General features: G+C 71.8%; 52 protein-coding genes (1 of these 52 only partly in view). 28 read left to right on the forward strand and 24 right to left on the reverse strand.

Going from position 1 to position 56898, the window contains the following annotated elements:
• Positions 1 to 88 precede the first annotated feature (88 nt).
• The 7 genes from FB157_RS34560 to FB157_RS34590 all read right to left on the reverse strand — a co-directional run bounded on the left by FB157_RS34560 (position 89) and on the right by FB157_RS34590 (position 9240).
• Positions 89 to 583 (reverse strand): NUDIX hydrolase, encoded by a 495-nt coding sequence (locus FB157_RS34560; protein WP_145884632.1) that lies wholly within the window; start codon positions 581 to 583, stop codon positions 89 to 91.
• A 9-nt stretch (positions 584 to 592) separates the two neighbouring features.
• A complete protein-coding gene (locus FB157_RS34565; RefSeq protein WP_186581827.1) occupies positions 593 to 4318 on the reverse strand; it encodes a tetratricopeptide repeat-containing protein kinase family protein in 3726 nt (1241 codons plus the stop codon).
• 80 nt (positions 4319 to 4398) lie between these two features.
• Positions 4399 to 5397 (reverse strand): MoxR family ATPase, encoded by a 999-nt coding sequence (locus FB157_RS34570; protein ID WP_145884634.1) that lies wholly within the window; start codon positions 5395 to 5397, stop codon positions 4399 to 4401.
• Positions 5394 to 7571 (reverse strand): trypsin-like peptidase domain-containing protein, encoded by a 2178-nt coding sequence (locus tag FB157_RS34575; RefSeq protein WP_145884635.1) that lies wholly within the window; start codon positions 7569 to 7571, stop codon positions 5394 to 5396. The genes FB157_RS34570 and FB157_RS34575 overlap by 4 nt, the downstream gene beginning before the upstream one ends.
• Positions 7572 to 7937 (reverse strand): CU044_2847 family protein, encoded by a 366-nt coding sequence (locus FB157_RS34580; protein WP_145884636.1) that lies wholly within the window; start codon positions 7935 to 7937, stop codon positions 7572 to 7574.
• Positions 7938 to 7976: 39 nt separating this feature from the next.
• A complete protein-coding gene (locus FB157_RS34585; RefSeq protein WP_145884637.1) occupies positions 7977 to 8174 on the reverse strand; it encodes a hypothetical protein in 198 nt (65 codons plus the stop codon).
• Entirely contained in the window at positions 8152 to 9240 is a 1089-nt protein-coding gene (locus tag FB157_RS34590) for an ADP-ribosylglycohydrolase family protein (protein ID WP_145884638.1), read from the reverse strand. Before FB157_RS34590 ends, FB157_RS34585 begins: the two co-directional genes overlap by 23 nt.
• A gap of 164 nt (positions 9241 to 9404) precedes the next feature.
• Here FB157_RS34590 and FB157_RS34595 point away from each other — a divergent pair, with 164 nt between their 5' ends.
• Positions 9405 to 10541, forward strand: a complete 1137-nt coding sequence (locus FB157_RS34595) for a glycerate kinase (RefSeq protein WP_145884794.1) — start codon at positions 9405 to 9407, stop codon at positions 10539 to 10541.
• 21 nt (positions 10542 to 10562) lie between these two features.
• Here FB157_RS34595 and FB157_RS34600 read toward each other — a convergent pair whose 3' ends face one another.
• The 10 genes from FB157_RS34600 to FB157_RS34645 form a co-directional block, all read right to left on the reverse strand.
• Positions 10563 to 11780 (reverse strand): alpha/beta fold hydrolase, encoded by a 1218-nt coding sequence (locus FB157_RS34600; protein ID WP_145884639.1) that lies wholly within the window; start codon positions 11778 to 11780, stop codon positions 10563 to 10565.
• A gap of 205 nt (positions 11781 to 11985) precedes the next feature.
• The gene (gene pssA, locus FB157_RS34605; RefSeq protein ID WP_145884796.1) at positions 11986 to 12804 is read right to left on the reverse strand and encodes a CDP-diacylglycerol--serine O-phosphatidyltransferase; all 819 of its coding nucleotides are present in this window, start codon (positions 12802 to 12804) and stop codon (positions 11986 to 11988) included.
• Positions 12805 to 12826: 22 nt separating this feature from the next.
• Positions 12827 to 13483: a phosphatidylserine decarboxylase gene (locus FB157_RS34610; protein WP_145884640.1), complete on the reverse strand. Its 657-nt coding sequence runs from the start codon at positions 13481 to 13483 to the stop codon at positions 12827 to 12829.
• 170 nt (positions 13484 to 13653) lie between these two features.
• Positions 13654 to 14859, reverse strand: coding sequence for an acyl-CoA dehydrogenase family protein (locus FB157_RS34615; RefSeq protein ID WP_145884641.1), 1206 nt, complete (start codon positions 14857 to 14859; stop codon positions 13654 to 13656).
• Complete coding sequence (locus tag FB157_RS34620; RefSeq protein WP_145884642.1) at positions 14859 to 15371, reverse strand: MaoC family dehydratase; 513 nt, start codon at positions 15369 to 15371, stop codon at positions 14859 to 14861. Before FB157_RS34620 ends, FB157_RS34615 begins: the two co-directional genes overlap by 1 nt.
• A gap of 5 nt (positions 15372 to 15376) precedes the next feature.
• Positions 15377 to 16336, reverse strand: a complete 960-nt coding sequence (locus FB157_RS34625) for a CoA ester lyase (protein WP_145884643.1) — start codon at positions 16334 to 16336, stop codon at positions 15377 to 15379.
• Positions 16333 to 18360: a protein meaA gene (locus FB157_RS34630; protein ID WP_145884644.1), complete on the reverse strand. Its 2028-nt coding sequence runs from the start codon at positions 18358 to 18360 to the stop codon at positions 16333 to 16335. Before FB157_RS34630 ends, FB157_RS34625 begins: the two co-directional genes overlap by 4 nt.
• Positions 18361 to 18369: 9 nt before the next feature.
• A complete protein-coding gene (gene ccrA / locus FB157_RS34635) occupies positions 18370 to 19713 on the reverse strand; it encodes a crotonyl-CoA carboxylase/reductase (RefSeq protein WP_145884645.1) in 1344 nt (447 codons plus the stop codon).
• A 441-nt stretch (positions 19714 to 20154) separates the two neighbouring features.
• Positions 20155 to 20976 (reverse strand): TetR family transcriptional regulator, encoded by an 822-nt coding sequence (locus tag FB157_RS34640; RefSeq protein ID WP_261386723.1) that lies wholly within the window; start codon positions 20974 to 20976, stop codon positions 20155 to 20157.
• Between the two features lie 169 nt (positions 20977 to 21145).
• Positions 21146 to 22951 carry a 3-hydroxyacyl-CoA dehydrogenase family protein gene (locus tag FB157_RS34645; protein WP_145884647.1) on the reverse strand — a complete coding sequence of 602 codons (1806 nt, stop codon included), beginning with the start codon at positions 22949 to 22951 and terminating at the stop codon, positions 21146 to 21148.
• Positions 22952 to 23335: 384 nt separating this feature from the next.
• On the opposite strand from FB157_RS34645, the gene FB157_RS34650 reads away from it, so the two are divergent.
• Positions 23336 to 23917: an adenylosuccinate lyase gene (locus tag FB157_RS34650; RefSeq protein WP_145884648.1), complete on the forward strand. Its 582-nt coding sequence runs from the start codon at positions 23336 to 23338 to the stop codon at positions 23915 to 23917.
• 7 nt (positions 23918 to 23924) lie between these two features.
• On the opposite strand, the gene FB157_RS34655 is transcribed toward FB157_RS34650, so the two are convergent.
• The 4 genes from FB157_RS34655 to FB157_RS34670 form a co-directional block, all read right to left on the reverse strand.
• Complete coding sequence (locus FB157_RS34655) at positions 23925 to 24443, reverse strand: GNAT family N-acetyltransferase (protein ID WP_145884649.1); 519 nt, start codon at positions 24441 to 24443, stop codon at positions 23925 to 23927.
• Between the two features lie 39 nt (positions 24444 to 24482).
• Positions 24483 to 24773: a RidA family protein gene (locus FB157_RS34660; protein WP_145884650.1), complete on the reverse strand. Its 291-nt coding sequence runs from the start codon at positions 24771 to 24773 to the stop codon at positions 24483 to 24485.
• A gap of 68 nt (positions 24774 to 24841) precedes the next feature.
• A complete protein-coding gene (locus tag FB157_RS34665; RefSeq protein ID WP_145884651.1) occupies positions 24842 to 26404 on the reverse strand; it encodes an alpha/beta hydrolase in 1563 nt (520 codons plus the stop codon).
• A gap of 136 nt (positions 26405 to 26540) precedes the next feature.
• Positions 26541 to 27605, reverse strand: a complete 1065-nt coding sequence (locus FB157_RS34670) for an Rv2578c family radical SAM protein (RefSeq protein ID WP_145884652.1) — start codon at positions 27603 to 27605, stop codon at positions 26541 to 26543.
• Between the two features lie 134 nt (positions 27606 to 27739).
• On the opposite strand from FB157_RS34670, the gene FB157_RS34675 reads away from it, so the two are divergent.
• The 10 genes from FB157_RS34675 to FB157_RS34720 all read left to right on the forward strand — a co-directional run bounded on the left by FB157_RS34675 (position 27740) and on the right by FB157_RS34720 (position 42009).
• A complete protein-coding gene (locus FB157_RS34675) occupies positions 27740 to 28183 on the forward strand; it encodes an SRPBCC family protein (RefSeq protein ID WP_145884653.1) in 444 nt (147 codons plus the stop codon).
• Positions 28184 to 28347: 164 nt separating this feature from the next.
• The gene (locus FB157_RS34680) at positions 28348 to 30744 is read left to right on the forward strand and encodes an MFS transporter (RefSeq protein ID WP_145884654.1); all 2397 of its coding nucleotides are present in this window, start codon (positions 28348 to 28350) and stop codon (positions 30742 to 30744) included.
• Positions 30745 to 30908: 164 nt separating this feature from the next.
• Complete coding sequence (locus tag FB157_RS34685) at positions 30909 to 33365, forward strand: SpoIIE family protein phosphatase (protein ID WP_145884655.1); 2457 nt, start codon at positions 30909 to 30911, stop codon at positions 33363 to 33365.
• Between the two features lie 130 nt (positions 33366 to 33495).
• On the forward strand, positions 33496 to 34215 hold the full coding sequence (locus tag FB157_RS34690) for a class I SAM-dependent methyltransferase (protein WP_145884656.1): 720 nt from the start codon (positions 33496 to 33498) through the stop codon (positions 34213 to 34215).
• A gap of 114 nt (positions 34216 to 34329) precedes the next feature.
• Positions 34330 to 35163 (forward strand): M55 family metallopeptidase, encoded by an 834-nt coding sequence (locus FB157_RS34695; RefSeq protein ID WP_145884657.1) that lies wholly within the window; start codon positions 34330 to 34332, stop codon positions 35161 to 35163.
• Positions 35156 to 36463, forward strand: a complete 1308-nt coding sequence (locus FB157_RS34700) for a M20/M25/M40 family metallo-hydrolase (protein ID WP_145884658.1) — start codon at positions 35156 to 35158, stop codon at positions 36461 to 36463. The genes FB157_RS34695 and FB157_RS34700 overlap by 8 nt, the downstream gene beginning before the upstream one ends.
• A gap of 3 nt (positions 36464 to 36466) precedes the next feature.
• Positions 36467 to 38431: an LpqB family beta-propeller domain-containing protein gene (locus FB157_RS34705; protein ID WP_145884659.1), complete on the forward strand. Its 1965-nt coding sequence runs from the start codon at positions 36467 to 36469 to the stop codon at positions 38429 to 38431.
• Complete coding sequence (locus FB157_RS34710) at positions 38428 to 39351, forward strand: LD-carboxypeptidase (protein WP_145884660.1); 924 nt, start codon at positions 38428 to 38430, stop codon at positions 39349 to 39351. The genes FB157_RS34705 and FB157_RS34710 overlap by 4 nt, the downstream gene beginning before the upstream one ends.
• Before the next feature lie 50 nt (positions 39352 to 39401).
• Positions 39402 to 39974 carry a GNAT family N-acetyltransferase gene (locus tag FB157_RS34715; protein WP_145884661.1) on the forward strand — a complete coding sequence of 191 codons (573 nt, stop codon included), beginning with the start codon at positions 39402 to 39404 and terminating at the stop codon, positions 39972 to 39974.
• Positions 39975 to 40014: 40 nt separating this feature from the next.
• Complete coding sequence (locus FB157_RS34720) at positions 40015 to 42009, forward strand: DUF5107 domain-containing protein (protein WP_145884662.1); 1995 nt, start codon at positions 40015 to 40017, stop codon at positions 42007 to 42009.
• Positions 42010 to 42022: 13 nt separating this feature from the next.
• Here FB157_RS34720 and FB157_RS34725 read toward each other — a convergent pair whose 3' ends face one another.
• On the reverse strand, positions 42023 to 42370 hold the full coding sequence (locus FB157_RS34725) for a VOC family protein (protein WP_145884663.1): 348 nt from the start codon (positions 42368 to 42370) through the stop codon (positions 42023 to 42025).
• 92 nt (positions 42371 to 42462) lie between these two features.
• On the opposite strand from FB157_RS34725, the gene FB157_RS34730 reads away from it, so the two are divergent.
• The 13 genes from FB157_RS34730 to FB157_RS34790 all read left to right on the forward strand — a co-directional run bounded on the left by FB157_RS34730 (position 42463) and on the right by FB157_RS34790 (position 51606).
• Positions 42463 to 42876: a phage holin family protein gene (locus tag FB157_RS34730; RefSeq protein ID WP_145884664.1), complete on the forward strand. Its 414-nt coding sequence runs from the start codon at positions 42463 to 42465 to the stop codon at positions 42874 to 42876.
• A 115-nt stretch (positions 42877 to 42991) separates the two neighbouring features.
• Entirely contained in the window at positions 42992 to 44314 is a 1323-nt protein-coding gene (locus FB157_RS34735) for an NAD(P)/FAD-dependent oxidoreductase (protein WP_186581829.1), read from the forward strand.
• The gene (locus FB157_RS34740) at positions 44311 to 46158 is read left to right on the forward strand and encodes a transketolase (protein ID WP_145884665.1); all 1848 of its coding nucleotides are present in this window, start codon (positions 44311 to 44313) and stop codon (positions 46156 to 46158) included. Before FB157_RS34735 ends, FB157_RS34740 begins: the two co-directional genes overlap by 4 nt.
• A gap of 195 nt (positions 46159 to 46353) precedes the next feature.
• Positions 46354 to 46722 carry a gas vesicle protein gene (locus FB157_RS34745; protein ID WP_145884666.1) on the forward strand — a complete coding sequence of 123 codons (369 nt, stop codon included), beginning with the start codon at positions 46354 to 46356 and terminating at the stop codon, positions 46720 to 46722.
• Positions 46723 to 46790: 68 nt separating this feature from the next.
• Positions 46791 to 47234 (forward strand): gas vesicle structural protein GvpA, encoded by a 444-nt coding sequence (locus tag FB157_RS34750; RefSeq protein ID WP_145884667.1) that lies wholly within the window; start codon positions 46791 to 46793, stop codon positions 47232 to 47234.
• The gene (locus FB157_RS34755; RefSeq protein ID WP_145884668.1) at positions 47231 to 48001 is read left to right on the forward strand and encodes a GvpL/GvpF family gas vesicle protein; all 771 of its coding nucleotides are present in this window, start codon (positions 47231 to 47233) and stop codon (positions 47999 to 48001) included. The genes FB157_RS34750 and FB157_RS34755 overlap by 4 nt, the downstream gene beginning before the upstream one ends.
• A gap of 29 nt (positions 48002 to 48030) precedes the next feature.
• Positions 48031 to 48294, forward strand: coding sequence for a gas vesicle protein GvpG (locus tag FB157_RS34760; RefSeq protein WP_145884669.1), 264 nt, complete (start codon positions 48031 to 48033; stop codon positions 48292 to 48294).
• Positions 48291 to 48878 carry a DNA primase gene (locus tag FB157_RS34765; RefSeq protein WP_145884670.1) on the forward strand — a complete coding sequence of 196 codons (588 nt, stop codon included), beginning with the start codon at positions 48291 to 48293 and terminating at the stop codon, positions 48876 to 48878. The genes FB157_RS34760 and FB157_RS34765 overlap by 4 nt, the downstream gene beginning before the upstream one ends.
• Complete coding sequence (locus FB157_RS34770) at positions 48875 to 50020, forward strand: SRPBCC family protein (protein WP_145884671.1); 1146 nt, start codon at positions 48875 to 48877, stop codon at positions 50018 to 50020. Before FB157_RS34765 ends, FB157_RS34770 begins: the two co-directional genes overlap by 4 nt.
• A complete protein-coding gene (locus FB157_RS34775) occupies positions 50017 to 50355 on the forward strand; it encodes a gas vesicle protein (protein WP_145884672.1) in 339 nt (112 codons plus the stop codon). Before FB157_RS34770 ends, FB157_RS34775 begins: the two co-directional genes overlap by 4 nt.
• Entirely contained in the window at positions 50352 to 51131 is a 780-nt protein-coding gene (locus FB157_RS34780) for a GvpL/GvpF family gas vesicle protein (RefSeq protein ID WP_145884673.1), read from the forward strand. The genes FB157_RS34775 and FB157_RS34780 overlap by 4 nt, the downstream gene beginning before the upstream one ends.
• Positions 51128 to 51316, forward strand: coding sequence for a gas vesicle protein (locus FB157_RS34785; RefSeq protein WP_145884674.1), 189 nt, complete (start codon positions 51128 to 51130; stop codon positions 51314 to 51316). Before FB157_RS34780 ends, FB157_RS34785 begins: the two co-directional genes overlap by 4 nt.
• A complete protein-coding gene (locus tag FB157_RS34790; protein WP_145884675.1) occupies positions 51313 to 51606 on the forward strand; it encodes a gas vesicle protein K in 294 nt (97 codons plus the stop codon). Before FB157_RS34785 ends, FB157_RS34790 begins: the two co-directional genes overlap by 4 nt.
• Positions 51607 to 51656: 50 nt before the next feature.
• Here FB157_RS34790 and FB157_RS34795 read toward each other — a convergent pair whose 3' ends face one another.
• Together FB157_RS34795 and FB157_RS34800 are read right to left on the reverse strand one after the other, a co-directional pair.
• Positions 51657 to 52478, reverse strand: coding sequence for a class I SAM-dependent methyltransferase (locus FB157_RS34795; RefSeq protein WP_145884676.1), 822 nt, complete (start codon positions 52476 to 52478; stop codon positions 51657 to 51659).
• A 103-nt stretch (positions 52479 to 52581) separates the two neighbouring features.
• A complete protein-coding gene (locus FB157_RS34800) occupies positions 52582 to 54072 on the reverse strand; it encodes a bifunctional phosphatase PAP2/diacylglycerol kinase family protein (RefSeq protein WP_145884677.1) in 1491 nt (496 codons plus the stop codon).
• A gap of 72 nt (positions 54073 to 54144) precedes the next feature.
• On the opposite strand from FB157_RS34800, the gene FB157_RS34805 reads away from it, so the two are divergent.
• The 3 genes from FB157_RS34805 to FB157_RS34815 form a co-directional block, all read left to right on the forward strand.
• The gene (locus FB157_RS34805) at positions 54145 to 54798 is read left to right on the forward strand and encodes a histidine phosphatase family protein (RefSeq protein WP_145884678.1); all 654 of its coding nucleotides are present in this window, start codon (positions 54145 to 54147) and stop codon (positions 54796 to 54798) included.
• 100 nt (positions 54799 to 54898) lie between these two features.
• The gene (locus FB157_RS34810; protein ID WP_145884679.1) at positions 54899 to 56518 is read left to right on the forward strand and encodes an ABC-F family ATP-binding cassette domain-containing protein; all 1620 of its coding nucleotides are present in this window, start codon (positions 54899 to 54901) and stop codon (positions 56516 to 56518) included.
• Positions 56519 to 56645: 127 nt separating this feature from the next.
• Positions 56646 to 56898, forward strand: partial view of a DUF6158 family protein gene (locus FB157_RS34815; RefSeq protein ID WP_145884680.1) — the 5' portion only. 35 nt of this gene lie beyond the right edge of the window; the window shows 253 of its 288 coding nt (coding positions 1-253); it begins with the start codon at positions 56646 to 56648; its stop codon lies beyond the right edge, outside the window.

A 56898-nucleotide genomic window follows, 5' to 3' on the forward strand; every position in this document is an offset into this window, starting at 1 on the left:
TCCACACCTACAACCACCACCGCTGCCACACCGCACTCGGAGGCCAGCCCCCGATCAGCCGAGTGAACAACGCTGCGGGTCAATACACCTAGGCCACCCGGTGGCCGTTCTCCAGCTCCGCCGTGCCCGTGCCCTGAGCCAGGACGTCCAGCGCGGCCAGGACACGGCGGCCGAGGGCACCGGGCAGGTACTCGGGGATCTCCTCACGGGCCACCAGACGCCAGGACAGCAGCTCCTCCTCCTGCAGCCGAATGGCCTTGAACTCGGTCTCGGGCAGCACACCCCCGTCGTACAGGTAGGCCACCAGCGGCGGCCGGCCGGTGCCGTGCACCCAGTCGACCGCCAGCATCCGGCCGAGTTCCCGGTCCAGGCCGATCTCTTCGAGCGTCTCGCGGCGCGCCCCCTGGCGGGGCGTCTCGCCGTCGTCCGACTCGATCGTGCCGCCCGGAAGGGCCCAGCCCTCACGGTAGTTGGGTTCGACGAGCAGCACGCGCCCCTCGTCGTCCCGGAAGAGCGCGGCCGCACCGGCCAGCACGCGGGGGAGGCTCGCGATGTATGTGGCGAAGTCTTGGATGGTGGTCACTCAAGCAGGTTAGCCGTGGGGCGAGTCCGCCTCCGGGAACGGGTTGTCGCCGAGCAGACGCCGTGTCGCGAGCGTGTCCTCATGATCCGCTCCGAGCACACGCACGCGCTGCATGTACAGATTCCGCGCCAACTCCGTCCCCTGCTCCTCCCGGCCCGATCCGAACAGTGCGATGGCGAGTTCGTGGGCACTCGCCATCGTGCTGGGGTGACCGTCGCCGAGGATCCGGACCCGGCCCCGGTGAGCGGCGTGAGCCTGCCGCAGCGCCTCGTCGTATCGTTCGAGGGCGATCAGCGTGATGGCCAGGCTGTGCCGGGTCAGCAGAGTGGCGGGATGCTGCTCGCCGACCGAGGCCAGCCAGCCGTCGAGCACGTCGCAGTACGCCGCGTACGCCTCGTCGGTGCGGCCGAGCCTGTTCAACGTGTGCGCACGCTGCTGGTGTGCGTTCAGCGTGTCCGGATGCCCGGGGCCCAGTGCCGTCACGCGCCGTGCCGCTGTGTACGCGAAGGTGTCGAGCGCTTCCCCGTACCTCCCCCACCGCAAGTAGAGGGTGCCGATCTCATAGTGGCTGGAGAGGGTGTCGGGATGGTTGGGACCGAGCAGGTCGCGCTGTTCGACGGCGATGTCCTGCAGCGCGATCACGGCCTCGCGAAGGCCCCCGTTCCGCCCCAGGTAGACCGCTTGGCGCTGCTCGTCCGTGAGCTTCGCCGCCTGGTCGACACGCGGCGCCGACAGCAATCGGCGGAAGCCGAAGGTGTGCCGGGCCGCGCCGTACGTGAGGCTGCCCGCGCCCTCGTCGTCGAGCATGATCCGGTAGCCGAGCTCCGTCGGGGGGTCGGCTGCGCCCTCCAGCACCAGCAGATGGACGCCGAGTTCGGGCGGCAGGGCGCGCCGCCAGGCGGCGGTCGTCTCCGGGTCCTGCGCCTCGGTGACCACGACCATCGGGGCGAGCGCCGGACGGGGCCGGCCTGCCGCACCAGCCTCGTCGAGCAGAGCCCGACGGAGCCGCAGTTCCCCTCCGAGCGCCTCGTCCACGTCTCTGGTCTCCGACTGGAACACCACCTGGCGCAGATCCCTGGCGGCCCGGGGTTCCAGATACAGGCGAGCGTCCCCGACGAGGACGAACCGGACCTCGTCCGGTGCGTACATGCGGCGCGCCATGCCGTTCACGATGACGTACAGCAGTGCGGCCCGTGCGGCGAACGGCCCCTGCACGCTGCCGTGCGGGCCCATCACGGCGAAGTCCAGGGTCACCTTCTCGCCGTCATCGCCGACGCCCACGGAAACGGAGCTGCGGACAGCCGGCGGCGGCCCGGTCTGATGCCCGAAGTGCCGGAAGAACATGGCGAGATGGGCTGCCGACGGCCGGTCCGCGAGCACCGGGCTGCGGCAGCGTTCCAGCAGCGCGCTCAGCCCGGGCCCCAGCCGGGGGCCGGCCGCCTCCAGCAGGAGCGACCCCAGGCTCGCGATGTCGTCGTCACGGTCCGCGGAGTGCTCGTCGGCACCCCATCCGGTGATGCAGACCTCCTCACTGTCCGGCAGGATCCGCAGCGCGGTGAGCCCCCCGTGCACGATTCCCCTGGCGTGCGCGTGGGCGAGTACGTCAGCCGCGTGATGGGCGACGTGGACGAACTCCTCCACCGGAAGCGGACCCATCAGCTCCACTCGCTGGGCGAGACTCGGGACGGGGTACGGGGGATCACCCTCCGCCAGGAGCAGTTCCGTCGCCGTCCAGGTGCCGCCCAGGTCCAGCAGTTCGGGCGCGCCCCTCCCCTTCAGCCCACGCAGCGCGTCGGCCTCCCGCTTCACGGGCGCGCGCTGCGCGGACTGCGGGGCCTTCAGCCGGATCGCGGCCGTCCGGCCACTGTCGTCCCGCCCCAGAAACATCCCCTCGCGGGGCCAGGCCTGCTTGTGCCGGGCGAACAACTGCCAGGTGCGCACCTTCACGGGATTGCCGTACCCGAGCGACAGCCACGGCGAACCGGGTGCGTCGACGTACGCCGGCGGCGGTTCGTCGGGTGCCTCGTCCGGAGGTGGTACGGGCTCCGCGCCGTCCCGGCCCGGCTTCGGTACGCCACCCTGATCCGGAGGCACGCCCAGCCTCCGCAGCAGACGCCGGTCGATCCAGCCGAACGGCTCCGACTCGGCCACGGCTTCATCGGTACCGTCCGGATGCGCCAGCCAGGCCGGGAAATCGGGGGAACGGCCGACGAGCCGGGCCAACCGGTCGGCCACGGCGCGGCCCGTCCTGAGAAGTTCGACGGCCGGAGCCGTACCGAGCAGGATGTCGCGGGCCTGCTCGCAGAAGTCGTAACGACGGTGCTGCGGGACGAGCGGACCCGGACCCGCTCTGGCGGGCCGCATCAGCCCACCGAGGAACACCTCCGCGAGGTGGCCGGTGTCGAACCGCGGGCCGAGCACCTGCTGGACGAGCCGCATGACCGGGACGGACACCGGAGCCATTGCCGCCAGATGCGCGGCGAGCCGGTAGGCCTCGGGGGACGCCGTCTCACGGAACCGCAGGACGGCCTGCGCGGCTCCCGTCGCAGCGTTGGGGAGACGGACGGCGGACGGGGCGGAGAGCAGGGGCAGCACCGTGCTTGTCCCCGGTGATGCCAGAAGCGACGCCCACGCGCCCAGCGCCTCGGCATCGGGCGCGAGGACCGGCACCTCGACACCGTTGAACACCGCCAGCTCGGGCGGCAGCACCGGGTCCGCCACTTCCCATGCGTGGTTCGGCGCGCCGCGCCGTCTCGTGGTGACGCGCCAGCGCGCGGCCCGTAACCCGGATCCCTCCCACAAGTGCGGGGGCAGGGCGTGCAGCACCGCCGTCGGGCCGTACCGCCCCCACTGCCCGAGCTGCCTTCGCATCCGGCCGTCGCGCCAGGCCGCGCCCACGCCGTCGCTGACGACGAGGACGAGTGTCCGGCCGGTCGTGTCGGTGACGGTCGAGGGAGGCAGGCCTGCGGTGTCGGCCAGGAACGGGCGGGACGTCAGCCGTGGGGCGTGCGAACCGCGCGTGTCCAGGCCCAGCACGCGTACGGTGCGGAAGGCGCCGCTGCGCTCAAGCAAGCTCTTGACCTCGCTCGCGAGGCGCTGCCACAGCAGCATCGAGGTCCCGTCGTCGACCAGGAGCGTGACGTCCAGCCAGCGAGCCTGCGACGGTCTCAGCACGGCGTCCGGCAGACCCGTCTCCGCCGCGGCCTCGGCGGTGGCCGTCTCGTCCAGCTCCGAGTTCCGCGGGTCCCGGACGCGCAGCTTCAACGGCCGGAGGGAGCGTCCCAGTTGCAGCTGGTCGAACCGTGCGGCCCGGGGGGTGGGGGCGCTGACGGGGTGGACGGGTGTGCCGGGGCGGGACGACGGCCGGACGGCGGCCGCGTGCAGGGGAACGCGCGGCTGGGGCGGCCGCGGGACAGCCTGGTCGGGACCGCGCGGAAGGGGCGGCGCGACGGGGGGTGGCGGGGCTTTGGGCGGGGGTGGCGGGGCTTTGGGCGGGGGCGACCACTCCGGCGTGGGGGCGGGCGCGGAGGCCGGGGCGGCGTCGTCCAGGATGCCCGGCACGGCGTCCGGGTTCGGACCGTCCCGGCCGCTCACCTTGCCGACCGCCCGTGCCAGCGGCGCCGATCCGTCCGCGCGCAGGCGTCCCGCCAGCCACAGCGTGTCCAGCAATTCCTCGGGGGACAGCTCCACACCGCTGTCGGCGAGAATCGTGGCCACCTGCCCAACGGCCCGCATGCCTGGTGCCTTCGGGGACGACCGATCCGGCTCCGGCGCCCGGCCGTCCCCGCTCCGCCCGGATCCGGACCGCACCGTCGCTACACCGTTCCGCCGAGCCGGTGCAGCACGGCTTCCAGAAGCTTCCCCTCGGAGAGGGCGACGCCCCCCTTGCGGAGGAACACCGCGTTGAGCAGCTGGTCGGTGGCCAGCTCACCCGAGGTGCGGCGGGTGAGGAACTTACTCAGCAGATCGTCGACGTCCTTGAGATCCGCGTCCCTGAGATGAGCCCGCACGATGTCACGCAACTGGTCGTCCGTGGGTTTCTCGATCTCCAGGCGCACGCAGCGGCGCAGGAAGGCGGGCGGGAACTCGCGTTCGCCGTTGCTGGTGATCACGACCACGGGAAACTCCGAACAGCGCACCCGGCCCCGGACGACCGGCACCCGCGCCCCGAGGTCCGCGGTCAGCACCTCGATACGGTGGTGCTTCTCGGGCAGCCGGGCCAGCTCGGGGATCTCGAACTCGCCGTCCTCGAAGACCGCCAGCAGGTCGTTGGGCAGGTCCACATCCCCCTTGTCGAGCTCGTCGACGAGCAGTACCCGGGGCCGCTCGGACGGGACGAGCGAGGTGCCCAGGGGGCCGAGACGGACGTACGAGCCGATGTCCGGCTCCTGCTCGTGAGGCGGCTGCTCAGAGGGCTGTTCCCGGCGCAGGTTGGATTCGCGCAGCCGTCCGATCGCGTCGTAACGGTAGAGCGCGTCTTGCAGGGTGGAACGGCTGTTGACCGGCCAGTTCAGGACCTGGCCGAGGGACAGTTCGTGTGCGACGGCGTGGGCCAGGGAGGATTTACCCGTGCCCGGGTGGCCGGTGACGAGCAGCGGGCGGCGCAGCAGGAGGGCTGCGTTGACCACATCGGCCTCGGCGGGGCCGATCAGATAGGGCAGCGGCTTCGGTGGCTCGGATGCGCTCGATGTGGAGGCGAACCGCCGCCAGGGCGGAGCCTCGGGGAACGCGACCTGCCGGGCCTGCCCATCGCCCCGGAACAGCCGCCAGCCGTCGGGCCCGGAGTCGTGGCCCGGGGCGTGCGGTGCTGTCATCGGCTGGGTGCTCCTTCGTCCGGGTCGGTCAACTGCAGGCCGGGATCCTCGTGGGCCAGCCTGTCCCAGGTGGGGTCCTCCCACACGAGAGAGGGGCTCGCCTGACGGGCCGAAGGGTCCGCCCGCTTCTTCGCCGGCTTCTCCGCACGAAACTCGTGCAAACGGCGGGGCAGTCCGTGCAGCGGCCCGGCCGGGTTGACCGGGGCGAGGTGTTCGGCGTGGTCGTGGCTCTGTGCCTCTCGGTCCCACACCACCACGGGCACGCCCAGGGCCAGACAGAGGTCGAGGAGCTGGTTGCGCAGCTCGGGCGGGCCGTGCAGCACCACCTGGTTGGCGTCCAGGTAGGTCGACCTCAGCAGCCCCGCCACTTCCCGGCTGTCCGCGTGCTGCCTGCCGATGACCAGCGGCCGTCCGTGCCCGTCGCCCCATCGGCGCTGCCGCTCCGGATCACGGGTGGGTACCTGTCGGCTCATGTCGGCGGAGCGCAATGTCAGTTGGTAGAGCACGCCTAGCGGCAGGCTCGGTTCGAAGGCGTTGGGCGGTTCCGGCTCCCATTCGTCGAGCGGCAGATGGAGCCCGGCGCGGTCCACCTCTATGTCCACCGCGGGGGGTTCCCCACGGGTGGCATGCTGAAGGCGCTGGGCACCGTCGCGGATCACGGTGGCGACCTGCTCGGGCGTGAGGGGCGCGTCGCCGGCGGTGGTGTCCATGCGGTGCTGGGAGCCGTCCGGCCGTTGCTGCCAGAGCCGACACCGGAAGCATCCGGGCGCGGTTGGGCCGTACACGTCGAGTCGGGCCAGCAGCCTGGCCCGGGGAGCCGTCCGCAGCCCGGCCCACTGCCGGGCGTCCTCGCGCCGCTGGTTCCGGGCCGCCGTATGCACCCCGAGCCGGTCGCAGACCCGGTCGCTCCAGTCCTGAAGCGCCTGTCGCCGGGGCTCGGGCAGCCCGGCGGCGATGAATTCGACGACATGGACCAGGGACGGAACGCGAGGCGTGTCCTCCGGCCCCGGACCGCCCTCGTGGCAGCCCTCCAGCCCGGTGATCACCTCGCCCACCGCCTCGGGCCGCAGCACCGGCTCGCAGAGGGCGTCGGGAGGTTGTGTGAACCGCAGTGCTTCCTGCGCGGCACGGGCCGGCAGCATGCTGTCCTGGCTGGCCACCTCGCGCAGCCGCTCCTCCAGGAACGCGTACTCGCCGTGCGACAGCAGCCCGGCCGCGTCGATGACCCGGCCGAGCGCGAGCAGCGCGTTCAGCCGCTCCGGCCGCGCTCCGTCGGGACCGGTCACCAGGCATTCGCTGATCGTCGGCAACGCGCGTGGTGTGCTGAGCAGTTCGGCGGCCAGCTCTTCCACCGTCGGTGCGCTGCCGTCCTGCGGCCCGTTGAGTTTCAGCTCCTGCACCAGATGCCGTGCGGGCTCCGTCCGGGCGGCTGCGGTGGGCAGCAACTCCCGTAGTGCGGCCACGAGTTTGGCGCCGACAGGGTCGTGCGCCGGAACCGCACGCACCGTGCGGCAGGCCGTGACCACGGCCCGGGCCCCGACGCGGTCCAGTTCCGCGCGCAGCGTCTGCCAAGGCAGCGCCCAGGCCCGCCGCAGTGTGTGCCCGGACGTCAGGGCGCCACCCGGCGGTTCCAGTCTGCCGACGACCAGGCCAACCGCCGTGCCCGACGCGGTCCACAGCGGACCGCCGCTGAACCCCGGTCCGATCGGGGCCCCCGACAACTGACCGTCCACATAGCCGACATGCCGGTCGAGCAGTTTCATCTCGACGTCCGCGAACGTGACCGGATCACCGCAGCTGTGCCAGGCCCGAAGAGGCTGCCCCTGGGTCATGTCCGCCCAGAGGACAGGCGGCACCCACTCAGGCGCGGGCTCGTCGAGCTGCAGCAGGCACAGATCACCGTGCCAGACCGCAGCAGTATTCGTGGGCGGCACCCACTTCTCGATCCGTGCCGCGATCCGCGACGTTCCACGGGCGAAGGTGACGGCGAGGCCCTTCTCCGCGGGCCACTCGGTGCTGAGCTGTGGCAGCCCGAGGGCTTCGTTGACCACATGCGCGCAGGTCAGCACCCACTGCGGGGTGAGCAGCGCGGCGGCTCCGGCCGCCGTGCCGGCATCGGGGGCGTGGACGGCCACGACCGGCGGGGGCCCCGCGGACTGTTGGAACCAGCTCACCTACGCTCCGTGCGAATTTTGCCGCCAGGTCGCCGCCACCGTCATCGTGGCCCGGCCTCGGGCGCTCACGATGCCGAGTTTAAGGTCCTTGCCCAGCTCGACACCGAACTCGACCGTGAAGGACTCGGGCGGCTGCTGCGCCCCCGACACCGCCGAGTGGACCTCGTCGAGGAGCGGGCCCAACGGGCGCAGTGCTGCCCGAAGCCCGTCGGCGGCGAGAGCGGTGACCCGGCCGCCGCCGGTCGCGACGGGGCTCGGCGCGCCGAACTCCGCAGGCAGCCCCGAGGACTCCGGCGCCTCGCCCACATCGGCGAGTTCCACGCGGACTTCGGCTCCGGACAGATCGAGTTCCAGGTACTCCGGCATGACGTCATTGTGCCGATCGCGACTCGGTGTTGGCGGCGTTTACGACGGATTCGCGCCGACAAGTGACGCGAGCAGCCGCTTCGAGTGGCCGCCGAGGAAGCGGAACACGGTGACGTCGCACGCCTTCCACAGTGCCGCGAACTCCTGGCTGGTGGCGTGGAGTTCGTCGACCGGCTCGGCGAATCCGCTGCTGCGCCCGACTTCGCCGCACTCTTCAACGGGGTGCGGGGCCGGCAACCGCCTCGGCCAGGCGCAGGGTGCGCTCGGCCAGCGCACTGATCCGTACCCCGTCGAAACCGAACACCGCGCTTCGCACGGTGTCCTCCAGCGGGTCCTTCCACTGGTCCGGGACGGCCGCCGCACCGGTGCGCACCCCGGCCACCGAACCGGCCGTGGCCCCGTTGGAGTCGGTGTCCAGGCCGCCGCGGACGGTGAGGGCGATGGTCCGGGTGAAGTCGCCGTCGCCGTACAGCAGCCCGGCCGTGAGGACCGCCGCGTTCGGGACCGTGTGGATCCAGCCGAGGCCGGCGGTCTCCGCGGACACCGTGGCCAGTGTCTCCTCCCAGGGCAGCCGGGTCTCGTGCAGGGACACGACCCGGCGCACGGTCCGGGCCAGCCGGCTGCTCGCCGGGATCACGGCCAGCGCGGCCTCCAGCGCCTGCCGCACCCCCGGCGCGATGAACGCCGCCGAGATCAGCGCGGCCGCGAACATCGCGCCGTAGACGCCGTTGCCGGTGTGCGAGAGCACCGCGTCCCGGCGGGCCAGCGCCGCCGCGCGGGGCGGGTCGCCCGGGCAGGTCCAGCCGTAGACGTCGGCACGGATCAGCGCGCCGATCCACTCCTGGTACGGGTTGTCGTACGTCGCCGTCAGCGGCGGCTTCAGACCGTTCGCGAGGTTGCGGTACGCCGCCCGCTCCGCGGTGAAGGTCTGCAGGTACGGCAGCCTGAGCAGCCACAGGTCGCCGACCTGTTCGGTGCTGAAGCCGAACCCGTGGGTCTCCAGCAGGTGCAGGCCGAGGACGGCGTAGTCGACGTCGTCGTCGCGGCAGCTGCCGTGGACACGGCCGCGCACGCACTGGCGCCACTCCGGGCGCAGCACGGCGCCGTCGGCCGCGTCGGCGGGCTCGGGCAGGTAGTCGGTGAGCGGCAGGGCGGCGGCCTTGCGCAGATAGCGGTCGATGCGCTCGCGGGTCCACACCTCGCCCTGTTCGACCGGCTTGCCGAGCATGTTGCCCGCGATCCGGCCGAGCCAGCCCCCGTGGATGCGGTCGGCGAGGTCCGGCCCGGTGCCCTGATTGTTCATGGCTGGGGTCTACCCGTTTTCCCGGCCGGCTCCCAGGCGCTGCCCAGGGTTCGGTCGGGGCATGACGACGGGGGTGTCCTCCGGTTAAGGTCGCAGCGGCGCGACTGGCCCTGACGTGCGCGGGGCCCGGAGAGCAAGGGGAAAGCAAGGTGGCGGACGCTGCAGTGAACGAGACCCGCAGGGTGCTCATCGCCGCGGACAAGTTCAAGGGCTCGCTGACGGCCGTGCAGGTCGCCGAGCGGGTGACGGCCGGGCTGCGCCGGGTCGTGCCCGGCCTCGACGTCGAGGCGCTGCCCGTGGCCGACGGTGGCGACGGAACCGTGGACGCGGCGGTCGCGGCCGGCTTCGAGCGCCGGGAGATCCGGGTCGCCGGGCCGCTCGGCCAGGAGGTGACGGCCGCGTTCGCGCTGCGCGGCGACACCGCGGTGGTGGAGATGGCCGAGGCGAGCGGTCTGCAGCGGCTGCCGGCCGGTGTCTTCGCGCCGCTGACCGCCTCCACGTACGGCTCGGGAGAGCTGCTGCGGGCCGCGCTGGACGCGGGCGCGCGGACGATCGTGTTCGGCGTCGGCGGGAGCGCCACGACGGACGGCGGCGCCGGGATGCTGTCCGCGCTGGGCGCCCGGTTCCTGGACGAGGACGGCGAGCCGGTCTCGCCGGGCGGCGGCGGTCTCGCCGAGCTGGCACGCGCGGACCTGTCCGGTCTCGACCCGCGCCTGTCCACCGTGGAGCTGGTCCTCGCCAGCGACGTCGACAACCCGCTGACCGGACCGAAGGGCGCGCCCGCGGTGTACGGGCCGCAGAAGGGCGCCTCGCCGGACGACGTGGCGGCCCTGGACGCGGCCCTCGCCCACTTCGCCAAGGTCCTGGAGACGGCCGTGGGGCCGCGCGCCGCCGAGCACGCGGCGGCACCGGGCGCCGGTGCGGCCGGCGGCATCGGCTACGGCGCCCTTCTCCTGGGCGCCCGTTTCCGCCCCGGCATCGAGGTCATGCTGGACGTGCTCGGCTTCGCTCCGGCGCTGGACCGGGCCGGCCTGGTGATCACCGGTGAGGGTTCGCTGGACGAGCAGACCCTGCACGGGAAGGCGCCGGCGGGGGTCGCAGCGGCGGCCCGGGCGGCCGGCAAGGACGTCGTGGCGGTGTGCGGCCGGCTCGCCCTGCCGGAGGAGGCGCTGCACCGGGCCGGGATCGGCCGGGCGTACCCGCTGACGTCGGTGGAGCCGGACGTGGCGAAGTGCATCGCGGACGCCGGGCCGATCCTGGAGCGGGTCGCGGAGCGGATCGGCCAGGACTTCCTGGTCTGAGCCGTCGCCGCACGGCCGGTCCTACTGCAGTTCGGTCAGCTCCCCGTCCACGTCCCGGTAGTAGCTGCCGCTCGTGAGGCCCCACACCTGCTGGTGGGCCAGCCACTGCTTCGTGATCTGGTGCAGGATCTTCGCGGGGCGCTCCCAGACCATGGAGTGTCCCGCGCCCGCCAGCTGGAACATCAGCTTGTCCGGCCCCGCGACGGCCTTGTAGAGGGCCGGGACGGAGAAGCGCAGGACCGGCGGCACCGGGAGGGCCTCCGGGGTGTTGGCCGTCCTGTCCAGCTCGCCGTGGACGAGGGCGACGGGCACCTGGTTGCCGAGCACGCCGTTGTACGCCGCGGTCTGGTTGTTCCAGCCCCACCAGAACGAGTTCCGGAACCGGTGGACGCCCTCGTGCGTGCCGTCCGGCAGCAGGGGACCCCACTTGGCGCCGACGGGGTCACTGTCCATCATGGCGGCCCACACCGTGTCCTCGATGCCGGGCTCCCGCTGGAGCGGGCTGCCCGTCTCGCGGTCCCATGCGACCTTGAAGCCGGTCTTGCTGTTGACGTGCATCGGGAAGCCGAACATGGCCTGCGGCGGGTACACGGGCAGGTTCGTGACCCCTTTGGGGAGCCCGAACGGGTCAACGGGATTCTCCGACCACCGTCCCAGCGGCGCGAAGATCGGGGCGAGGAGGAACAGGCTCTTGACCTCCGTGGGGTGCAGGAGGGCGTAAGGACCCATGAGCGGTCCCGCGGCGGACCAGCCGATGAAGTGGATCGGCTTGTTCATGCACCGTGACCTGACGAACTTGACGACCGTGGCCAGCTCCGACCATTCGCTCTGCGAGGTGCCGAACTCGTGGGGGTACGGTGGCGTCCCGCACGGAGCCGCGAGCGGGCCCAGGACGTCGTCCCGCTGGGCCGGATTGGCGTTGCACGGGTCGTCCATCATCAGGCGTGGCGATTTCCCGTTGCCCTGTACGTCCATCATGTACACGTCGTAGTGGTCCTTGGCCAGCTGCTGGGCCCAGCTGTACCGGATGGCGTCGTCCCCGGGCACTCCGGGGAGCACGAGGTCGTATCCGGCGAGCACCGGCACGCTTCTGCCGTGGAGCATCAGCACCGGCTCGGGGTCGTGGCCCGGCTGGGTGCCGTTCCACTCCCGGACGAAGAGGTTCACCTGCTTGTTCGCGTTGGCCGGATTGTTCGACTTGTGCGGGACCGGGTAGTCCGTCTGTACGGGTCCGGGCATGGCTGTCCTCCCATCCGCATGGTGGGATGAATGTTCGTAAATGCCCCTGTTTCCACCGTCGCCCTACCCGTGAATCACTGCAAATCGGCAGGGAACAGGGGTAGTTGACGGGGCAAAGGGGAGCCGGTCGCAGCCCTTGAACGCAAAACGGGTGTGGCCCGAGCCTCGGAGGCTCGGGCCACACCCGGTGTGTCGGTGCGGAGGGTCAGGGCAGCTGCGCCGCCCGTGCCTCCCGACGGTTGTCGCGGAAGTTGTTCACCCGGCGCGCCGTGGCGAACAGCGGGATCACCGCGCCCATGACCAGCTGCAGGGCGCAGCCCGTCTGGAGGAGCAGCTGGCCGCCCGGGGCGTCGAAGGCCCAGGCGGTCAGGAGGCCCATGGACAGGACGATCCAGGACAGCATGGCCACCGCGAGGCGGCCCCGCGGCTTCGGGTACTCGACCCGGCTCACCATCAGCCAGGCCGTACCGAGGATCGCCAGGAGCGTCGCGAAGAAGGGCAGCTCCAGCAGGATGATCGAGACGACCGTCAGCGCGCCGAACGGCGAGGGCATGCCCTGGAACATGCCGTTCGTCGGCGTCACGCACGAGAAGCGCGCCAGACGCAGCACCACGGCCAGGAGCACCACGATTGCCCCGACCGCCGCCACCTTCTGGTACGCGTCGTCCGCGACCATGCCGTAGACCAGCACGAAGTACGCGGGCGCCAGGCCGAAGCTGATCAGGTCCGACAGGTTGTCCAGCTCGGCGCCCATGGGCGAGGAGCGGAGCTTGCGCGCCACCAGGCCGTCGAACAGGTCGAACACGGCTGCGCACAGCATCAGGATGACCGCCGTGGCCGCGCTGTTGCGCGCCATGCCGGACTCCTGGCTGTCGGTGAGGTGCGGGATCAGGATGCCGGTGGTGGTGAAGTACACCGCCATGAAGCCGCACGTGGCGTTGCCCAGCGTGAGGGTGTCCGCTATTGAGAGGCGGAGAGAGAGGGGCATCTCCTCTTCTTCGTCCACCTCGTCCGCCTCGGGCACCCAGCCCGCCTGGGTCTCCGGATCAATCACGGTCAATGCGAGTCACCCCAGCCACGGTCTTCTGGCCGACCTCGACCGCGACCTCCACGCCCTCGGGCAGGTAGAGGTCGACACGCGAGCCGAAGCGGATCAGACCGATTCGGTCGCCCTGCTCGACCTTCGTGCCCTCGGGGATGTAGGGCACGATGCGGCGGGCCACCGCGCCGGCGATCTGGATCATCTCGATGTCGCCGAGTTCGGTGTCGAAATGCCAGACTACGCGCTCGTTGTTCTCGCTCTCCTTGTTGAAAGCCGGAACAAAGCCGCCGGGGATGTGCTCGACCGACGTCACCGTGCCCGAGAGGGGCGCGCGGTTGACGTGGACGTTGAGCGGGCTCATGAAGATCGCGACCCGGGTGCGGCCGTCCTTCCAGGGCATGATGCTCTGCACCACACCGTCGGCGGGCGAGATGACACGGCCCTGGGCGATCTCGCGCTCGGGGTCGCGGAAGAACCACAGCATGCCCGCCGCGAGCGCGGTGGCGGGCACGGCCACGGCCTTGGCGGCGCCGGAACGGCGGGCGCGGGCCAGGCTGAGGGCTGCGGTGGCGACGGTCGGGAGAAGCCACGGCGATGCTCCGCGCGCGAGGCGTACGCCGACCTGGCGGTCGCGAGGTGCAGAGGTTTGGCTGTGGGGCATGGATGACCTTCGTAGCGGATGATGCCGCGCTCTGACGGGGGACGGCGGCTTTCCCGGGATCGTACCGGGCGCGGGCTGCAACTGGGCAAGCGAGGCAGCCGAGTCGGCGGCCGAAGAGTGTCCACGGGGTGTGATCTTCTTCTCGAAGAAAACACCCCGTACCCGGACAATCAGCCCTGGAATCGATACTCTTCCAGCAACCTGCGCCCGATGATCATTTTCTGGATCTCGGCGGTGCCTTCACCGATGAGCAGCATCGGAGCCTCCCGGTAGAGGCGCTCGATCTCGTACTCCTTGGAGAAGCCGTAGCCGCCGTGGATCCGGAAGGCATCTTCCACGACCTCCTTGCAGTACTCGGAGGCGAGGTATTTCGCCATCCCTGCTTCGAGGTCGTTTCGTTCCCCGGAGTCCTTTTTGCGTGCCGCATTCACCATCATGGCATGCGCGGCCTCGACCTTGGTGCCCATCTCGGCCAGCTTGAACTGGATGGCCTGGTGCTGGGCGATCGGCTTGCCGAAAGTGTGCCGCTGCTGGGCGTACTGGACACCCAGTTCGAAGGCGCGCTGGGCGACCCCGCAGCCACGCGCCGCCACATTGACGCGGCCGACCTCCACGCCGTCCATCATTTGGTAAAAACCTCGGCCGGTGACGCCGCCGAGCACCCGATCGGCCGGAACCCGGAGGCCGTCCATGATCAGCTCGGTGGTGTCGACGCCCTTGTAGCCCATCTTGTCGATCTTGCCCGGGATCGTGAGGCCGGGGCGGACCTCGCCGAAGCCGGGCTCCTTCTCGATCAGGAAGGTCGTCATCGACTTGTGGGGTGCCGTGCCCTCGGGGTGTCCTTCGTCACTCCGGACGAGAACGGCCACCAGGGACGAGGTGCCACCGTTCGTCAGCCACATCTTCTGACCGTTCAGGACGTACTCGTCGCCGTCCTTGACCGCCTTGGATGTGATGGCCGACACATCGGAGCCCAGGCCCGGCTCCGACATCGAGAACGCGCCCCGGATGTCGCCGGCCGCCATGCGCGGAAGGAAGTGGTCCTTCTGCTCCTGCGTGCCGTGCTGCTTGAGCATGTACGCGACGATGAAGTGCGTGTTGATGATGCCGGACACCGACATCCAGCCGCGGGCGATCTCCTCCACGCACAGCGCGTAGGTGAGGAGCGACTCGCCCAGGCCCCCGTACTCCTCGGGGATCATCAGACCGAACAGGCCGAGTTCCTTCAGGCCGTCCACGATCTGCTGCGGGTACTCGTCGCGGTGCTCCAGCCCGGTCGCGACAGGAATGATCTCCTTGTCGACGAAGTCCCGAACGGTGGAGAGGATCTCCTGCTGGACGTCGGTCAGACCGGCGGTCTGGGCGAGGCGCGCCATTACTTCTCCTGCTGCTTCAGCTCCGGGCGGCCGGGCTGCTCGCCGCCGCGCTCCTTGATGTACGTCTCGGTGGGCACCATGACCTTGCGGCGGAAGACGCACACCAGGGTGCCGTCCTGCTTGTAGCCCTTGGTCTCGACGTAGACGATGCCGCGGTCGTCCTTCGACTTCGACGGCCACTTGTCGAGCACCGTCGTCTGCCCGTAGATGGTGTCGCCGTGGAAGGTCGGCGCCACGTGCTTGAGCGACTCGATCTCCAGGTTGGCGATCGCCTTGCCGGAGATGTCCGGCACGCTCATGCCGAGCAGCAGCGAGTAGATGTAGTTCCCGACGACGACGTTCTTGCCGAAGTCCGTCGTCTTCTCCGCATAGTTGGTGTCCATGTGGAGCGGGTGGTGGTTCATGGTGAGGAGACAGAACAGGTGGTCGTCGTACTCCGTGACCGTCTTGCCCGGCCAGTGCTTGTACGTCGCCCCGACCTCGAACTCCTCGTAGGTGCGTCCGAACTGCATCGCGCTCAGGCCTCCGGGATCTCGAACTTCGACGTGCGCTGCATGCCGGCGGCGCGTCCCTTGCCGGAGATGACCAGGGCCATCTTGCGGCTGGCCTCGTCGATCATCTCGTCGCCGAGCATCGCGGAGCCTTTCTTGCCGCCGGCCTCGGACGTGTAGTAGTCGTACGCGTCCAGGATCAGCTCGGCGTGGTCGAAGTCCTCCTGGGAGGGCGAGAAGATCTCGTTGGCCGCCTCGACCTGGCCCGGGTGCAGCACCCACTTGCCGTCGAAGCCCAGGGCCGCGGCGCGCTGGGCGACCTCGCGGTAGCCCTCGACGTTGCGGATCTGCAGGTAGGGGCCGTCGATCGCCTGGAGGTTGTTGGCGCGGGCGGCCATCAGGATCTTCATCAGGATGTAGTGGTAGGCGTCCGCCGGGTAGCCGGGCGGCTGCTCGCCCACGACGAGCGACTTCATGTTGATGGAGGCCATGAAGTCGGCCGGGCCGAAGATGATCGTCTCGACGCGCGGGGAGGCCTGCGCGATCGCGTTGACGTTGTTGAGGCCCTGCGCGTTCTCGATCTGCGCCTCGATGCCGATCTTGCCCAGCTCGAAGCCCATGGTCTTCTCGATCTGCGTCAGCAGCAGGTCCAGGGCGACGATCTGCTCGGCGGTCTGCACCTTCGGCAGCATGATGCAGTCGAGGTTCTGGCCCGCGCCCTCGACGACGGTCACGACGTCGCGGTACGTCCACTCGGTCGTCCAGTCGTTGACGCGCACGACCCGCGTCTTGCCCGTCCAGTCACCCTCGTTGAGGAACTTGACGATGGTGTGCCGCGCCTCGGGCTTGGCCAGCGGCGCGCACGCGTCCTCCAGGTCCAGGAAGACCTGGTCGGCCGGGAGGCCCTGCGCCTTCTCCAGGAAGCGGGGGTTGCTCCCCGGCACGGCGAGGCAGGAACGCCGCGGACGAAGACGGTTGACGGTCATGCGGGGACCTCCAGGGGGTCGAGCTTGTTCGCTTTCCGGATCTCGTCGACGATGCGGCCGATGATCCCGGTGATGTCGAAGTCCTTCGGGGTGAAGACCGCGGCCACTCCTGCGGCCCGCAGCTGGTCGGCGTCACCATTCGGGATGATGCCACCAGCGATCACGGGTATATCTGTGGCACCGGCCACACGCAGCCGTTGGAGCACGTCCGGCACCAGCTGGGCGTGCGAGCCGGAGAGGATCGACAGGCCCACGGCATGCACGTCCTCCGCCAGCGCGGCGTCCACGATCTGCTCGGGCGTCAGCCGGATGCCCTGGTAGACCACCTCGAAGCCGGCGTCACGCGCACGGACGGCGATCTGCTCGGCGCCGTTGGAGTGCCCGTCCAGACCGGGCTTGCCGACCAGGAAGCGGAGCTTGCCGACGCCCAGTTCGCGGGCGGTGCCGTCCACCTTGGCGCGGACCTCGGCGAGTGCCGAGCCGGCCTCGACGGGAACGGCGATGGGAGCGGAGGAGACCCCGGTCGGCGCGCGGAACTCGCCGAACACCTCGCGCAGCGCACCCGCCCACTCGCCGGTCGTGACCCCGGCGCGGGCGCACTCCAGGGTGGCCTCCATGAGGTTGTCGGTGCCCTTGGCGGCCTCCTTCAGCCGCTCCAGCGCCTTGCAGGGGCGCGGGTGGTTGAAGGGCGGCTGGTAGCGGGTGTCGCGCCAGCCCCCGATCGCCTCGACGACCCGGGCCTCGACCGCCGGGTCGACCGTCTGGATCGCGGTGTCCAGGTCGGCCGTGAGCGGGTTGGGCTCGGTGGTCTCGAAGATGTTGACGCCGACGATCTTCTCCTGCCCGGACTCGATCCGGGCCCGGCGCTCGGCGTGCGAGGAGACCAGCTGGGACTTGAGGTAGCCGGACTCGACGGCGGCCATCGCGCCGCCCATCTCCTGGATCCGGTCGATCTCGGCGAGGGACTCCTCGACGAGGGCGTTCACCTTCGCCTCGATGACGTGCGAGCCCTCGAAGATGTCCTCGTACTCCAGCAGGTCGCTCTCGTGCGCGAGGACCTGCTGGATGCGCAGCGACCACTGCTGGTCCCACGGCCGGGGCAGGCCGAGGGCCTCGTTCCAGGCCGGCAGCTGCACGGCACGCGCACGGGCGTCCTTGGAGAGGGTCACGGCCAGCATCTCGAGGACGATCCGCTGGACGTTGTTCTCCGGCTGCGCCTCGGTCAGGCCGAGCGAGTTGACCTGGACGCCGTAGCGGAACCGGCGCTGCTTCGCGTCCTCGATGCCGTACCGCTCACGGGTGATCTTGTCCCAGATGCGGCCGAACGCCCGCATCTTGCACATCTCCTCGACGAAGCGGACGCCCGCGTTCACGAAGAAGGAGATGCGCGCGACCACGTCGCCCATACGCTCCTGCGGCACCTGGCCGCTGTCGCGCACGGCGTCGAGGACGGCGATCGCGGTGGACATCGCGTACGCGATCTCCTGCACCGGCGTGGCCCCGGCCTCCTGCAGGTGGTAGCTGCAGATGTTGATCGGGTTCCACTTCGGGATGTGGGAGACCGTGTACGCGATCATGTCCGTCGTCAGGCGGAGCGACGGCCCGGGCGGGAAGACGTGCGTCCCCCTGGACAGGTACTCCTTGACGATGTCGTTCTGGGTCGTGCCCTGGAGCTTGGTGATGTCCGCACCCTGCTCCTCGGCGACGACCTGGTAGAGCGCCAGCAGCCACATGGCGGTGGCGTTGATCGTCATCGAGGTGTTCATCTGCTCCAGGGGGATGTCCTGGAACAGCCGGCGCATGTCACCGAGGTGCGAGACGGGCACGCCGACCCGGCCGACCTCGCCGCGGGCGAGGATGTGGTCGGGGTCGTAGCCGGTCTGCGTCGGCAGGTCGAACGCCACCGACAGACCGGTCTGGCCCTTGGCGAGGTTGCGTCGGTACAGCTCGTTGGACGCCTCGGCCGTCGAGTGGCCGGCGTACGTCCGCATGAGCCACGGACGGTCCTTCTGACGCTCTGTCATCTAAGGCCCTCAGACGTTCCGGAAGCGGTTGATGGCGTCGATGTGCTTGGCGCGCATCTCCTCGTCGCGCACGCCCAGGCCCTCCTCGGGGGCCAGGCACAGCACGCCGACCTTGCCCTGGTGGAGGTTGCGGTGCACGTCGTACGCGGCCTGGCCGGTCTCCTCCAGGGAGTAGACCTTCGACAGGGTCGGGTGGATCTTGCCCTTCGCGATGAGCCGGTTGGCCTCCCAGGCCTCGCGGTAGTTGGCGAAGTGCGAGCCGATGATCCGCTTCAGCGACATCCACAGGTAGCGGTTGTCGTACTCGTGCATGTAGCCCGAGGTCGAGGCGCAGGTGGTGATGGTGCCGCCCTTACGGGTGACGTAGACGCTCGCGCCGAAGGTCTCGCGGCCGGGGTGCTCGAAGACGATGTCGATGTCCTCGCCGCCGGTGAACTCGCGGATGCGCTTGCCGAAGCGCTTCCACTCCTTCGGGTCCTGGGTGCGCTCGTCCTTCCAGAACTTGTAGCCCTCGGCGCTGCGGTCGATGATCGCCTCGGCGCCCATCGAGCGGCAGATGTCAGCCTTCTGCTCGCTGGAGACGACACAGATCGGGTTGGCGCCGCCGGCCAGCGCGAACTGCGTGGCGTACGATCCGAGTCCGCCGGAGGCGCCCCAGATCAGGACGTTGTCGCCCTGCTTCATGCCGGCGCCGTTGCGGGAGACCAGCTGGCGGTAGGCGGTGGAGTTGACCAGGCCCGGGGCCGCGGCCTCCTCCCAGCTGAGGTGCTTGGGCTTCGGCATCAGCTGGTTGGACTTGACGAGCGCGATCTCGGCGAGGCCGCCGAAGTTGGTCTCGAAGCCCCAGATGCGCTGCTCGGGGTCGAGCATCGTGTCGTTGTGGCCGTCGCTGGACTCCAGCTCGACGGACAGACAGTGCGCGACGACCTCGTCACCGGGGTTCCAGGCGTTCACGCCGGGGCCGGTGCGCAGGACGACACCCGCGAGGTCGGAGCCGATGATGTGGTACGGCAGGTCATGGCGCTTGGTCAGTTCGCTGAGCCGGCCGTAGCGCTCCAGGAACCCGAAGGTGGACAGCGGCTCGAAGATCGAGGTCCACACCGAGTTGTAGTTGACCGAGGAGGCCATGACGGCCACCAGGGCCTCACCGGGGCCCAGTTCGGGCACCGGAACCTCGTCCAGGTGAATCGACTTGCGCGGGTCCTTGTCGCGGGACTCGAGGCCCGCGAACATCTCCGTCTCGTCCTTGTGCACGGTGATCGCGCGGTACGACTCGGGGACCTGCAGTGCTGCGAAGTCGGCCGGTGTCGATTCCGGCGACTGGATCGCGTCGAGGATGTCCTTCACGGTCACGGTATTGCCTCCGGCGGTGAGCGCCCTGAGGGAGGGGCGCTGGGGGTTCGTCGGTGCTACTGGGAGTGCTGCTGAGGGTTTTGGTGATGCCGTCGGTTCGGCGAGGTGATGCTTCGGCAGCGCTTTGTGGCGCGGGAGGTTGCCTGTGACGCAGGCGTCCGGGCGCGCAGGCCATGAGCTTGCGGGGACAGCCGGCGAACGATCGGTCTCTGCTCGCCGGCCGCCCGGACACCTTCAACGTATGACACCGCGTGTCAGGTGGCAAGGCACTGAGTGCCATGAGTTCGCCTCAGATGAAATCTTTACGTAACAAATGAGCGATGATCGATCGAACGGCTTCTGAAATCTGCTGGAAAAGGGCCCCTGACATGCCAAAACGGCCACCCCGTGGGGTGGCCGTCGTCACAGCGGGAACGCGCGCTCGGAGCGCCTCGGCGGGCCTCAGCGCTCCTTGAGCGCCTCCTCGATGGTGCGCATGACCTCGTCGAGCGGGGCGTCCGTGCGGGCGACCGTCACGAGCACCTCGCCGTGTGCGGACACCGTCGCCGGGGCCGTGGTGGCGGCCGGCTTGGCCGCCGAGCCGCGTCCGGCGCCGATGCCCGTGCCGAAGGTCTTGCGCACGATCGCGAAGGCGTGGTCGAGCTGGGCCTCCACGTCGCCCTGGCCGCCGGCCCGCAGCCAGCGCCGCAGGACGTGGTTGTGGGCCGTGACGACGGCGGAGGCGGCGACCTCGGCGAGCAGCGGGTCGTCGTTGGCGTCGTCGGCGTGCGCGTGCTCGTCGAAGTGGCCGAGCAGATAGCGGGTGAACAGGCGCTCGTAGCGGGCCACCGAGGCGATCTCCGCCTCGCGCAGGGTGGGCACCTCGCGCGTGAGCTTGTAGCGGGCGACCGAGATCTCCGGCCGGGCCGCGTACATCTTCATGACTTCCTTGATGCCACGGCACACGGTGTCGAGCGGGTGCTCGTGCGCGGGGGCGGCGTTGAGGACCGCCTCCGCGCGGATCAGCGTGTCGTCGTGGTCGGGGAAGATCGCCTCTTCCTTGGAGCGGAAGTGGCGGAAGAAGGTGCGGCGCGCGACCCCGGCAGCGGCCGCGATCTCGTCGACGGTGGTCGCCTCGTACCCCTTGGTCGCGAACAGCTCCATCGCTGCGGCCGCCAGCTCTCGGCGCATTTTCAGCCGCTGGGCGGCGGCGCGACTGCCTGCGGCACTTTCCGGCGCGTCGGGCGTGGCTGGTGTACGTGAGGACTTGGCGGGCTGGGACATGACCCGAACGTACTGCATGTCCGCAGCTCGATGCGCAGGTCCGGGGTTTCCCCCGCCCCTGGAGGGCGGGGGAGTGCCGGGGCCGGAAAGGGCGGGAAACGCCACGGGGTCCAGCAGGCCGCCCCAGTCCGCGCCCTCGGAGGCACCGTCGAACCAGTCACCGGCGCCGTCAGCGGCGGGCATACTCGCGGAAGCCGCGGCCGGTCTTGCGGCCGAGGCAGCCCGCGGCCACCAGGTGCTCCAGCAGCGGCGCCGGGGCCAGGCCCGGGTCGCGGAACTCGCGGTGCAGCACCTTCTCGATCGCGAGCGAGACGTCCAGACCGACGACGTCCAGCAGCTCGAAGGGGCCCATCGGGTAGCCGCCGCCGAGCTTCATCGCGGCGTCGATGTCGTCGAGGGACGCGTAGTGCTCCTGAACCATCTTGACCGCGTTGTTCAGGTACGGGAACAGCAGCGCGTTCACGATGAACCCGGCCCGGTCGCCGCAGTCCACGGCGTGCTTCCTGACCTTCGCGCAGACCTCGCGGACGGTGGCGTGGACGTCGTCGGCCGTCAGGACCGTGCGGACGACCTCGACCAGCTTCATCGCCGGGGCCGGGTTGAAGAAGTGCATGCCGATCACGTCCTGCGGGCGCGAGGTGGCGCGGGCGCAGGCGACCACGGGCAGCGAGGAGGTGGTGGTGGCGAGGACCGCGCCGGGCTTGCAGACCTTGTCCAGCGTCGCGAACAGCTGCTGCTTGACCTCCAGGTCCTCGGCGACCGCCTCGACGGCGAGGTCGACGCCGGCGAAGGCTTCGTAGGAGCCCGCCGGGGTGATCAGGTCCAGGGTCCGGGCGGCCGCCTCGGCGGTCATCCGGCCCTTGTCGACGGAGCGCGCGAGGGACTTGCCGATCCGCGCCTTGGCGGTCCGGGCCTTCTCCTCGCTGCGGGCGGCGAGGACGACCTCGTACCCGGCCTTGGCGAAGACCTCGGCGATCCCGGAGGCCATCGTGCCCGAGCCCGCGACGCCGACGGAGCGCACGGAGCGGCCCGTGACCTGCGCGTTCCCCTCGACCGGGGTCAGCGCGTCCGGCACGGTGGTGGCGCTGCCGGGCGCCTCGTACGTGTAGAAGCCGCGCCCGGCCTTGCGGCCGGTCAGGCCCGCTTCGCTGAGCTGCTTCAGGATCGGGGCGGGGGCGTGCAGCCGGTCGCCGGACTCGGCGTACATGGCGTCCAGGACCGTACGCGCGGTGTCGATGCCGATGAGGTCCAGCAGGGCGAGGGGGCCCATGGGCAGACCGCAGCCGAGCCGCATGGCCGCGTCGATGTCCTCGCGGGAGGCGTACCGGGCCTCGTACATCGCGGCGGCCTGGTTGAGGTAGCCGAACAGCAGCCCGTCCGCGACGAACCCGGGGCGGTCGCCGACCGCGACCGGCTCCTTGCCCAGCTCGACGGCGAGGTCGGTGACCGCGGCGACGGCCTGCGGCGCGGTCAGCACCGAGGAGACGACCTCGACCAGCTTCATCGCCGGGGCCGGGTTGAAGAAGTGCAGGCCGAGCACGCGCTCCGGGCGGGCCGAGTCGGCGGCGAGCCGGGTGACCGACAGAGCGTTGGTGCCGGTCGCGAGGATCGTCTCGGGGCGGACGACGGCGTCCAGCTCGCGGAAGATCTGGTGCTTGATCTCGTACGACTCCGGGGCCACCTCGATGACCAGGTCGGCGTCGGCGGCCGCGGCGATGTCGGTGGACGTGCGGATCCGGGCGAGGACGTCCGCGCGCTCCTGCTCGGTCAGCCGGCCGCGCTCCACGGAGCGGGCGGTGGCGGCCTCCAGGGCGGCGGCGGCCTTCGCGGCCTGGGCCTCGCTGATGTCGATGCCGATCACCTCGCGGCCGGCCTTCGCGAGGACCTCGGTGATGCCGGTGCCCATGGTGCCGAGGCCGACGACGGCGATCGTCTTGAGCTGGGACAGGGGGGTGTCGGACAGGGGAGTGGCCATCGCGGGACTCCAGGAATGAGGGTGACGACTGGGAACGCACCGGGTGCGCCAGGAGGCGCACACCGGGGCGGAGAGAAAAAGAGGTGCGGGTGTTTCCGGGCTGCTGGCGCACACGCCCGGTGGGCCGTCGCCGCGGGCGTATACACGCCCGGGAGAGGCTGATTCCGACCGGCCCTGTCCCGGAGCCGGGTCGTACTGCGGTACCGATGTACCGAACCGACCAACTCACGACGGCTGCGTCACCAAACCGTCGTCAGCGGATGTGCGAGTGGGTAACTCGCTCGTCTGAGCTTAACCGGCGAGTAACGAGCGCGCCAGACCTGAGCCGGACCGAGTTTGTGATGTAGCTCCCTCCCGCGGCGCGGCCCGCCTAGGCTGGTCCTCGTGGACGAAGAGTGGCGATCGCTCACGGAACGCATGCGACAGGAGTCGCGCGGCTCGGTCGCGTACGAGCGGCTGACGGCGACCGAGGACCATGACGAACTGGCGGAGGTGCTCACCGCGCCCGGACAGCCGCTGTGGGCCAGGGAACTGGCCGCGTTCCGGCTGGGCGTCGCCGGCGACCGGCGCGCCTTCGAGGCCCTGGTGCTGCTGCTCAACCACCGCGACCCGCCGCGCTGCGCCTCCGCCGCCCACGCGCTCGCCCGCCTCGGCGACCCGCGCACCGCACGCGCGGCCGCCGCGCTCGCCACCAACGAGCTGCGCGTCGCCTACGCCCTGCACCCGGTGCGGCTCCTGGTCGAGCTGCAGGCCCCCGAGTCCGTGCCCGCGCTGATCACCACCCTGGAGCGGCGGCTGCGCCCGCACGATCCGTACCGGCGGGTGGCGCTGGCCTGCGTGGAGGGCCTCGGCGCCCTCGGCGACGAGCGCGCCCGCCGGGTCCTGAACGAGGCCCTCGCGCATCCGGCGCTCGCCGAGGCAGCGGTGCACGCGCTGGCCCGCATCCCGCAGCAGAGGCAGAGGTGACGCCCGCTCACAGCTCCCTGGCGTACCGCACCTCGGGGACGGCCACGCCGTCCACGTCGAAGGGCTCCTCGGCGCCGTCCGCTCGGAAACCGGCGCGTTCGTAGAAGCGGCGGGCGCGCGTGTTCTCCTTGAGGACCCACAGGAACATGCTGGGGTACCCGGAGCACTGTTCGACCGACGCGGCCAGCAGCGCCCGCCCGATCCCGCTTCCTATGTGTGCGGGGTCGAGGTAGAGGGCGTACAACTCGCAGTCCCCGGTGCGCACCTCGCCGTCCCGGTACGGCCCGTGCGCCGCCCAGCCGACGATCCGGCCGTCCAGCTCGGCGACCAGGTTCGCCACCGTTCCGTCTCCCTGTCCGAACCATGCCCGCCGCTGCTCGGCGTCCCGCGCCACGCTGAGCGTGTCGAGATGGCTCTGCGGCATGAGCCCCCGGTAGGCGTGCTGCCAGCCGCGGACGCGGATCTCCGAGACGCGGTCGCAGTCGTCGAGGGTCATCGGACGGATGTGCGCAAGCGGGTTGTCCATGGCGGCACCCTAGAGGCCCGCTCCCGTACGCGTCCCTGGTTATCCGCCGGCCACCACGAGCGCCTCGACCTCCATCAAGAACTCCGGGGCGACGAGCGGGGCCACCTGGACGGCCGAGGCCGCCGGAAGGCGGTCGCCGGGTATGTGCGCCGCGCGGGCCATTGGGGTCTCCCCTGCTCGAACGCAGTTGAGAGCTTGGGGAAGGATCGCCGGCAGGAAGGCGATGTCCGTGACGAAGCAAGTCAGTTCGACGACGTCCTGGAGGCCGTGGCTGTACTGGGCCGCGGGCGCGACCCCGTCGGGGGCGGGGATGCGGGTCGGTTCGCTCATGCGTCCCGTGGTGGACCACGGGTCCGACAACGCCCCGACACGGCCCCCGACGGGCCGTCAGGAGCGGTTCAGCGCCGGAAGCCCAGCAGACCGTGCAGGGTCGAGCCGCGCGACGGCGCCGAGGCCGCCTTCGCCTTGAGCGGCTTCGGGTCAGGGGACTTCTTGCACACCGCGTCGGCCGTGCCGGTGCCGTACGGGACCTTGCCGCTCGTCAGATAGTCGGCCAGGTACTTGTCCAGGCAGGTGTTGCCGCTCAGCGTGATGCCGTGGTTGCCGCCGCCGTCCTCGACCACCAGGCTGGAGCGGGCCAGCAGGTGGTGGGCCGTCACACCGCCCGGATACGGGGTCGCGGCGTCGTCCGTCGCCTGGAACAGCAGCGTCGGCGGCAGCTTGCCGTTGGCGATGTTCACCCGCTTCAGGGTGCCGGCCGGCCAGTACGCGCAGGGTGCGTTGTACCAGGCATTGTTCCAGGCCATGAAGGGTGCCTTCGTGTACACCCCCCAGGTGTCCGTCCGCCAGCGGTTCCAGTTGTGCGGCCAGGCGGCGTCACGGCACTGCACCGCCGTGTAGACGCTGTAGCCGTTGTCGCCCGAGGTGTCCACGGCGGCGAACCGCTGGTACGCCTGCACCAGGGGTTCGGCGTTCTTGTCGTGGACGTAGGCCGAGAACGCCTGGGCCAGGTAGGGCCAGTACCCGTTGTAGTAGCCGCCGGGGATGAAGGTGTCCTCCAGTTCGGAGGCGCCGACCTTCCCGCCCGCGGGCTTCTTCGCCAGGGCCGCCCGCATCGCGTACCACGCGGCCTCGACCTTCGCGGGGTCCTTGCCGAGCCGGTACGTGGCGTCGTACTTGGCGATCCACGCCATCAGGGCCCGGTGGCGGTCGTCGAAGGCGTAGTCCTGGCCGAGGTTGTCCTCGTACCAGATGCCGGTCGGGTTCACGATCGAGTCCAGCACCAGGCGGTGGACCCGCTCGGGGAAGAGCTTGGCGTAGACCGCGCCCAGGTAGGTGCCGTAGGAGTAACCGAAGTAGCTGATCTTCTGCGCGCCGAGGGCCTGCCGGACCGAGTCCATGTCCTGGACCGCTGCGACGGTGTTGATGTGCGGCAGGACGCTCGCGTACTTGCGGCCGCAGGCGGCGGCGAAGGACTGCGCGCGCTGCAGGTTCTTCTGCTCCAGCGCGGCCGTGGCGGGCACGGTGTCGGGACGCACCGTCCTGAAGTGGCGGGGCGAGCAGTCGAGGGCCGGGGTGCTGCGGCCCACTCCGCGTGGGTCGAAGCCGATGACGTCGTACTGCGCCGCCACGCTCTTCGGCAGCGCGGACGCGACGAACCCCGCGAGCGTCAGACCGCTGCCGCCGGGGCCGCCGGGGTTGACCAGCAGCGGGCCCTGGGACGTCGCCGCGGTGTGCGGCACGCGGGACAGGGCGAGGGTGATCTGGGTGCCGGCCGGATGCAGGTGGTCCAGCGGCACCTTCAGGGACGCGCACTGGAGCGTCGGGTAGTCGCTGGTTCCGCAGGTCTTCCAGGTGAGCCTGGCCGCCGGAGCGGTGGGGGCCGCCTGCGCGGGCACGGCCGTGACCGAGCCCGCCGTCATGGCGGCGGCTGCGCACAGCATTGCTGCGCGTGTCCTCATGGGTCCTCCCGGGACGGAGGGTGATGCGAACCGCGAGGGTCACGGTTCTCGCCGCATCGTCCCGAAGAGAGCGCCCTGAAGAACCTACTATGTCAATAGTTGACCCAATTGGGTCGAGGGATGCCCTCTAACGCTCTCAAAGGAGGGTGAGTTGGGTCGGCTCGGACACGTCCGCGGGCTCGGCCGCCGGCGGGGCCCCGGCCGGCCGGATCCGCCGGGCCGCGCCCGCGCGCGTGGGTCCGATGCCGTACTCCTGGGCCAGCTCGTGCACCTGTCGGGTGATCCGGCGCTGGTACCACTTGGGCGCGTAGGCGCCCTCCGCGTACAGCCGCTCGTAGCGGCGCACCAGGTGCGGGTGGTGCCGGCCGAGCCAGGCCATGAACCACTCCCGGGCGCCGGGGCGCAGATGCAGCACCAGAGGGGTGACCGAGGTGGCTCCGGCCGCCGCGATCGCTCGCACGGTGGCTCGCAGTTGGGCGGGATCGTCGCTCAGGAAGGGGATGACCGGCGCCATCAGCACCCCGCAGCCGATGCCCTGCTCGCCCAGGGTGCGGACCACGTCCAGGCGGCGCTCGGGCGCCGGCGTGCCCGGCTCCACCGTGCGCCACAGCTCGGTGTCCGTGAAGCCGACCGAGACCGAGATCCCCACGTCCGTCACAGCGGCCGCGCGGACCAGCAGGTCCAGGTCGCGCAGGATCAGCGTGCCCTTGGTCAGGATCGAGAACGGGTTCGCGTGCTTGGTGAGCGCCGAGATGATGCCCGGCATCAGCCGGTAGCGGCCCTCGGCGCGCTGGTAGCAGTCGACGTTGGTGCCCATCGCCACGTGGTCGCCCTGCCAGCGGCGCGAGGCCAGCTGGCGGCGCAGCACCTCGGGCGCGTTCACCTTCACCACGATCTGGGTGTCGAAGCCGATCCCGGTGTCGAGGTCCAGATAGCTGTGCGTCTTGCGGGCGAAGCAGTAGACGCACGCGTGAGAGCAGCCACGGTACGGGTTCACCGTCCATTCGAACGGCATGCGTGAGGCGCCCGGCACCCGGTTCAGGACCGAGCGGGCCCGCACCTCGTGGAAGGTGATCCCGCGGAACTCCGGTGTGTCGAAGGTGCGGCTGACGACGGCGTCCGCGCCGAACAGCGCGGTATCGGCGGCCCGGCCGTGACCGCCGGACTCCCCGGAGTCCACGGTGAGGTTCTCCCAGCGCATGACGCCTCCTCGGTAGCGCTCGCGCTCAGAATAGAACATACGTTCCCATGATCGTGCGACCTCGATTTGGGTGGCCGGGCGCCGGGGTGGTTGGCTTGCTCCAACCCCGAGAAACCAGGTCCTGGAGGAACGCAATGGCGCAGGTCGAAGCCACCACGGAGCGGGTCGTCGCGGCGAACGCGGAGCAGGTGTTCGACGCGCTCGCCGACTACAGCGGCACGCGGCAGCAGCTGCTGCCCGAGCACTTCAGCGAGTACGAGGTGCGCGAGGGCGGCGACGGTGAGGGCACCCTCGTCCACTGGAAGCTCCAGGCCACCAGCAAGCGTGTGCGCGACTGCCTCCTGGAGGTCAGCGAGCCCAGCGACGGTGAACTCGTCGAGAAGGACCGCAACTCCTCCATGGTCACCACCTGGCGCGTCACGCCGGCCGGCGAGGGCAGCTCCCGGGTCGTCGTCACCACCACCTGGAAGGGCGCCGGCGGCATCGGCGGCTTCTTCGAGAAGACCTTCGCGCCCAAGGGCCTCGGCAGGATCTACGACGCGATCCTCGCCAACCTCGCCGCCCACGTGGAGAAGTAGGGCCAAGATCCGGCCGGTGAAGGGGTGTTGACCCGGCGCAGCGCCCCCTCACCGGTTCGAGTGGATCTCCGTCCCAGTCCGGGATTGCACCGTAACTCGCCGTACTTGTTCGCAGTTGTCGCCTTACGCGGGAAATGTGACAGGCGCGACGAGGGGAGCCGCACGTGGGCGGGACGACTCTGGTGCAGCACGAGCCGGCCGCGGCACCGGCCCCGGCGGAGACCGTCGAGGAACCTCCGCCCCCCGCTCCGGCCGCCCAACTCGGCGCGCGCCGGGTGCGGTTGGTCTTCTTCGGGCTCATGCTCGCCCTGCTCCTGGCCGCACTCGACCAGATGATCGTCGCCACCGCGCTGCCGAAGATCGTCGGTGAGCTGCACGGCCTGGACCGGATGTCCTGGGCGATCACCGCCTATCTGCTCACCTCCACCATCGGCCTGCCCGTGTACGGCAAGCTGGGCGACCTCGTCGGCCGCAAGGGTGTCTTCCAGTTCGCCATCCTGGTCTTCGTCGTCGGCTCCGCCCTCGCCGGGCGCGCGCAGAGCATGGACCAGCTGATCGCCTTCCGTGCCCTCCAGGGCGTGGGCGCGGGCGGGCTCATGATCGGCGTCCAGGCGATCATCGCCGACATCGTGCCGCCCCGCCAGCGCGGCCGCTACATGGGCCTGATCGGCGCCGCCTTCGGCCTCGCCTCCGTCGCGGGACCGCTCCTCGGCGGCTACTTCACCGACCGTCTCTCCTGGCGCTGGTGCTTCTACGTCAACGTCCCCTTCGGGCTGGTCACCCTGGCCGTCGTCACCGGCGTCCTCAAGCTGCCGAGGCCGCGGGTCCGTGCCCGGCTCGACGTGCCCGGCGCGCTGCTGCTCGCCGCGGCCTCCACCTGCCTGGTCCTGCTGACCAGTTGGGGCGGCACCGAGTACGCCTGGGACTCCCGGGAGATCCTCGGCCTCGGTGCGGGCGCCGTCGCCGCCACCGTCCTCTTCCTCGTCGCCGAGCACTTCGCCGCCGAACCCCTGATCCCGCTCCGGCTGTTCCGGGACTCCGTCTTCAACGTGACCGGCCTGGTCGGCCTGGTGATCGGTGTCGCCCTGTTCGGCGCGGCCGGCTATCTGCCGACCTTCCTGCAGATGGTCGACGGGGCCAGCGCCACCGAGTCCGGGCTGCTGATGCTGCCCATGACGGCCGGCATCGTCGGCGCCTCCGTCATCGGCGGGCAGCTCATCACCCTCACCGGCCGCTACAAACTCCTCCCCCTCCTCGGCGGCGCCCTCTCCGCCGCCGGCATGTGGCTGCTGTCCCGTCTGGACACCGGCACGCCCCGGCTGCACTACAGCATCTGGATGGCCGTACTCGGCGCCGGCATCGGCCTGGTGATGCCGGTCCTCGTCCTCGCCGTGCAGAACTCCGTACGCCTCGCCGACCTCGGCACCGCCACCAGCGCCAACACCTACTTCCGGCAGATCGGCGGCAGCGTCGGCGCCGCCGTCTTCGGCACCCTCTTCGCGGACCGGCTCACCGACGCCCTGCGCCGGGAACTGCCCCCGCGCGCGGGCGCCCGGCTGCCCGACCCCGAGTCGCTCACCCCGCAGCTCGTCCACGCGCTGCCACCGGCGCTGCGCGACGCCTACATCCGCGCCTACGCCGACGCGATGCCCCGGATCTTCCTCTACCTCGTCCCGGTGCTCGTGCTCGGCCTGCTCATCGCCTTCTTCCTCAAGGAGAAACCGCTGGTGCCCCACAACGCCACCGAGACGGAGCCTGCCGCCGTGAACGCCCCCATCCCGCAGGCACGTTCGCCGCACACCGCCGGAATCCCGGTGTGCGGCACGGTGCAGCACCCCGACGGGACCGTGGTGCCCCGCGCGGCGCTCACCCTCATCGACGTCTCCGGACAGCAGATCGGGCGCGGCGCGAGCGGCGAGGACGGACGGTACGCGCTCGCCACCCCCGGGTCCGGCTCGTACGTGCTGATCGCCGCCGCGGGCGGCCACCAGCCGCAGGCCGTCTCCGTCACCGTCGGCGAGCGCCCCGTCGAACTCGACGTCGTGCTCGGCGGCGCCGGACGCCTCGCGGGCAGCGTGCTCACCGCCGACGGCAGCGCCGTCCGGGACGCCACCGTCACCCTCACCAACGTGCACGGTGAGGTCGTCGCGGCCACCCGCAGCGGCCGCGAGGGCGGTTACGTCATCACCGAACTGGTCGCCGGCGAGTACACCCTCGCCGCCAGCGCCCCCGCCTTCCGGCCCGCCGCCCTCCCGGTCACCGTCCAGGCCGCCCGGGAGACCCGGCAGGACATCGAACTCGCCGGCGGCGCCGTCCTGAAGGGCACGGTCCGGGCGAACGGCGGCCGCCCCGTGGAGGACGCCCGGGTGACACTGCTGGACGCCGCGGGCAACGTCGTGGACACCCTCACCACCGGAGCGGACGGAACCTTCCGGTTCGTCGACCTGTCCTCCGGCGAGTACACCGTCATCGCCGCAGGTTACCCGCCGGTCGCAACCGTCCTGCAGGTCGCCCGCGGCGGCCGCACCGAGCGCGACCTGCAACTCGGCCACGAGGACTGAGGGCGCGCCGAGGGGGGCGCCCGCAGGGCGCTGAGCTGCGCGCCGGGGCGATCGGGTGAAACCAATTCCAGGATTGCCACACATCGCGACCGGCCGCAGCCGTACCGTAGTGGCGGGCGGCACAGATCGTTTACGAACAGCCGTGGGGAGAGAGGGCCTGGGCCATGGACCGTGGCAGCGAGCGGGACGAACCTCCCGGCCGCGGCGCCGGCGACGCGGCCGCGGGCCGGGTTCCGCTGGGCGTGGTCGTCGTGGACCACGATGGCTTGGTGTCCCACTGGAGCAGCGGCGCGCGCCGCCTGTTCGGCGTGGAACGCGAGGACGCGGTCGGGCGTCCCGCAGCCGACCTGCTCCCCGTCTCGGGGGCACTCTCCGACGACCTCCCCGCCGACGCACTGCCGGACACCTACGGCCTCCCCGAGGCGCACGAGGCGCTCGGCCCCGACCTGGAGGCCTCCCTCGACGGGCGCACCGGCTACGCGACCGCGGGCCGCGCCCGTCTGTGCCCGGACGAGGACGACGGCACCCGCATCGACGTGCTGTGGTGGGCCTACCCGCTGGTCGGTCCAGGACCCTCCCGGCTGCTGGTCCTCGCCGCCGACGCCACCCGGCTGCGCGACGAGCGCGGCTACGACGACGAGACCGCCGAACGCATCTCGCCCGGCTTCGCCCGCCACACCGAACTGCCCGCCTCCGAGGAGCTGGAGCGCCGGCTCCCCGAGATCCTGCCCAACATGGGCCCGGGACTCAGCGGCCGCATCATCTCCCAGGTCCTCGAACTCGGATACCCCGTCCTGGAGTTCAGCCAGCACGACCGGGTGCCCGTCACTCCGTACTGGGGAGTCCCGCGCCGGGCCGGCCGCGGCCCCGCCGAAGCCGTCGTACCGCAGCAGCGCACGGCACCCGTGATGATCCCCACCGGCGCCGAGTACGACCTCGAGTACGCCGCCGTGCGTGAGCGGCTGGAGTTCCTCAACGAGGTCAGCTCCGGCATCGGCACCTCGCTCGACCTCGGTGAGACCATCCGCGAGGTCACCAGCGCCGCCGTACCGCGCTTCGCGGACTTCGCCGGCACCCACCTGCGGGCCGCCGTCCTGGCCGGCGAGGGCTTCCCGGACGGCCCGCCGGACGCCAGCACCGTGATGTTCCGGGTATGGGTCGAGCACAACGACGAACCGGGCCGCTGGGACGACACCGTGCCGGTCGGCGAGGCCTTCGCCTTCCCCGAGCACACCCCGTTCTACAAGTGCATGGTCACGGGCGAACCGGTCCTCATCCCGAGAGTCACGGAGGAACTGTCCAACCGCATCTCCGGCGAGTTCGAGAAACGCGACCTCAGGCCGCTGATCGGCGGTCGCTCCCTGCTGATCGTCCCGCTCAAGGCGCGCAACGTGGTGCTCGGCTTCATGGTGCTCATGCGCCGCCCCGACCGCCCGGCGTTCGACGACATGGACCGCACCACCGGCGCCGAACTCGCCGCCCGCGCGGGCCTCGTGCTCGACAACGCCCGCATGTACACGTACCAGGAGAACGTCGCCGACACCCTGCAGGACAGCATGCTGCCGCAGGTGAGCCCGCGGATGGCCGGCTGCGACGTGGCGACCCGCTATCTGCCCGGCACCCGGCTCGGCCGGATCGGCGGCGACTGGTTCGACACCATCAAGCTGCCCGGCTCGCGCACCGCCCTCGTGGTCGGCGACGTCATGGGACACGGCCTCAACTCGGCCGCCATGATGGGCCAGTTGCGTACCGCCGTACAGACCATGGCCACCATGGAGACCCCGCCGGCCCAACTGCTGCGCAACCTGGACGACCTGGCCCGGCGGCTCGGCGAGAACTACCTCGCCACCTGCCTGTACGCGGTCTACGACCCGATCCGCGGCGAACTGCACCTCGCCAACGCCGGACACATCCCGCCCGTCCTGGTGCGGGCCGAGGACGGCCGCAGCGAGCTGCTCGACCTGCCCACCGGAGCACCCATAGGGGTCGGCGGTGTCGCGTTCGAGTCCACCGTCGTCCGCGTCTCGCCCGGCGACCGGCTGGTGCTGTGCACCGACGGACTGGTCGAGGTGCGCGGCTCCGACATCGGTGAGGGCCTCGCCGCGCTCTGCGAGTCCGCCGCCCACCCCGCGGCCTCCATGGACGTCGCCTGCGACACCATCATCCGCGCCCTCAACACCCGCGGCGGCCGCAAGGACGACGTCGCCCTGCTGATGGCCCGGCTCAACGGCATCCCCGACGACCATGTCGCCGAGTGGCACCTCGACGCCGCCCCGCACGAGGTGGCCAGGGCCCGGCGCCTGGTCCGCGACCAGCTGCTGGAGTGGGGCCTGCCGCACACGGTGGAGACGGCGCAGCTGCTGGTCAGCGAGGTCGTCACCAACGCCGTCCAGCACGGCTCGGGCGGCCGGATCGGACTGCGGGTGGTCCGCACCGACGCCCTGCTCTTCGAGGTCACGGACGACGAGCCGGGCCTGCCCGCGATGCTCGGTACCGGACCGTACGACGAGTCGGGCCGCGGTCTGCGCGTGGTCAGCCGGCTGGCCCGGGAGTGGGGCGCCAGCGCGACCGGGCACCGCAAGACCGTCTGGTTCGAACAGGCCGTCAACGGAAGGCAGTGAGCCGGGGGGCGCCCGCGTCCCCCCGGGGTTGCCGGGGTCGGTACTTCCGATGAAGGTGACCCCCTGCCCCTTGCCGAACCGACCGCCGCCGCGATATCCCGATCACGGAACCGACCGTGGGGAGATCGTCATGAACGTCTCGGACAACTACCGCAACGCGTGGGAGAGTTACTGGCGCGAGACCTCCGACGCGACGGGCGAGGCGATCTGGGACTCCGATCCCTCCCTCACCGCGCAGCCGCACAGCGAGCTGCTCCTGCCGTACGCGGACACCGCGCGCACCATCGTCGACCTGGGCTGCGGCAACGGCACCCAGACCCGCTACCTCGCCACCCGGTTCGCCCGGGCCGTCGGCGTCGACCTCTCGCACGCCGCCGTCGAGCACGCCCGCCACGCCGAGAACGGCGACACGGTCGAGTTCCAGCAGCTCGACCTGACCGACATCGGCACCGTACGGGCCCTGCACGAGCGGCTCGGCGACAGCCACGTGTACATGCGGGCCGTCATCCACCAGAGCGAGCCGGACGCACGCGCGGCGGTGGCCGCCGCGGTCGCCGAGATCATCGGCTCCGCGGGCCGTGCCTTCGTGGTCGAGCTGACCTCGGGCTCGCGGGACGTCCTCAAGCGGGCGGCCACCGGCCCGGACGGACCGGGGCCCAAGCTGCGCCGCGTCTTCCAGCACGGCCTCAAGCCCGCCGACGCCGACGACGAGGAGATCCCGCGGCTGCTCGATGAAGCCGGCCTGGAGGTGCTCGCGAGCGGCGAGACGGTCCTGCCGCAGACCGAGTACCTCACCGACGGAACCCGCATCGACCTGCCGGCGCGCTGGTTCGTCCTGGCCGGGAAGTGAGCGGGCCGCACACCAAGGAGCACTCTCCGGAGCGGCGGCGGCGGACGCCGTGGCCGCCGCCCCGCACGGCCCCGTCGTAGCCTGTCCCCGGTCGGGACGCGTAACGTGCCGGGCATGAAGATCCTGATCAGTGCGGACATGGAGGGTGCCACCGGCGTCACCTGGCCGGGCGACGTGCTCCCGGGCACACCGCAGTGGGAGCGGTGCCGGTCCATGTTCACCTCCGACGTGAACGCCGCCGTGCTGGGCTTCTTCGACGGCGGCGCCGACGAGGTGCTCGTCAACGAGGCCCACTGGAGCATGCGCAACCTGCTGCTGGAGCAGCTCGACGACCGGGTCGAGATGCTCACCGGCCGGCACAAGGCGCTGTCCATGGTGGAGGGCGTGCAGCACGGTGACGTGGACGGCATCGCGTTCGTCGGCTACCACGCGGGCGCCGGCATGGAGGGCGTCCTCGCCCACACCTACCTCGCGAACCAGATCACCGGGGTGTGGGTGAACGACGTCCGTGCGAGCGAGGGTCTGCTCAACGCGCATGTAGTCGCCGAGTACGGCGTACCGGTCGTGCTCGTCACCGGCGACGACCTGGCCTGCGAGGACGCCCTCGGGTACGCGCCCGAGGCGCTGAAGGTCGCGGTCAAGGACCATGTGTCCCGGTATGCGGCGGTATGCCGTACGCCGTTCCGGACCGCCTCCGACATCCGCACCGCAGCCAAGGAGGCCGCGCGACTGGCCGTGCGCCACGAGCCCGTGCAGGGCGGTCCGTTCACCGTCGCCGTCGAGTTCGACGCCGAGCACCTGGCGATGGCGGCGACCGTCGTCCCGGGGGTGGCGCGGACCGGCGAGCGGAAGGTGGCGTACACCAGCGACACGATGTACGAGGGAATCCGGACCTTCAAGGCGGTCACCACGATCGTCTCGGCCGCGGTGGAGGAGCAGTATGGCTGACGAGCAGGCACTGGACGAGGTGGTGGAGTTCACCTCCGGCCTGATCCGGATCGACACCACCAACCGGGGCGGCGGCGACTGCCGGGAGCGGCCCGCCGCCGAGTACGCGGCCGAGCGGCTGGCCGGAGCCGGCCTGGAACCCCTGCTGCTGGAGCGGACACCGGGGCGGACCAACGTCGTCGCCCGGATCGCGGGCACCGACCCGTCCGCCCACGCCCTGCTCGTCCACGGCCACCTGGACGTGGTTCCGGCCGAGGCCGCCGACTGGAGCGTGCACCCCTTCTCGGGCGAGATCCGCGACGGCGTCGTGTGGGGGCGCGGCGCCGTCGACATGAAGAACATGGACGCGATGATCCTCGCGGTCGTCCGCTCCTGGGCCCGGCAGGGCATCAGGCCCCGCCGGGACATCGTCATCGCGTTCACCGCCGACGAGGAGGACAGCGCCGAGGACGGCTCCGGGTTCCTCGCCGGCCGGCATCCGGAGCTGTTCGAGGGCTGCACCGAAGCCATCGGCGAGTCCGGTGCCTTCACCTTCCACGACGGCGACGGCCGGGAGATCTACCCCATCGCCGCAGGGGAGCGCGGCACCGGCTGGCTGAAGCTCACCGCGCGCGGCCGGGCCGGACACGGCTCCAAGGTGAACAAGGAGAACGCGGTGACCCGGCTCGCCGCCGCCGTCACCCGCATCGGCGAGCACGAGTGGCCGCTGAGGCTCACCCCGACGGTACGGGCCGCGCTCACCGAGCTCGCCGCCCTGTACGGCTTCGAGCCGGACTTCCGGAACGTGGACGGTCTGCTGGAGAAGCTGGGCCCGGCCGCCAAGCTGGTCGAGTCGACCGTACGCAACAGCGCCAACCCGACCATGCTGGACGCCGGTTACAAGGTGAACGTGATCCCCGGGGAGGCGGCCGCGTTCGTCGACGGGCGCTTTCTGCCGGGCGGCGAGGAGGAGTTCGTCGCGACCCTGGACCGGCTCACCGGCCCGGACGTGGACTGGGAGTTCCACCACCGGTCGGTCGCGCTGCAGGCGCCCGTCGACTCGCCCACGTTCGCCGGGATGCGGGCGGCCGTGGAGGAGTTCGCGCCCGGAGGGCACGTGGTGCCGTACTGCATGACCGGTGGCACGGACGCCAAGCAGTTCTCGCTGCTCGGTATCGACGCCGCCTACGGATTCGCTCCGCTGAAGCTTCCAGAGGGGTTCGACTACCAGGCGATGTTCCACGGCGTCGACGAGCGCGTCCCCGTGGAGGCGCTGCACTTCGGTGTCCGGGTGCTCGACCGCTTCCTGCGGACGGCCTAGGTGATGGGGGTAGACGTGCACAAGCAGGCGTACGGATCCTGGCCCTCGCCGATCGACGCGGCGCTGGCCGCCGCGCACGACGGGCACCCCGAGTGGGTGGGCTTCGTCGGGGACGAGGTCTGGTGGACCGAGCCCCGGCCCGCCGAGGGCGGCCGCCGGGCGCTGGTGCGGCGGCTGGCCGACGGGAGCGAGGAGTCGCTGCTGGCCGCGCCGTGGAACGTGCGCAGCCGGGTCATCGAGTACGGCGGCCTGCCCTGGACCGGGGTGATGCGGGACGACGGGCCCCTGGTGGTCTTCACGCACTTCGCCGACCAGCGCCTGTACCGCTACGAGCCCGGCGGCGAGCCGCGCCCGCTGACCCCCCTCTCCCCGGTCGGCGGCGGGCTGCGCTGGGCGCAGCCGCAGGTGGACCTCGCCCGTGGCGAAGTGTGGTGCGTGCTGGAGGAGTTCACCGGGGACGGCCCGGACGACGTACGGCGCGTCCTGGCCGCCGTACCGCTGGACGGCTCGGCCGCCGGGGACCGGGCCGCCGTACGCGAACTCACCGATGGAGGGCACCGGTTCGTCACCGGCCCCCGGCTCTCGCCCGACGGGCGCCGGGCCGCGTGGCTGGCCTGGGACCATCCGCGGATGCCGTGGGACGGCACGGAACTGCTCGTCGGCGAGGTCGGTGACGACGGCACGCTGCACACCGTTCGCACGGTCGCCGGCGGTCCGCAGGAGGCCGTCGCGCAGGTGGAGTGGGACAGGGACGGCCGTCTCCTGTACGCGAGCGACCGCGGCGGCTGGTGGAACCTGTACCGGGACGGCACCCCGCTGTGCCCGCGCGAGGAGGAGTTCGCCGGGCCGCTGTGGAAGCTCGGCCTGAGCTGGTTCGCTCCGCTGGACAACGGGCTGGTCGCGGTCGTCCACGGTCGGGGCGCGACCGCCCTCGGGATACTGGACCCGGAGTCCGGCGAGGTGGTCGACGCCGCCGGACCCTGGACCGAGTTCGCGCCCGGCCTCGCGGCGCTCGGGGGCCGGGTCGTCACGGTCGGCGCCAGCCCGCGCACCGGCTACGAAGTGGTCGAGCTGGACATCAGGAGCGGACGCGCCCGTGCGATCGGCGCCCGGCACCGGGATCCGGTCGACCCGGCGTACTACCCCGAGCCGCAGATCCGCACCTTCACCGGCCCGGGCGGCCGCGAGGTGCACGCCCACGTCTACCCGCCGCACCACCCGCACCGCACCGCCCTCGACGGCGAGCTGCCGCCGTACGTCGTCTGGGCGCACGGCGGGCCCACCAGCAGGGTGCCGCTCGTGCTGGACCTGGAGATCGCCTACTTCACCTCGCGCGGCATCGGGGTCGTCGAGGTCAACTACGGCGGCTCCACCGGGTACGGCCGTGCCTACCGGGAGCGGCTGCGCGAGCAGTGGGGCGTGGTCGACGTCGAGGACTGCGCGGCCGTGGCCCTCGCCCTCGCCGAGGAGGGGACGGCCGACCGCGACCGGCTCGCGATCCGGGGCGGCAGCGCCGGCGGCTGGACCACAGCCGCTTCCCTGACCACGACCGATGTGTACGCCTGCGGCACCATCGTCTACCCCGTCCTCGACCTGGCCACCTGGGGGCCGGGGGAGACCCATGACTTCGAGTCGCGGTACCTGGAGTCACTGATCGGCCCGCTCACCGAGGTGCCCGCGCGGTACGCCGAGCGTTCGCCCACCGCGCACGCCGACCGGCTCACCGTGCCCTTCCTGCTGCTCCAGGGCCTGGACGACGTGATCTGCCCGCCCGCCCAGTGCGAGCGCTTCCTCGCCGGGATCGAGGGCCGGGGCGTGCCGCACGCCTATCTCACCTTCGCGGGGGAGGGGCACGGATTCCGTCGCGCCGAGACCATGGTGCGCGCGCTGGAGGCCGAGCTGTCCCTGTACGCTCAGGTGTTCGAGCTGGGTGTGTCCGGTGTTCCGGAGTTGGAGTTGCGCACGTGAGAGAGCTGGTACGGCCCGCCCGGCTGGCCCCCGGGGCACGCGTGGCCGTGGTGGCCGCCAGCGGGCCGGTGCCCGAGGAGCGGCTGCAGGCGGGGCTCGACGTGCTGCGCGGCTGGGACCTCGACCCGGTGGCCGCACCCCATGTGCTGGACCGGCACGGGGAGTTCCCCTACCTGGCGGGCACGGACGCCGACCGTGCCGCCGACTTCCAGAACGCCTGGTGCGACCCGGCGGTGGACGCGGTCCTGTGCGCCCGCGGCGGGTACGGCGTCCAGCGGATGATCGACCTGCTCGACTGGGAGGCGATGCGCGCGGCCGGGCCGAAGGTGTTCGTCGGCTTCAGCGACATCACCGTCCTGCACGAGGCCTTCGCCACCCGTCTGGGCCTCGCCACGCTGCACGGGCCGATGGCGGCCGGTATCGACTTCATCAAGAACGAGCGGGCGCAGGCGCACCTGCGGTCCACGCTCTTCGAGCCGGAGACCGTGCGCACCCTCGCCTCCGGCGGCACCGCCCTCGTCCCCGGCCGGGCCCGCGGGGTCACCCTCGGCGGCTGTCTCTCCCTGCTCGCGGCGGAGCGCGGCGCCCCGCACGCCCGCCCGTCGGCGAGCGGCGGGCTCCTGTGCCTGGAGGACGTGGGCGAGCAGACGTACCGGCTGGACCGCTACCTCACCCAGCTCCTGCGCTCCGGCTGGCTGGACGGGGTGCGCGGGGTGCTGCTCGGCTCCTGGGCGCAGTGCGATCCCTACGAGCGGGTGCGGCCCATGCTCGCCGACCGCCTCGGCCCGCTGGGTGTCCCCGTGGCCGAGGAGTTCGGATTCGGGCACTGCGCGGGAGCGCTGACCGTCCCCTTCGGGGCAGCGGCCGAACTCGACGCGGAAGCGGGCACGTTGACGCTGGACGAGCCCGCTCTGCGCTGAGATCCGGTACCGCACCGAGCGCCCCGGCCGGTGCCCCGTAGGCTGGCGGGATGCCGCACACCGCATCCCGCCACCTCGCCGAAGGCCCCCGCGTGGGCATCCGCTTTTTCACTCTCGACGACGGACCCGAGTTCACCGCCCGGGCCAGGGAGAGCAAGGACCTGCACCGGCCGTGGCTGTTCCCGCCGGACACCGAAGAGGGCTACGCCGGCTACGCCGGACCCCTCATCGAGGACCCGAGCCGCGCCGGCTTCCTCGTGTGCGAGAAGGACAGCGGGGACATCGCCGGGTTCATCAACATCAACAACATCGTCCGCGGCGGCTTCCAGTGCGGCGCCCTCGGCTACGGCGTCTTCGTCCACGCGGCCGGCCGGGGGCTGATGCGCGAGGGCCTCGACCTGGTGATCGGGTACGCGTTCGGACCGCTGGGGCTGCACCGCCTGGAGATCAACGTCCAGCCCGGCAACACCGCCTCGATCGCGATGGCTCGCGGCGCCGGCTTCCGCCTGGAGGGCTTCTCACCCGACATGATCTTCATCGACGGGGCCTGGCGGGACCACGAACGCTGGGCGCTCACCGCCGAGATGCGCGACCCCGCCGAGAGCGCCTTTGCGCAATCCTGACCAGCAGCGCCCCTGGCCGACTTCCCGCACCCCGGGTTCCATGGTCGACGTGACGAGGATCCGACGTGAGGTACTGACCCTGCCGGCCGCGCAGTTGGGACCCGACAACCCGCTCCCTCCGCTCCGGCCGCTCGACGAGATCCACCGGGTCGACGACCGCGAACGGGACGACATGCCCAGGGACATGGCCCGGCAGCTCGGCTACGAGCCGTTGCACAGCCTGCTGCCGGTGCGCATCCGCGACGGGTACGGCAGAACCCGCGAGCCCCGCGCCCTCGACGCCCTGGTGATCGAGAACGACCGGCTGCGCGCCACCGTCCTGCCCGGCCTCGGCGGCCGGATCGCCTCCCTGGTCCACCTCCCCACCGGCCGCGAACTCCTCTACCGCAACCCGGTGTTCCAGCCCGCCGCCTTCGCCCTCAACGGCGCCTGGTTCTCCGGCGGCATCGAGTGGAACATCGGCGCCACCGGCCACACCACCCTCTCCTGCGCCCCCCTGCACGCCGCCCGTGTCCCCGCCCCGGACGGCGGCGAGATGCTGCGGCTGTGGGAGTGGGAGCGGCTGCGCGACCTGCCCTTCCAGGTCGACCTGTGGCTCCCGGAGGGCTCCGACTTCCTTCTCGTCGGCGTCCGGATCCGCAATCCGCACGAGCGCCCGGTGCCCACGTACTGGTGGTCCAACATCGCCGTACCCGAGGAGCGCCGGATCCTGGCCCCCGCCGAGGAAGCCTGGCTCCCCCACTGCCTTGAGGGCGTGGGAGGTGCCCCCATCGGTTACGAGCGCCGGCTGCGCCGGGTACCCGTCCCCTCGTACGACGGCATCGACCGCAGCCGTCCTCTCGACAGCCCTTACGCCGCGGACTACTTCTACGAGGTGCCCGACGGCCGGCGCCGCTGGATCGCCGCGCTGGACGCGGACGGGCACGGGCTGGTGCAGACCTCCACCGACGCCCTGTGCGGCCGAAAGCTGTTCGTGTGGGGCAGCGGACCCGGCGGCCGGCGCTGGCAGCAGTGGCTGACCGAGCCCGGCACCGGTGGCTACTGCGAGATCCAGGCGGGACTCGCCCGCACCCAGCTGGAGCACGTCCGGCTGGAGCCGGAGAGCGAGGTGTCCTGGCTGGAGGCCTACGGCCCGCTCGACACACCCGCCGAAGGCGAGTGGCCCGCGGTCGTCCGGAGCGCCGAGGAGCGGCTCGCCGCGGTGCTGCCGCGCGCCCGCGTCGAGGAGGCGCACGCGGTCTGGAAGCCGTACGCCGACACCGAACCCGGCGAGAGCCTGGCCACCGGCTCGGGCTGGGGCGCGCTCGAAGTCCTGCGCGCCGACTGGAAACTGCCCGGCACCCCCTTCGCCGAGTCCACCCTCGGCGAGGCGCAGGCGCCCTGGCGCGAGCTGCTGCGCACCGGCTCCCTGCCCGAGCCGCGCCGGGTCCGCCCGCCCGGTGAGACGCTGGTAGCCCCGCACTGGCGGGACATGCTGGAGACCGCGCCCGCCACCCCGCACACCGAGTACCACCTCGGCGTCGCCCAGTGGCACGCCGGCGACCGCGCCCAGGCGGTCCGCAGCTGGGAACGCGCCCTCCCGCTCGCCCCGTCCCTGTGGCCCCTGCTGCGCTGCCTCGCCGTGGCCGACCAGGAGTCCGGCCACCACGAGCGGGCCGCCGAACGGTACGCCGAGGCGTTCGACGACCTGTGCCACGAGCGCCGCGACGACGGCGAGGCCTGGACGGCCGCCGTGGCGGCGCTCGGCCGGGAGGCGCTGGAGGCGCTGCTCAGGGCCCGGCGCGCGGCGGACGCCCGCGCGGTGTGGGATCGGCTGCTGCCCGCCGTGCGGCGGCGCGGCCGGTTCCGGCTGCTGGAGGCCGAGCTGCTGCTCGCCGAAGGGCGGCGCGCCGACGCCCGGGCCGTCCTCGACACGGGCTTCGAGGTCGCCGACCTGCGGGAGGGCGCGGAGGTGATCGGGCGGCTGTGGGCCCGGCTCACCGACGAGCCGCTGCCCGCCCGCCTGGACTTCCGGATGCGCCCGGACACGCCCTGAGCGGCCGTGCGGCTCAGGCGCCGTGGTCGACGTACTCGAAGACCGAGCCGTCCGGGTGCACCGCGAGCAGATTCCGGCCGACCGGCGTCGGCACCGGCCCCGCGACGATCCGGGCGCCCAGTTCCGTGAGCAGCCGGTGGGCCTCGTCCACGTCCTTGACGGCGATCGTGGCCGCCACCTTGCGCAGCAGCTCCAGCTCGGCCTCGGGGCCGCTCATCAGCAGGAAGGAGCCGATCGCGGCGACCTGCACGCCGCCGCGTTCGAACCGGAGCGCTCTGCCGCCCGCGAGACGCTCGTAAAAGGGGATCGCGGCTTCGAGGTCGTCGACGCAGATGCGCAGCGAGGCGCCCAGAATCTCCATGCGGACGAGCCTAGTTGGGGCGGACCGTCGCGCACAGGCCAGGGCCGTGGCCGTCGCTGTTACGCATCGTGTGCGGTGGGTACTCGCAGTTCATGGAGCACATCGATCACCTGGAACATCTGGACAAGCACCTCGTCGAAGAGCTCGCTCAGGTGGCACGCGAGACGGTTCGCGACGAGCTGCGCGAGCAGACCCGCAGGCGGCGCCGCACCGCCATGCTCTACGCCGCCTCGGGCGCGGTCGCCCTGTACGCGGGCGGCGCGCTCGCGCTCGCCCTGGGCCTCGGCCTGGCCACCGGCCTGCCCGGCTGGGCCGCCGCGCTGATCACCGCGGCGATCCTCGGCGTCATCGCCTACCTGCTGCGCGGCGCAGCCCACCCGAAGCACCCGCACGCCGCCGCCGCGGGTGAGGCCGCGGCCCCACCTGGCACGCCGTACCCGCCGATGCCGTCCGAGGCCCCCTTCCGGCCCGGCATCGATCCCGAGGGCCCGCACCACCGGGCCTGACCCCGCAAGGCGCGACGGGGCCGGACCGGCGTCCGGGTGAGGTGAGCGGCGTTTGGGTGGCGCGGCCCCGGTTACGCGGAAAGCCTCGGAGGAGCCACACCGCCGGAGGCGCACCGTGAGTCGACCACGCGTCGTGATCGTCGGCGCCGGTTTCGCCGGGTACCGGGCCGCTCGCACCCTCGCCCGTGTGACCCGGGGCCGTGCCCTGATCACACTGCTCAACCCGACCGACTACTTCCTGTACCTGCCCCTGCTGCCCCAGGTGGCCGCCGGGCTCCTGGAGCCCCGCAGGGTCGCCGTGTCGCTCCCCGGCACCCTGCGCGGGGTGCGGCTGCTGCTCGGCGAGGCGCACGGTGTCGACCTGGACGGCTGCACCGTCCACTACACGGACCCCGAGGGCGGCAGCGGGGCGGTCGGCTACGAGCGGCTGGTACTGGCCGTCGGCAGCGTCAACAAGCTGTTGCCGATCCCGGGGGTCGCCCGGCACGCGCACGGGTTCCGCGGGCTGCCCGAGGCCCTGTACCTGCGCGACCACGTGACCCGGCAGATGGAGCTGGCCGCCACGGACGACGACCCCGCGGTCCGCGCCGCCCGGTGCACGTTCGTCGTGGCCGGCGCGGGCTACACCGGCACCGAGGTGGCCGCACAGCTGCAGCTGCTCACCGACAGCCTGGCGCGCCGGCGCCTGGCGGGCGCCGGACGGCCCCGCTGGATCCTGCTGGACACCGCGCCCCGGGTGCTGCCGGAGCTGGACGAACGGCTCTCCCGCACGGCCGACCGGGTGCTGCGGGCGCGCGGCGTCGACGTACGGACGGGGACCTCCGTGAAGGAGGCCACCCGGGACGGAGTGCTGCTCACCGACGGGGAGTTCGTCCCGTCACGGACCCTGGTGTGGTGCGTCGGAGTCCGGCCGGACCCGCTGGTCGAGGTCGTCGGACAGCCGTTGGAACGGGGCCGGCTGATCGTCGATCCGTACCTGCAGGTGCCGGGGAACGCGGACGTGTTCGCCTGCGGGGACGCCGCGGCCGTACCGGACCTGCAGCACCCGGGAGAGTTCACGCCCATGACCGCCCAGCACGCCTGGCGGCAGGGCCGGGTGGCCGGCGAGAACGTGGCCGCCTCGCTCGGCCTCGGCCGGCGCCGCCGCGCCTACCGCCACCGCGACCTGGGCTTCGCCGTCGACCTCGGGGGTGTCCGGGCCGCCGCCAACCCGCTCGGCATCCCGCTGTCCGGCCTGCCGGCCGGCGCGGTCACCCGCGGCTACCACCTGGCCGCGCTGCCCGGCAACCGCGTCCGCGTCGCCGCCGACTGGCTCCTGGACGCCGTACTCCCGCGCCAGGCGGTCCAGTTGGGCCTCGTCAGATCCGGGGTGGTCCCCCTGGACACGGAGGCCGCGCACCAGCCCCCTCCCCAGCAGCACCCCGAAGGAGACTCATGAACACCGCCGAACTCGCCGCACTCGGACAGCAGCTGCGCGTCGACAGCGTGCGGGCCGCCGCCGCGGCGGGCTCCGGACATCCGACCTCGTCGATGTCCGCCGCCGATCTGATGGCCGTCCTGCTCGCCCACCATCTGCGCTACGACTTCGAACGCCCCGAACACCCCGCCAACGACCGCTTCGTGCTGTCCAAGGGACACGCCTCACCCCTGCTGTACGCCGCCTACAAGGCGGCCGGTCAGGTCGAGGACGCCGAGCTGCTCACCTTCCGCAGGATCGGCAGCCGGCTCGAAGGACACCCGACCCCGCGCCGGCTGCCGTGGGTGGAGACGGCCACCGGCTCGCTCGGCCAGGGCCTGCCGGTCGGTGTCGGCATCGCGCTGGCCGGCAAGCGGCTGGACCGCGTCGGCTACCGCGTGTGGGTGCTGTGCGGGGACAGCGAGCTGGCCGAGGGCTCGGTGTGGGAGGCCGCCGAACACGCAGCGTACGAACACCTGGACAACCTGACCGCGATCGTCGACGTCAACCGGCTCGGCCAGCGCGGCCCGACCAGGCACGGCCACGACCTGGACGCCTACGCCCGCCGCTTCGCGGCCTTCGGCTGGCACACCGTCGAGGTCGACGGACACGACGTCGACGCGATCGACCGGGCCTACGGCGAGGCGAAGGCGTGGACCGGGCAGCCCACGGTGATCCTCGCCCGCACCCTCAAGGGCAAGGGAGTCGCCTCGGTCGAGGACCGCGAGGGCCTGCACGGCAAGCCGCTGCCCGAACCCGAGGAAGCCGTCGCCGAACTGGGCGGACCGCGCGATGTGCGCGTCCGCGTCGGCGAGCCGCCCGCCGCCGCGATGCTCCGCTCCCTCACCACCGAGGTCGTGCAACTGCCGCACTACGACAAGGGGGACGAGGTCGCCACCCGCGACGCCTTCGGAAAGGCCCTCGCGGCACTCGGCACCGCCCGCGGCGACGTCGTCGCCCTGGACGGCGAGGTCGGCGACTCCACCCGTACGGAGGTGTTCGCCAAGGAGCACCCCGAGCGCTTCTTCGAGTGCTACATCGCCGAACAGCAGCTCGTCGCCTCGGCCGTCGGCATCGCCGCCCGCGGCTGGGTGCCGTACGCCGCCACCTTCGCGGCGTTCCTCACCCGCGCCCACGACTTCCTGCGGATGGCCTCGATCAGCGGCTCCGGCATCAACCTGGTCGGCTCGCACGCCGGGGTCGCGATCGGGCAGGACGGGCCCTCGCAGATGGGCCTGGAGGACCTGGCGATGTTCCGGTCCCTGTACGGCTCGACCGTGCTGTACCCCTGCGACGCCAACCAGACCGCCAGGCTGGTCGCGGAGATGGCCGGACTCGACGGCATCCGCTACCTGCGCACCTCGCGCGGCGCGACCCCGGTGATCTACGGCCCCGAGGAGGAGTTCCCGGTCGGCGGCTGCAAGGTGCTGCGCTCCGGTGAGCGGGACCGGCTGACGCTCGTCGCGGCAGGCGTCACCGTGCACGAGGCGCTCGCCGCAGCCGACCGGCTGATGGAGGAGGACATCGAGGTGCGGGTGGTCGACCTGTACTCGGTCAAGCCCGTCGACGTGGAGACCCTGCGCCGGGCCGCCGAGGAGACCGGCTGCCTGGTGACCGTCGAGGACCACCACGAGCAGGGCGGCCTCGGCGACGCCGTCGCGGAGGCGTTCGCCGACGCCCGGCCCGCACCCCGTCTGGTCCGGCTCGCGGTGCGCACCATGCCGGGCTCGGCCGCGCCCGACGAGCAGTTGCACGCGGCCGGCATCGACGCCGCTGGTATCGCGGCCGCGGCGAAACTGCTGGTCGAGGAGGCGGTCGTGCGCTGAGCGGGAGCCCTTTGCGGGCCGGGGGATCAGTCAGGGCCGTTCGCGGCTCTCCGCCTGCGGCCGTGGCCCGGCGTGGCTTGTGGTGGCGCGTCGCGCTCCTCACCCAGCATCTGTGACCTGCGACTTCGGGGCTCGGTGCACTCCGGGGGTTTGGCGGGGGGAGGAGCGGCCACTCGCAAAGAGAGGTGGAACGCAGTGAACACAAAGAACACCCCCCAATCACAGAGTTCACAAGAGTCACAGGATTCACACAAGAAGCAGGACAGTGCACGGTCGGATGCGGCGGACGACCGGCCGGCCCCCATGGAGGTGCTGCGCCAGGCGCGCGCCCAGCTCGGCGAACTCACCGGTCTCACACCGCAGTCGGTGTCCTCCTTCGAGCAGACCGAGGACGGATGGTCGCTCGACGTGGAGGTCCTCGAACTGTCGAGGGTGCCGGACACGATGAGCCTGATGGCGAGCTACCGGGTCGACCTCGACCCGCGCGGGCAGGTCACCGGCTATCGGCGCGTTCGCCGCTACGAACGCGGGCGGGCCGATGCGCGCCCTCCCGGCGGCCGCTAGAGGCCGTCCGGATCCCACGTCCACGGACACGCAGTGCATTCGACCACCCACAGGGAGGAATCACAGGCATGACCGTTGTACCGGCACAGCAGATGGGCGGCGGAGGAGGCGGCAGCAGCGGCCTCTACGACGTACTCGAACTGGTTCTCGACCGGGGTCTCGTGATCGATGCCTTCGTTCGTGTGTCCCTGGTCGGCATCGAGATCCTCAAGATCGATGTCCGGGTCGTCGTCGCCAGCGTCGACACCTATCTGCGCTTCGCCGAGGCGTGCAACCGCCTCGACCTGGAGGCGGGCCCGAGGAAGCCTCCTGGCCTGCCCGACGTCGTCGGTGAGATCACCGAGTCCGGCGCCCGCGGCAAGTCGAAGGGCGCGTTGTCGGGCGCCGCGCAGACCGTGGCCGACGCCTTCCACCAGGCCCGCGGGGGCGAGCAGGAGCGTGAGGAACGGGAGGCCGAGCCCCGGCCACGCGCCCGTAAGACATCGGCGCGCAGGAAGGAGGAGCAGGAATGAGCACGTACGTCTACGGGATCACAGCCGGGTCGAATCCGGCGCTCCCCGAGGGCATGGCCGGCGTGGGCGAGCCGCCGCGCCCGGTGCGGATCCTGAAGGCCGGCGAACTGGCCGCCGTGGTCAGTGACGCCCCAGAAGCTCTGCGCCCCAAGCGCCGGGACCTGCTCGCCCACCAGAACGTGCTCGCCGAGGTCGGCGCGGGCCGCTGTGTGCTGCCCATGCGGTTCGGCAACCTGGCCCCCGACGACGACGCCGTCACCCAGGTGCTCACCGAGCGGGCGGAGCACTACCACGAGCGGCTGCGAGAGCTGGACGGGAAGGACGAGTACAACGTCAAGGCCAGCCATGTCGAAGAGGCAGTCCTGCACCTCGTGATGGCCGAGAGCCCGGAGCTGCGCGCCCTCGCCGACGCCAACCGGCAGGCGGGCGGCGGCAGCTACGAGGAGCGCATCCGCCTCGGCGAGCTGGTCGCGGCCGCCGTCAAGGCCAAGGAGGCCGAGGACAGCAAGGAGGTGCAGAGCCTGCTGGCCCCGACCGCCGCGGCGGTGAGCGTGGGCGTCGAGTCCACCGGCTGGCTGCTCAACGTGTCGTACCTGGTCGTCCGGGACTCGGCCGAGGCCTTCCTGGCCGCCGCCGAACACGCCCGCAAGAGCTTCACCCACCTCGACCTGCGGGTCAACGGACCCCTGCCGCCGTACAGCTTCGTCGAGCCCGGTCCCCTCGAACCCGCGGGCAGCACGGTCGGCGCCGGAGTCGACGGGAAGTAGTGACCGGGCCCGAACGTAAGGAGAACACCGTGGGACTCATCGGCGAAGTGCTGCTGCTGCCGTTCGCGCCGGTACGCGGCAGCGCGTGGGTGATCGGACAGGTGCTTCGCGAGGCGGAACGGATCTATTACGACCCCGCCACCGTACGGGCCGAACTCGCCAGGCTCGAAGAGCAGCTGGAGACGGGCGAGATCACCGAGGAGGAGTTCGACCGGCGCGAGGACGAACTGCTCGACCGGCTGGAGATCGCCCTGCGCTCCGGCGACATCACGGGAGACGGGACGACATCATGAACAGGACGGCACTTGGCCTCGCCCTGGGGGCCGGATACCTGCTGGGGCGCACGAAGAAGCTGAAAATGGCCCTCGCGGTCGGTTCTCTGGTGGCCGGGAAGAAGCTGAATCTCGGCCCGAAGGCGATCGGGGAGCTGGTGCAGAAGCAGCTGCACGACAACCCGCAGTTCAAGGAGATAGGGGACCAGCTGCGCCAGGATCTGCGGGGCGTCGGCAAGGCCGCCACCGGGGCCATGGCCGAGCGGCAGATGAACGCCCTCGCCGACCGGCTGCACGGTCGTACCACCGAGCTGCACGAGCGGCTCGCCGGGGAGCTGACCGAGTCCGGATCCGACGAGGAGGAGACCGGGGAGGACGAGGAGACCCGCGGGACCCGGCGGCCGGAGACGTCGCGCAAGAAGGCGGCGGCCAGGAAGGCCCCGCAGAAGCGGGCCCAGGCCAAGAAGGCCACTGCGACGGCTCCCGGAAAGACAGCGGACAGGAAGGGGCCCGCCCGCAAGACCGACGCGAAGAGGACGGCCTCGGCCGGCGGCGCGACGCGCGGCGGCCGGTCCGGGCACTCGAAGGGCGGCGATGACCAATGACCGAGACCCTGGAATCCGCAACCGGCAAGGGCACGGGCGCGGCCAAGGACAACCCGCTGACGGATCTCGCCCACAGCGAGGCCGCCGACCGCCTGAAGGAGGAGGTGCAGGAGTACCTCTCGACGCAGGCCGAGCGGATGCTCGCCGGCCTCGGCCACAAGCTCGGTGAGGCCACGGTCAAGCTCAACGACATAGCCGAGGGCAACAGCCCCGGCTTCGCGAAGCTGGCCCTCGAGGGCGGTCGCAAGTTCGCCGAGGGCAAGGGCCCGCTGCGCTCCGCGCTGGAGCTGGGCGCCTCCCGGGTCAAGGAGAACGTGACGAATGCGGTGAAGAACCTGGGGGGCGGCAAGGGCAAACGCAAGAGCGGCAACAAGCCGACCGTGATCATGGAGTCCGTCGACGTCGGTGTGCCGCTGCGCACGGCCTACGACCAGTGGACCCAGTACCAGGAGTTCAGCACCTTCGCCAAGGGCGTCAAGAGCGCGAGCCGCGCCGACGACACCCAGTCCGACTGGCAGCTGAAGGTGTTCTGGTCGAACCGCAGCTGGAAGGCCCACACCACCGAGCAGATCCCCGACCAGCGCATCCAGTGGACGTCGCAGGGCGCCAAGGGCACCACGAAGGGTGTCGTCACCTTCCACGCGCTCGGAGACAACCTCACCCGTGTCCTGCTGGTCATGGAGTACTACCCGAGCGGCCTGTTCGAGAAGACCGGCAACCTGTGGCGCGCCCAGGGGCGCCGGGCCAGGCTCGACCTGAAGAACTTCGCCCGCTTCATCGCCCTCAAGGGCGAGGCGGACGACGGATGGCGCGGCGAGATCCGGGACGGCGAGGTGGTCCGCAGCCATGAGGATGCGGTCGCCGAGGAGCAGGAGTCCGAGGAGCAGGAGTCCGAGGAGCAGGAGTCCGAGGAGCCTGTCGAGGAGGAAGAGGAGACTGAGGAAGAGCCTGAGGGGGAGTACAAGGACGAGGAGGACGAGGAGGAGGAGCCCGAAGAAGAGGAGGAGTACGAGAACGCGGAGGAGCCTCGGGACGAGGACGAGGACGAGGAGGAGGACGAGGGGGAGGACGAGGGGGAGTACGAGGACGAGGACGAGGAGGAAGAGGAACCCGAACCCGCTGAGAAGGGGAGCCGTCGATGACGACGGCCCGCCGGCTTCCCGAACCCTACGGCCCGAGCGGTGGGACGAACCTCGCCGACGTCCTGGAGCGCGTGCTCGACAAGGGCATCGTCATCGCGGGCGACATCAGGATCAACCTGCTCGACATCGAACTCCTCACCGTCAAACTGCGGCTCGTCGTCGCCTCGGTGGACAAGGCCAAGGAGATGGGCATTGACTGGTGGGAGACCGATCCGGCTCTCTCCTCCCGTGCCCGCCAGGACGAACTCGCACGTGAGAACGCCGAGCTCAGGGAACGGCTGGCGCGCGTCGAGGAGCTGGAAACCGGCGGCCGTGTGCCGAAGGAGGCCCGATGAGTGGACTGCGCTATGTCTACGCCGTCTGCCGCCCTCTCGACGCGCCCCTGCAGGCCGAGCTGACGGGCGTCGGGGGCGCCCCGGCCGCGCTGCTGCACCACCACGGGCTGGTGGCCGTCGTCAGCGCGGTCCCGGAGGCCGACTTCTGCGAGGAGGCCCTGCGGGCCCACCTGGAGGACCTCGACTGGCTGGCCGCGACCGCCCGGGCCCACCAGGGCGTGATCGACGCGCTCACCACCGTCACCACCCCGCTGCCGCTGCGGCTCGCGACCGTCTTCCGGGACAACAGCGGGGTACGCACGATGATCGAGGCCCGCGAGGAGGACTTCCGGCGCATCCTCGACCGGCTGGACGGCCGCGTGGAGTGGGGCGTCAAGGTGTCCGTGCCGAACGAGAGCGATGAGCCGGCCGAGCTCGTCGCCTCCGCCGCGGGGCGACCGGCCAGCGGGCGGGACTATCTGCGCCGGCGGCGTGAGCGCACCCACGCGCACGAGGAGGCGTGGCGCAGTGCCGAGACCTTCGCCCGCACCTTGCACGAGCTCCTGGTGCGGCATTCCGAGGACTCCCGGCTGCATCCGCCGCAGAACCCCGCGCTCTCCGGCGTGCCGGGCCGGAACGTGCTCAACGCGGCCTATCTCGTGTGCCGGGCGGACTCCGAGAAGTTCGTGGAACTGGTGGATCGTACGAAGAACGAGGCGCCGGGGATGCGGGTGGAGCTCACCGGGCCCTGGGCCGCCTACTCGTTCTCCGGGGAGTTCGGCGGGGAGGAACCGTGACCGTGGTCGAACACCGTGAGATCGCGCTGGTCGACCTGCTCGACCGGCTCCTCGCCGGCGGGGTCGTCATCACCGGCGATGTCACGCTGCGCATCGCCGACGTCGACCTTGTCCGCATCGACCTGAACGCGCTGATCAGCTCGGTCAACGAGTCGGTTCCCTCGCCCTTCGAGGAGCCCCGATGACGGCATGCGGAAGGCCACGCGACCGGCTCGACCTGGAACCCGACACGGTCGAGCGAGACCTGGTGAAACTCGTGCTGACCGTGGTGGAGCTGCTGCGTCAGCTGATGGAACGGCAGGCGGTGCGCCGCTTCGACACGGGCGAGCTGAGCGAGGAGCAGGAGGAGCGGATCGGGCTCACCCTGATGCTCCTGGAAGAGCGGATGGCCGAGCTGCGGGAGCACTACGGGCTGCGGCCCGAGGACCTGAATCTGGACCTCGGACCGCTCGGACCGCTGCTGCCCCGTGCCTGAGGCGAACCGGCGCAGACCACCTGCGTACGGCCTCAGGCCCGTTTGCGGCCTCAGGCCTGCTTACGGCACAGGATCTCGCCGTGCAGGACGGTGAACCAGCCGTCCTCCTGCCGGCCCCACTCGCGCCACGCCTGTGACACCGCCCGAAGCTGCTCCGCCGTGGCATGGCCGCCCTGCGTGGCGCGATCGGCGTAGGCCGAGGCGAGGGTGCGGTCCGCCCACAGCGCGCTCCACCAGGCCCGTTCCTCTGGCGTGGCGAACGTCCAGGTGCCGGACGTGGCCGTGATGTCGGTGAGGCCCGCGGCCAGCGCCCAGGCCTTCAGCCGGCGCCCGGCGTCGGGCTCGCCGCCGTTGGCCCGGGCCACCCGCTGGTACAGATCCAGCCAGTCGTCCAGGCCCGGCACCGCCGGATACCAGGTCATCGCGGCGTAGTCCGCGTCGCGTACGGCGATGAACCCGCCCGGTTTCGTCACCCGGTGCATCTCGCGCAGTGCCCGCACCGGGTCGCCCACGTGCTGGAGCACCTGGTGGGCGTGGACCACGCAGAAGGTGTCGTCGGGGTAGTCCAGGGCGTGCACGTCCGCGACCCCGAAGTCCACGTTGGCCAGGCCGCGTCCGGCCGCGGTCTCCCGGGCCTGCGCCAGGATGCCGGGTGCGTGGTCGACGCCGGTGACCTGGCCGTCGGGGACCAGTTCCGCCAGGTCGGCGGTGATGGTGCCCGGGCCGCAGCCGATGTCCAGGATCTTCATGTGGGGCTTCAGCGAACCGAGCAGATACGCCGCGGAGTTGGCTGCGGTCCGCCAGGTGTGGGACCGCAGCACCGACTCGTGGTGCCCGTGCGTGTAGACGGCGGTCTCCCGCGATTTCGGCATGGCTGAACTCCCCTGTCCGAGCTTCGGTCGCTGCACCTCACCGTAGATCCGCATGTCGAATAGTGAGAACTGTGTTCTGCCATGTGGACTGATGGAGTGTCAGCTATCCGGGCAGCGGGCGGTACACGGTGAGCGCCTGGGGGAGCTTCTCCAGCGTCACCTCGCCCGCCACCTCGGTGACCTCGCCGTCGAGGGCGAGGAGCGTGCCGGGTGCCAGACCCGCGACGCGCAGACGGCTCAGCTGGACCGCCGCATGCGCGGGGGAGCGGGTCAGCGGGCCGGCCAGCGCCGCCGCCAGCAGACGCAGTGCGGGGCGGCGGCCGCCGTGCACCACCCGCACGTCGAGCCGCCCGTCGGCCAGGTCGACGCGGCGGCCCGGGGCGAGGCCCATCCGGTGGTAGGTGCCGTTCCCCGCGAACAGCAGCCACAACGGGCGTACCTGGCCCCGGAACTCGGCTTCCATCGGATGCCCGTGCGCACGCAGCACGCGCAGCGCCGCCAGCACCCCGGCCGGCCAGCCGCCGATCCGGCGCGACCAGTCCTCCCGCTCCCGCACCAGCTCCGGATACACGCCCAGGCTGCAGGTGTTGAGGAAGATGCCCCGCCGGTCGCCGCAGGTGAAGCGGCCGACGTCCACGCGCACCGCCTCGCCGCGCCGGACCGCCCGCGCGAGGTCGCGGGCGTCCTCCACGCCGAGGTCGTAGGCGAAGTGGTTCAGGGTGCCCCCGGGCAGCACCGCGAGCGGCAGGCCGTGGCGCAGGGCGACCTCGGCGGCCGCGTTCACCGTGCCGTCCCCGCCGCACACCCCGAGCACCCGCGCCCGCGCCGCCGCCTTCTCCAACTCGACCGGCACTTCGTCCGGTCGGCACTCGACGACCTCGGTGAGCGGCAGTCCGGCGCGCAGGGCGTGCACGCGGTCCGCGGTGCCCGAGCCGGAGTTGGCCACGACGACCAGGCCCGCCCCGTCGGACAGCGCCGGGACCTCGGCGCGGGGCCGGGCCGGCGGCACGACCTGGGCGCGGGTGGGCACCATGCCCCGTACGGCGAACGCGGCACCCACGCCCAGAACCGCGCCCGCGAGCACGTCGCTCGGGAAGTGGACGCCGGTGTAGACACGGGAGAGCGCGACGGACCAGGCGACGGGAGCCACCACCGCGCCCCAGCCCGGTGACTCCAGGGCGACACCGGTCGCGAACGCGGCCGCCGACGCCGAGTGACCGGACGGGAACGACGTGGTGATCGGCTGCCGCTTCAGCAGCCGGGCCGACGGGACCGGGTCCAGGGTGGGCCGGGGGCGGCGCACCGAGCGCTTGCCGAGCGTGTTGATGACCAGCGAGGCCAGGCTCAGCGACGCCAGCCCCCGGGCGGCCGCCCGGCGGGCCCGCGGCGTACGGCTCGCCGCAATCGCGGCTGCCGTCGCGAACCAGAGGACGCCGTGGTTCGCACTCCGGCTCAGCCGCGGCAGCACGGGCCCGGCGAACGGCCAGTGCTGCTCCGCAGCGAACTCGAACAGCCGGCTGTCCAGAGCGAGCAGCCGGTGGCGCAGGGGATGGGGGCCGGGATCGGCAACAGTGAGATCGACGTCTGGGCTCATAGGCTGCCGGGTACCCTGAACCGGACGTTTCCTGCCCGGCGGGCGATGAACGACACCCGGAGGGCCCCTGCCATGCGTCTGCTCCTCATCCGCCACGGCCAGACCCCGTCCAACCTGGACCAGCTGCTGGACACCGCCGTACCCGGGCCGGGCCTGACCCCGCTCGGCACGGCCCAGGCCGCCGCCCTGCCCGCCGTGCTCGCGGACGAGGACATCGAGGCGCTCTACGCCTCCACCCTGATCCGCACCCAGCTCACGGCCGCCCCGCTGGCCGCCGCCCGCGGCCTGGAGGTGCTCGTCCGCGACGGCATCCGCGAGATCTCCGCCGGCGACCTGGAGATGGTGCCCGGCTCCTCGCCGGAGGGCGAGCGCTACATGCGCACGGTGTTCGCGTGGGCGGCCGGGGACACCGAACGCAGGATCCCCGGCGGGGAGAACGGCGAGGAGGCCCTGGCCCGGTACGACGGAGTGATCGCCGAGGCCGCCGCGAGCGGCGCCGGGAGCGTCGTGATGATCAGCCACGGCGCCGCCATCCGCATGTGGACCGCCGCCCGCGCCGACAACGTCGACGTGGCCTTCGCCGCCGCCCGTCCACTGGAGAACACCGGTGTGGTGATCCTGGAGGGTTCCCCGGCCGACGGCTTCAAGGCGCTGTCCTGGGCCGGCGCCACGGTCGAACCGGCGGGCGAGGGCGGGCCGGCCGGCGCACCGGTGGCGGCGGGCTGAGGGACAGGCCGCCGCCGGAGCGCGCTGGGCGGGCCCGCTGCCGGAGTGGGCAGGATAAGCGTTTGCCCCAGGTCGGCAGCACACCACAGAATGCCTCCTCATGGGACATCTGGAAGCGGCGCACCTCGAGTACTACCTCCCCGACGGGAGGGCGCTGCTCGGCGATGTCTCCTTCCGGGTCGGCGAAGGGGCCGCCGTCGCCCTGGTCGGCCCGAACGGCGCGGGAAAGACGACGCTCCTCAGGCTGATCTCCGGCGAGCTGAAACCGCACGGCGGCACCGTCACCGTCAGCGGCGGCCTCGGCGTGATGCGCCAGTTCGTGGGCTCCGTGCGGGACGAGACGACCGTCCGTGACCTGCTCGTCTCCGTGGCCCCGCCCCGCATCCGTGAGGCGGCCCAGGCCGTGGACCGGGCCGAGCACGCCATGATGACCGCCGACGACGAGGCCGCCCAGCTGCAGTACGCGCAGGCGCTCGCGGACTGGGCCGAGGCGCGTGGCTACGAGGCCGAGACCCTGTGGGACATGTGCACCACCGCCGCCCTCGGCATGCCGTACGAGCGGGCCCAGTGGCGGCAGGTGCGCACCCTCTCCGGCGGCGAGCAGAAGCGGCTCGTCCTGGAGGCGCTGCTGCGCGGCACCGACGAGGTCCTGCTGCTGGACGAACCGGACAACTACCTGGACGTGCCGGGCAAGCGCTGGCTGGAACAGCAGCTGAGGGAGACCCGTAAGACGGTCCTGTTCGTCTCCCACGACCGCGAACTCCTCGCCCGCGCCGCCGAGAAGATCGTCTCCGTGGAGCCCGGCCCGGCCGGCGCCGACGCCTGGGTGCACGGCGGCGGCTTCGCCACCTACCACGAGGCCCGCCGCGAACGCTTCGCCCGCTTCGAGGAGTTGCGCCGCCGCTGGGACGAGAAGCACGCCCAGCTGAAGAAGCTCGTGCTGAACCTCCGCCAGGCCGCCGCGGTGAGCCACGAGATGGCCTCCCGGTACCAGGCCGCGCAGACCCGTCTGCGCAAGTTCGAGGAGGTCGGCCCGCCGCCCGAGCCGCCCCGTGAGCAGGACATCACCATGCGCCTGAAGGGCGGCCGTACCGGCGTACGGGCGGTCACCTGCGAGCAGCTGGGACTGACCGGCCTGATGAACCCCTTCGACCTGGAGGTCTTCTACGGCGAACGGGTCGCCGTGCTCGGCTCCAACGGCTCGGGCAAGTCGCACTTCCTCAGGCTGCTCGCCGGCGACGAGGTCGCGCACACGGGTAGGTGGAAGCTCGGTGCACGGGTCGTCCCCGGCCACTTCGCCCAGACCCACGCCCACCCGGAGCTGGAGGGCCGCACCCTGCTCGACATCCTGTGGAAGGAACACGCGCAGGACCGGGGCGCGGCCATGTCCAGGCTGCGCCGCTACGAGCTGACCGGCCAGGCCGAACAGCCCTTCGACCGGCTCTCCGGCGGCCAGCAGGCCCGCTTCCAGATCCTCCTGCTGGAACTCCAGGGAGTCACCGCGCTGCTGCTGGACGAGCCGACGGACAACCTCGACCTGGAGTCCGCCGAGGCTCTCCAGGAGGGACTGGAGGCCTTTGACGGCACGGTCCTCGCGGTCACCCACGACCGCTGGTTCGCCCGTTCCTTCGACCGCTTCCTGGTCTTCGGCAGCGACGGCCGCGTCCGCGAGACCCCGGAGCCGGTCTGGGACGAACGCCGGGTGGAACGGGCCCGCTAGCCCGGCGCCACCGCCGGAGGGCCCGGGGAGCCGGATGTTCGTACAGTGGACTCAGGAATGCGAGCTCCACGGCTCCCTCCCGGGAACGCTCGGGGGCACTGTGTGCCGGGCTGGGTGTCCGAACCGGATGAACGACCACGACGAGCGGGGTGCCACCATGACCGGAGTCGACCCCAGCCGGCTGGACGACCAGCAGCTCATGAAAGAGCTGGAGACGATCCACCGCACGCGCCACGACACCCTCCTGTACGGCTCGAACGACGCGCTGCGGGCCCACAACGAGCGCATGGCGCAGCTCGAGGGCGAGTACCTGCGGCGCAACCCGCGCCGCCTCGTCAGCGCGGGCCGCACCCGCGAGGGCGCCCGGGAACGCGGCTGCG

Source organism: Streptomyces sp. BK340, assembly GCF_007827595.1.
GTDB lineage: Bacteria > Actinomycetota > Actinomycetes > Streptomycetales > Streptomycetaceae > Streptomyces.

Coding starts and splice junctions, on each gene's coding strand:
- FB157_RS34565 (WP_186581827.1), bottom strand. CDS start 4,318: ATGCGGGCCGTTGGGCAGGTGGCCACGATTCTCGCCGACAGCGGTGTG.
- FB157_RS34570 (WP_145884634.1), bottom strand. CDS start 5,397: ATGACAGCACCGCACGCCCCGGGCCACGACTCCGGGCCCGACGGCTGG.
- FB157_RS34580 (WP_145884636.1), bottom strand. CDS start 7,937: ATGCCGGAGTACCTGGAACTCGATCTGTCCGGAGCCGAAGTCCGCGTG.
- FB157_RS34590 (WP_145884638.1), bottom strand. CDS start 9,240: ATGAACAATCAGGGCACCGGGCCGGACCTCGCCGACCGCATCCACGGG.
- FB157_RS34600 (WP_145884639.1), bottom strand. CDS start 11,780: ATGCCCGGACCCGTACAGACGGACTACCCGGTCCCGCACAAGTCGAAC.
- FB157_RS34610 (WP_145884640.1), bottom strand. CDS start 13,483: ATGCCCCACAGCCAAACCTCTGCACCTCGCGACCGCCAGGTCGGCGTA.
- FB157_RS34615 (WP_145884641.1), bottom strand. CDS start 14,859: ATGGCGCGCCTCGCCCAGACCGCCGGTCTGACCGACGTCCAGCAGGAG.
- FB157_RS34620 (WP_145884642.1), bottom strand. CDS start 15,371: ATGCAGTTCGGACGCACCTACGAGGAGTTCGAGGTCGGGGCGACGTAC.
- FB157_RS34625 (WP_145884643.1), bottom strand. CDS start 16,336: ATGACCGTCAACCGTCTTCGTCCGCGGCGTTCCTGCCTCGCCGTGCCG.
- FB157_RS34630 (WP_145884644.1), bottom strand. CDS start 18,360: ATGACAGAGCGTCAGAAGGACCGTCCGTGGCTCATGCGGACGTACGCC.
- FB157_RS34640 (WP_261386723.1), bottom strand. CDS start 20,976: ATGTCCCAGCCCGCCAAGTCCTCACGTACACCAGCCACGCCCGACGCG.
- FB157_RS34645 (WP_145884647.1), bottom strand. CDS start 22,951: ATGGCCACTCCCCTGTCCGACACCCCCCTGTCCCAGCTCAAGACGATC.
- FB157_RS34655 (WP_145884649.1), bottom strand. CDS start 24,443: ATGGACAACCCGCTTGCGCACATCCGTCCGATGACCCTCGACGACTGC.
- FB157_RS34660 (WP_145884650.1), bottom strand. CDS start 24,773: ATGAGCGAACCGACCCGCATCCCCGCCCCCGACGGGGTCGCGCCCGCG.
- FB157_RS34665 (WP_145884651.1), bottom strand. CDS start 26,404: ATGAGGACACGCGCAGCAATGCTGTGCGCAGCCGCCGCCATGACGGCG.
- FB157_RS34670 (WP_145884652.1), bottom strand. CDS start 27,605: ATGCGCTGGGAGAACCTCACCGTGGACTCCGGGGAGTCCGGCGGTCAC.
- FB157_RS34675 (WP_145884653.1), top strand. CDS start 27,740: ATGGCGCAGGTCGAAGCCACCACGGAGCGGGTCGTCGCGGCGAACGCG.
- FB157_RS34685 (WP_145884655.1), top strand. CDS start 30,909: ATGGACCGTGGCAGCGAGCGGGACGAACCTCCCGGCCGCGGCGCCGGC.
- FB157_RS34690 (WP_145884656.1), top strand. CDS start 33,496: ATGAACGTCTCGGACAACTACCGCAACGCGTGGGAGAGTTACTGGCGC.
- FB157_RS34695 (WP_145884657.1), top strand. CDS start 34,330: ATGAAGATCCTGATCAGTGCGGACATGGAGGGTGCCACCGGCGTCACC.
- FB157_RS34700 (WP_145884658.1), top strand. CDS start 35,156: ATGGCTGACGAGCAGGCACTGGACGAGGTGGTGGAGTTCACCTCCGGC.
- FB157_RS34705 (WP_145884659.1), top strand. CDS start 36,467: ATGGGGGTAGACGTGCACAAGCAGGCGTACGGATCCTGGCCCTCGCCG.
- FB157_RS34715 (WP_145884661.1), top strand. CDS start 39,402: ATGCCGCACACCGCATCCCGCCACCTCGCCGAAGGCCCCCGCGTGGGC.
- FB157_RS34720 (WP_145884662.1), top strand. CDS start 40,015: ATGGTCGACGTGACGAGGATCCGACGTGAGGTACTGACCCTGCCGGCC.
- FB157_RS34725 (WP_145884663.1), bottom strand. CDS start 42,370: ATGGAGATTCTGGGCGCCTCGCTGCGCATCTGCGTCGACGACCTCGAA.
- FB157_RS34730 (WP_145884664.1), top strand. CDS start 42,463: ATGGAGCACATCGATCACCTGGAACATCTGGACAAGCACCTCGTCGAA.
- FB157_RS34740 (WP_145884665.1), top strand. CDS start 44,311: ATGAACACCGCCGAACTCGCCGCACTCGGACAGCAGCTGCGCGTCGAC.
- FB157_RS34750 (WP_145884667.1), top strand. CDS start 46,791: ATGACCGTTGTACCGGCACAGCAGATGGGCGGCGGAGGAGGCGGCAGC.
- FB157_RS34755 (WP_145884668.1), top strand. CDS start 47,231: ATGAGCACGTACGTCTACGGGATCACAGCCGGGTCGAATCCGGCGCTC.
- FB157_RS34765 (WP_145884670.1), top strand. CDS start 48,291: ATGAACAGGACGGCACTTGGCCTCGCCCTGGGGGCCGGATACCTGCTG.
- FB157_RS34770 (WP_145884671.1), top strand. CDS start 48,875: ATGACCGAGACCCTGGAATCCGCAACCGGCAAGGGCACGGGCGCGGCC.
- FB157_RS34775 (WP_145884672.1), top strand. CDS start 50,017: ATGACGACGGCCCGCCGGCTTCCCGAACCCTACGGCCCGAGCGGTGGG.
- FB157_RS34780 (WP_145884673.1), top strand. CDS start 50,352: ATGAGTGGACTGCGCTATGTCTACGCCGTCTGCCGCCCTCTCGACGCG.
- FB157_RS34790 (WP_145884675.1), top strand. CDS start 51,313: ATGACGGCATGCGGAAGGCCACGCGACCGGCTCGACCTGGAACCCGAC.
- FB157_RS34795 (WP_145884676.1), bottom strand. CDS start 52,478: ATGCCGAAATCGCGGGAGACCGCCGTCTACACGCACGGGCACCACGAG.
- FB157_RS34800 (WP_145884677.1), bottom strand. CDS start 54,072: ATGAGCCCAGACGTCGATCTCACTGTTGCCGATCCCGGCCCCCATCCC.
- FB157_RS34805 (WP_145884678.1), top strand. CDS start 54,145: ATGCGTCTGCTCCTCATCCGCCACGGCCAGACCCCGTCCAACCTGGAC.
- FB157_RS34810 (WP_145884679.1), top strand. CDS start 54,899: ATGGGACATCTGGAAGCGGCGCACCTCGAGTACTACCTCCCCGACGGG.